At 50.4% G+C, this 48,052-nt stretch carries 44 protein-coding genes, 7 tRNA genes and 1 rRNA gene (1 of these 52 only partly in view); 46 read left to right on the top strand and 6 right to left on the bottom strand.

Annotated features, from left to right (window positions below; translation table 11 throughout):
* The 19 genes from C7U56_RS14330 to C7U56_RS14240 form a co-directional block, all read left to right on the top strand.
* Positions 1-297, top strand: a 23S ribosomal RNA gene (locus tag C7U56_RS14330); the annotation flags it as partial.
* A 102-nt stretch (positions 298-399) separates the two neighbouring features.
* Positions 400-473 (top strand) — tRNA-Asp (locus C7U56_RS14325).
* 61 nt (positions 474-534) lie between these two features.
* Positions 535-607, top strand: a tRNA-Val gene (locus C7U56_RS14320).
* A gap of 18 nt (positions 608-625) precedes the next feature.
* A tRNA-Thr gene (locus C7U56_RS14315) sits at positions 626-698 on the top strand.
* 9 nt (positions 699-707) lie between these two features.
* Positions 708-789: transfer RNA gene (locus C7U56_RS14310), tRNA-Tyr, on the top strand.
* 66 nt (positions 790-855) lie between these two features.
* A tRNA-Met gene (locus tag C7U56_RS14305) sits at positions 856-929 on the top strand.
* A gap of 195 nt (positions 930-1,124) precedes the next feature.
* A tRNA-Phe gene (locus C7U56_RS14300) sits at positions 1,125-1,197 on the top strand.
* Between the two features lie 3 nt (positions 1,198-1,200).
* Positions 1,201-1,273, top strand: a tRNA-Lys gene (locus C7U56_RS14295).
* Between the two features lie 318 nt (positions 1,274-1,591).
* On the top strand, positions 1,592-2,710 hold the full coding sequence (locus C7U56_RS14290; protein WP_107001774.1) for a ComEC/Rec2 family competence protein: 1,119 nt from the start codon (positions 1,592-1,594) through the stop codon (positions 2,708-2,710).
* A gap of 92 nt (positions 2,711-2,802) precedes the next feature.
* Complete coding sequence (locus C7U56_RS14285; protein WP_233430287.1) at positions 2,803-4,395, top strand: aminotransferase class I/II-fold pyridoxal phosphate-dependent enzyme; 1,593 nt, start codon at positions 2,803-2,805, stop codon at positions 4,393-4,395.
* Positions 4,396-4,493: 98 nt separating this feature from the next.
* Complete coding sequence (locus C7U56_RS14280; protein WP_107001773.1) at positions 4,494-5,111, top strand: nucleoside/nucleotide kinase family protein; 618 nt, start codon at positions 4,494-4,496, stop codon at positions 5,109-5,111.
* Between the two features lie 260 nt (positions 5,112-5,371).
* Entirely contained in the window at positions 5,372-6,361 is a 990-nt protein-coding gene (gene holB / locus C7U56_RS14275; RefSeq protein WP_107001772.1) for a DNA polymerase III subunit delta', read from the top strand.
* A 4-nt stretch (positions 6,362-6,365) separates the two neighbouring features.
* Positions 6,366-7,277, top strand: coding sequence for a PSP1 domain-containing protein (locus tag C7U56_RS14270; protein ID WP_022360400.1), 912 nt, complete (start codon positions 6,366-6,368; stop codon positions 7,275-7,277).
* Entirely contained in the window at positions 7,267-7,998 is a 732-nt protein-coding gene (locus C7U56_RS14265; protein WP_107001771.1) for a tRNA1(Val) (adenine(37)-N6)-methyltransferase, read from the top strand. Before C7U56_RS14270 ends, C7U56_RS14265 begins: the two co-directional genes overlap by 11 nt.
* Positions 7,999-8,013: 15 nt before the next feature.
* A complete protein-coding gene (gene rsmI / locus C7U56_RS14260; protein ID WP_107001770.1) occupies positions 8,014-8,865 on the top strand; it encodes a 16S rRNA (cytidine(1402)-2'-O)-methyltransferase in 852 nt (283 codons plus the stop codon).
* A gap of 364 nt (positions 8,866-9,229) precedes the next feature.
* On the top strand, positions 9,230-10,105 hold the full coding sequence (pdxS, locus tag C7U56_RS14255; RefSeq protein ID WP_107001769.1) for a pyridoxal 5'-phosphate synthase lyase subunit PdxS: 876 nt from the start codon (positions 9,230-9,232) through the stop codon (positions 10,103-10,105).
* A gap of 1 nt (position 10,106) precedes the next feature.
* A complete protein-coding gene (gene pdxT / locus C7U56_RS14250) occupies positions 10,107-10,685 on the top strand; it encodes a pyridoxal 5'-phosphate synthase glutaminase subunit PdxT (RefSeq protein WP_107001768.1) in 579 nt (192 codons plus the stop codon).
* A gap of 556 nt (positions 10,686-11,241) precedes the next feature.
* Positions 11,242-12,387: a trans-sulfuration enzyme family protein gene (locus C7U56_RS14245; RefSeq protein WP_022360405.1), complete on the top strand. Its 1,146-nt coding sequence runs from the start codon at positions 11,242-11,244 to the stop codon at positions 12,385-12,387.
* Positions 12,388-12,645: 258 nt separating this feature from the next.
* On the top strand, positions 12,646-13,818 hold the full coding sequence (locus C7U56_RS14240; protein WP_107001767.1) for a MalY/PatB family protein: 1,173 nt from the start codon (positions 12,646-12,648) through the stop codon (positions 13,816-13,818).
* Between the two features lie 116 nt (positions 13,819-13,934).
* On the opposite strand, the gene glgB is transcribed toward C7U56_RS14240, so the two are convergent.
* From glgB to C7U56_RS14220, 4 genes are all read right to left on the bottom strand, one after another.
* Complete coding sequence (gene glgB, locus C7U56_RS14235) at positions 13,935-15,881, bottom strand: 1,4-alpha-glucan branching protein GlgB (protein ID WP_107001766.1); 1,947 nt, start codon at positions 15,879-15,881, stop codon at positions 13,935-13,937.
* 4 nt (positions 15,882-15,885) lie between these two features.
* Positions 15,886-17,430 carry an alpha-amylase family glycosyl hydrolase gene (locus C7U56_RS14230; protein WP_233430286.1) on the bottom strand — a complete coding sequence of 515 codons (1,545 nt, stop codon included), beginning with the start codon at positions 17,428-17,430 and terminating at the stop codon, positions 15,886-15,888.
* A 23-nt stretch (positions 17,431-17,453) separates the two neighbouring features.
* The gene (locus C7U56_RS14225; protein WP_107001765.1) at positions 17,454-17,696 is read right to left on the bottom strand and encodes a YaaL family protein; all 243 of its coding nucleotides are present in this window, start codon (positions 17,694-17,696) and stop codon (positions 17,454-17,456) included.
* 81 nt (positions 17,697-17,777) lie between these two features.
* Entirely contained in the window at positions 17,778-18,191 is a 414-nt protein-coding gene (locus C7U56_RS14220; RefSeq protein WP_233430285.1) for an ArsR/SmtB family transcription factor, read from the bottom strand.
* Positions 18,192-18,721: 530 nt separating this feature from the next.
* Here C7U56_RS14220 and C7U56_RS14215 point away from each other — a divergent pair.
* The 12 genes from C7U56_RS14215 (at position 18,722) to C7U56_RS14160 (ending at position 30,599) form a co-directional block, all read left to right on the top strand.
* A complete protein-coding gene (locus C7U56_RS14215; protein ID WP_181357262.1) occupies positions 18,722-19,297 on the top strand; it encodes an A24 family peptidase in 576 nt (191 codons plus the stop codon).
* A gap of 35 nt (positions 19,298-19,332) precedes the next feature.
* Complete coding sequence (locus C7U56_RS14210) at positions 19,333-20,337, top strand: P-loop NTPase family protein (protein ID WP_107001763.1); 1,005 nt, start codon at positions 19,333-19,335, stop codon at positions 20,335-20,337.
* Between the two features lie 120 nt (positions 20,338-20,457).
* A complete protein-coding gene (locus C7U56_RS14205; RefSeq protein ID WP_333493402.1) occupies positions 20,458-21,666 on the top strand; it encodes a TadA family conjugal transfer-associated ATPase in 1,209 nt (402 codons plus the stop codon).
* Positions 21,617-22,399: a type II secretion system F family protein gene (locus C7U56_RS14200; RefSeq protein WP_233430284.1), complete on the top strand. Its 783-nt coding sequence runs from the start codon at positions 21,617-21,619 to the stop codon at positions 22,397-22,399. The genes C7U56_RS14205 and C7U56_RS14200 overlap by 50 nt, the downstream gene beginning before the upstream one ends.
* Positions 22,400-22,405: 6 nt before the next feature.
* Positions 22,406-23,629 (top strand): hypothetical protein, encoded by a 1,224-nt coding sequence (locus C7U56_RS14195; protein WP_107001762.1) that lies wholly within the window; start codon positions 22,406-22,408, stop codon positions 23,627-23,629.
* A gap of 205 nt (positions 23,630-23,834) precedes the next feature.
* Complete coding sequence (locus C7U56_RS14190; RefSeq protein ID WP_233430283.1) at positions 23,835-25,814, top strand: DUF5702 domain-containing protein; 1,980 nt, start codon at positions 23,835-23,837, stop codon at positions 25,812-25,814.
* A gap of 207 nt (positions 25,815-26,021) precedes the next feature.
* Positions 26,022-26,861, top strand: a complete 840-nt coding sequence (locus tag C7U56_RS14185) for a hypothetical protein (RefSeq protein ID WP_107001761.1) — start codon at positions 26,022-26,024, stop codon at positions 26,859-26,861.
* 45 nt (positions 26,862-26,906) lie between these two features.
* The gene (locus tag C7U56_RS14180; RefSeq protein ID WP_107001760.1) at positions 26,907-27,470 is read left to right on the top strand and encodes a prepilin peptidase; all 564 of its coding nucleotides are present in this window, start codon (positions 26,907-26,909) and stop codon (positions 27,468-27,470) included.
* On the top strand, positions 27,467-27,859 hold the full coding sequence (locus tag C7U56_RS14175; protein ID WP_107001759.1) for a hypothetical protein: 393 nt from the start codon (positions 27,467-27,469) through the stop codon (positions 27,857-27,859). Before C7U56_RS14180 ends, C7U56_RS14175 begins: the two co-directional genes overlap by 4 nt.
* A 13-nt stretch (positions 27,860-27,872) precedes the next feature.
* Entirely contained in the window at positions 27,873-29,393 is a 1,521-nt protein-coding gene (locus C7U56_RS14170; protein WP_107001758.1) for a DUF6382 domain-containing protein, read from the top strand.
* Positions 29,394-29,608: 215 nt separating this feature from the next.
* Complete coding sequence (locus C7U56_RS14165; RefSeq protein ID WP_107001757.1) at positions 29,609-30,031, top strand: HIT family protein; 423 nt, start codon at positions 29,609-29,611, stop codon at positions 30,029-30,031.
* 10 nt (positions 30,032-30,041) lie between these two features.
* Positions 30,042-30,599 carry an RNA polymerase sigma factor gene (locus C7U56_RS14160; RefSeq protein WP_227589698.1) on the top strand — a complete coding sequence of 186 codons (558 nt, stop codon included), beginning with the start codon at positions 30,042-30,044 and terminating at the stop codon, positions 30,597-30,599.
* Positions 30,600-30,699: 100 nt separating this feature from the next.
* On the opposite strand, the gene C7U56_RS14155 is transcribed toward C7U56_RS14160, so the two are convergent.
* Positions 30,700-31,767 (bottom strand): undecaprenyldiphospho-muramoylpentapeptide beta-N-acetylglucosaminyltransferase, encoded by a 1,068-nt coding sequence (locus C7U56_RS14155; protein ID WP_107001756.1) that lies wholly within the window; start codon positions 31,765-31,767, stop codon positions 30,700-30,702.
* 175 nt (positions 31,768-31,942) lie between these two features.
* Here C7U56_RS14155 and C7U56_RS14150 point away from each other — a divergent pair, with 175 nt between their 5' ends.
* A complete protein-coding gene (locus C7U56_RS14150; RefSeq protein WP_107001755.1) occupies positions 31,943-32,782 on the top strand; it encodes a DUF4367 domain-containing protein in 840 nt (279 codons plus the stop codon).
* Positions 32,783-32,794: 12 nt separating this feature from the next.
* Positions 32,795-33,331 carry a hypothetical protein gene (locus C7U56_RS14145; protein ID WP_107001754.1) on the top strand — a complete coding sequence of 179 codons (537 nt, stop codon included), beginning with the start codon at positions 32,795-32,797 and terminating at the stop codon, positions 33,329-33,331.
* Positions 33,332-33,523: 192 nt separating this feature from the next.
* Here the strand turns inward: C7U56_RS14145 and C7U56_RS14140 are convergent, their stop codons facing one another.
* Positions 33,524-33,772 (bottom strand): TIGR03905 family TSCPD domain-containing protein, encoded by a 249-nt coding sequence (locus tag C7U56_RS14140; protein WP_022360027.1) that lies wholly within the window; start codon positions 33,770-33,772, stop codon positions 33,524-33,526.
* Between the two features lie 381 nt (positions 33,773-34,153).
* On the opposite strand from C7U56_RS14140, the gene C7U56_RS14135 reads away from it, so the two are divergent.
* The 13 genes from C7U56_RS14135 to C7U56_RS14075 form a co-directional block, all read left to right on the top strand.
* Positions 34,154-34,852 carry a 5'-methylthioadenosine/adenosylhomocysteine nucleosidase gene (locus tag C7U56_RS14135; protein ID WP_022360026.1) on the top strand — a complete coding sequence of 233 codons (699 nt, stop codon included), beginning with the start codon at positions 34,154-34,156 and terminating at the stop codon, positions 34,850-34,852.
* A gap of 402 nt (positions 34,853-35,254) precedes the next feature.
* Complete coding sequence (locus tag C7U56_RS14130; RefSeq protein WP_022360025.1) at positions 35,255-36,340, top strand: hypothetical protein; 1,086 nt, start codon at positions 35,255-35,257, stop codon at positions 36,338-36,340.
* Positions 36,341-36,466: 126 nt separating this feature from the next.
* On the top strand, positions 36,467-37,816 hold the full coding sequence (locus C7U56_RS14125) for a glucose-6-phosphate isomerase (RefSeq protein WP_107001753.1): 1,350 nt from the start codon (positions 36,467-36,469) through the stop codon (positions 37,814-37,816).
* Between the two features lie 429 nt (positions 37,817-38,245).
* Positions 38,246-39,613, top strand: coding sequence for an ABC transporter substrate-binding protein (locus C7U56_RS14120; RefSeq protein WP_107001752.1), 1,368 nt, complete (start codon positions 38,246-38,248; stop codon positions 39,611-39,613).
* 278 nt (positions 39,614-39,891) lie between these two features.
* Positions 39,892-40,782 carry a carbohydrate ABC transporter permease gene (locus tag C7U56_RS14115; protein WP_022360022.1) on the top strand — a complete coding sequence of 297 codons (891 nt, stop codon included), beginning with the start codon at positions 39,892-39,894 and terminating at the stop codon, positions 40,780-40,782.
* On the top strand, positions 40,772-41,596 hold the full coding sequence (locus C7U56_RS14110; RefSeq protein WP_107001751.1) for a carbohydrate ABC transporter permease: 825 nt from the start codon (positions 40,772-40,774) through the stop codon (positions 41,594-41,596). The genes C7U56_RS14115 and C7U56_RS14110 overlap by 11 nt, the downstream gene beginning before the upstream one ends.
* Positions 41,597-41,638: 42 nt before the next feature.
* Positions 41,639-42,787, top strand: a complete 1,149-nt coding sequence (locus tag C7U56_RS14105) for an ABC transporter ATP-binding protein (protein ID WP_107001750.1) — start codon at positions 41,639-41,641, stop codon at positions 42,785-42,787.
* 78 nt (positions 42,788-42,865) lie between these two features.
* Entirely contained in the window at positions 42,866-43,669 is an 804-nt protein-coding gene (locus C7U56_RS14100; protein WP_233430282.1) for a sugar phosphate isomerase/epimerase family protein, read from the top strand.
* 150 nt (positions 43,670-43,819) lie between these two features.
* Entirely contained in the window at positions 43,820-44,086 is a 267-nt protein-coding gene (locus C7U56_RS14095; protein ID WP_107001749.1) for a hypothetical protein, read from the top strand.
* Between the two features lie 45 nt (positions 44,087-44,131).
* Positions 44,132-45,226 (top strand): hypothetical protein, encoded by a 1,095-nt coding sequence (locus tag C7U56_RS14090; protein WP_107001748.1) that lies wholly within the window; start codon positions 44,132-44,134, stop codon positions 45,224-45,226.
* 216 nt (positions 45,227-45,442) lie between these two features.
* Positions 45,443-46,042 (top strand): spore protease YyaC, encoded by a 600-nt coding sequence (gene yyaC / locus C7U56_RS14085; protein WP_107001747.1) that lies wholly within the window; start codon positions 45,443-45,445, stop codon positions 46,040-46,042.
* Between the two features lie 191 nt (positions 46,043-46,233).
* The gene (locus C7U56_RS14080; protein WP_107001746.1) at positions 46,234-47,544 is read left to right on the top strand and encodes a LysM peptidoglycan-binding domain-containing protein; all 1,311 of its coding nucleotides are present in this window, start codon (positions 46,234-46,236) and stop codon (positions 47,542-47,544) included.
* Between the two features lie 72 nt (positions 47,545-47,616).
* On the top strand, positions 47,617-48,052 hold the 5' portion of the coding sequence (locus C7U56_RS14075; RefSeq protein WP_107001745.1) for a DUF5711 family protein. 848 nt of this gene lie beyond the right edge of the window; only the first 436 of its 1,284 coding nucleotides appear in the window; its start codon is at positions 47,617-47,619; its stop codon lies off the right edge, out of view.

Raw genomic sequence — 48,052 nt, 5'->3', positions numbered from 1 at the left:
CAGTTCGGTCCCTATCCGGCGCGGGCGTAGGATATTTGAGAGGAGCTGCCCTTAGTACGAGAGGACCGGGGTGGACTGGCCTCTGGTGTATCTGTTGAACTATCAAGTTCATGGCAGAGTAGCCAAGCCGGGACGGGATAAACGCTGAAGGCATCTAAGCGTGAAGCCCCCCTCAAGATGAGATATCCCATACGCAAGTAGTAAGACCCCTTGAAGACGACGAGGTAGATAGGGCAGAGGTGGAAGCGTAGTAATACGTGAAGCTGACTGTTACTAATCGGTCGAGGGCTTAACCAAAAAGTTATGGTTAAGGATAGGTAAGAGGAAGTTATTTCCTGAAGGATGAAAGATAGAGAGTAGAAGAAATTCAGTGTGCAGTTTTGAAGGTATATACCTTTTGGCCCGGTGGCTCAGCTGGTTAGAGCGCCGCCCTGTCACGGCGGAGGTCGTGGGTTCGAACCCCATCCGGGTCGTTTAGATACGACTATTTCAATTCTTTGAAAAATGAATATGGACTGGTGCAGTATCGTAGATGGGGTCTTAGCTCAGCTGGGAGAGCATCTGCCTTACAAGCAGAGGGTCACAGGTTCGAGCCCTGTAGGCCCCATTGTTACCAATGTTTTATGCCGATGTGGCTCAATTGGCAGAGCAGCTGATTTGTAATCAGCAGGTTATCGGTTCGAGTCCGATCATCGGCTTTTTAAAATGGATGGGTTCCCGAGTGGCCAAAGGGGGCAGACTGTAAATCTGTTGCGTCTCGCTTCGGTGGTTCGAATCCACCTCCATCCATTATTATTTTTACAATAATGGTTGTATTTTTCCAGAAATTGTATATAATAATAGAGTAAGAATTAGCGCGGGGTGGAGCAGTCTGGAAGCTCGTCGGGCTCATAACCCGAAGGTCGCAGGTTCAAATCCTGCCCCCGCAATTTTTTTATGCAATGAGAAGTGCACAGATAAAAATATAGAAGTTAAAAACATGCTTGCATGTTTTTTAACAGATATATTTTTAGATGTATACGGCGAATGCCGTAAGCGAAAGACCGCAGGTCTTGAGCTGAGCACTTCGGACTAAAAAAGCGACAAGCAAACTTTTAATCCGCATAAAATCAAATAACCATTACGCCCAGATAGCTCAGTTGGTAGAGCAGAGGACTGAAAATCCTCGTGTCACTGGTTCGATTCCGGTTCTGGGCATATGGGGTATTAGCTCAGTCGGTAGAGCACTTGACTTTTAATCAAGTTGTCCGGGGTTCGAATCCCCGATGCCTCATGAAGATGAGAAGCCGTCACACTGGAGACAGTGTGGCGGTTTTTTTGTAATAGGAAATTCCTTGGAATTCCCTATTACAAAAAAAGGCACTAACGTGCCAATGATGCGCACTCGCGCGAAGAAGAAATAGGAAACTTCGTTTAACATTCATGTTAAGTAAAAAAGCCATTCAGACAGGAGTCTTTCTTGAATATATAATTTCTTGTTTTCGGATATGGCAACTGTTATAATTGATTGAAAACAGAAGCAAATAGAAAACCAAAATGGAAGTAGGAATAGAACTAGGCAAATGCAGAAATTTTAAAATGGAGAAGAAAAATGGAGCCAAACAAGATGAAACAGAAACGCCGGAAATATTTATATGCAGCGGCGCTTGGCATGACGTTCCTTTTGAACTTGAGCGGATGCAGCCGCCGGTTCACGAACTATCCGGAGACAGCCGGAACGGTAGCAATCGTGGACAGTACAGAGCGGGAGACTGTCCGAGATGAAAATGGAGAAAATCCAGATCAGCCGATTGATTTAGATAACCTGGGGGAACAGCAGTCGGCGGCAGAAATGGAAGCATTAGCTGCGGCGGAGGCGGCGGAGCCGGGCGTGGAGGAGCCGTATCTGGACGGGGGAGAGCTTCGGCTTTTAGCGTGTGCGGATATCTGGCAGAACCTCTCCTGCGTTATGAAGACGAAGGAAGGCGCGGTGATCGTGGTAGACGGCGGTCGTGATGTCGATGCACCGCATTTGATTGAGGTTATTCAGGAGTTGGGCGGTCATGTGGATGCATGGCTTTTAACCCATCCGCACAGCGATCATGTGGGGGCGATCACGGAGATTTTAAACATGGATCCGATGCCGATCTCGATCGGTAAGGTGTACTATTCATTTCTGAATAAAGAATTTTTAGGTCAGGAGCAGGTTTCAAGACGGGATTCAGATTTGGAGTGTTATGATCGGATCACGGAAGCGATTGCGAAACTGCCGGAAGCAGAAAAATGCGGGACGCTTACGAAAGGGCAGAAGATTTCATTGGCGGGCGCGGAGATCACAGTGATGAACGAGCCATTTGCCTGCACGGAAAATAGTTTTAATAACAGCTCGGTCGCGTACCGCGTGGAGATGGGCGGAAAACGGATCCTGTTTTTGGGTGATATGGGCTGGCAGGCAGGGGAAGATTTTCTTGCCAATCATACGCAGGAGGAACTGAAATCGGATGTGCTACAGATGGCGCACCATGGGCAGAGAGGCGTAGAAGAGGAGCTCTATCAGGAGATTTCACCGGAGGTCTGCTTATGGCCGACGCCGGACTGGCTCTGGGATAATGTGCAGGATGGCGTCGCGGGCGCTGGTTCGTATAAGACGCCGATTGTCCGTGGATGGATGGTAACATTAGGTGTGAAGAAAAATCTTTGTGTCAAGGATGGCGATCAGATACTGCGGTAGTTTTTTATAAAAGATTAAAATAAAATTTTAAAAAGTTGTTTTCAGGGAAATGAAATGCTTTTGGGATGCGGTGCAGCGGATAGAAATAAGACATGAACGAAAAAAGAGAGAAACAGAAGGAAGAAGAAAAAGTGAATAAAGACAGGAAAATGTGGTCGGAAACAATCATCCTACGTCCGGAAGTGCCGCTTTTAGAACGTTTATCCACCTATGCGGCGTCGGATGCCTACCCGTTCCACATGCCGGGTCACAAACGCCAGGTGAAAATGGGGATAACTTCCGTCCCGAATCCATTTTCGGTGGATATCACGGAGATTGATGGATTTGACAACCTGCATCATGCGGAAGATATTTTGAAAGAGTCGATGAATTCGGCGGCTGCGGTGTACGGAGCAGACCGGAGCTGGTATCTGGTGAATGGCAGTACGTGCGGGATTCTGGCGGCGATCGCGGCGGCGGTGAAGCCGGGGGAAAAAATCCTCATGGCTCGAAATTCCCACAAATCGGCGTATCACGCGGTGGTTTTAAACCAGCTGGAACCGGTATATTTATATCCGGAGGAGGTGCCGGAGTTTCAGATTCCGGGAGGGATCGAGCCAGAGCAGGTGGAACGAGCACTTTTGGAGCATCCGGAGATCCGGGCGGTGTTTGTGACTTCCCCGACCTATGAGGGGATCGTGTCGGATATTCAGGGGATTGCAGCGACGGCGCACCGGCATGGAGCGGCGCTGATTGTGGATGAGGCGCACGGCGCGCATCTGCCGTTTGGGGATGGGAACTATTTCCCGGATGGGGCGTTACAGGAGGAGGCGGACCTGGTGATCCAGAGTCTTCACAAGACGCTTCCATCCCTGACACAGACGGCGATTCTGCATCTGAAAAGCCAGATTCTGGATGCGAAGAAGGTGGAACAGTATTTATCGGTTTACCAGAGTTCCAGCCCGTCGTATATTCTGATTGCGTCGATGGAGAACTGCGTCCGGTATATGGCAGAAAAAGGAGCCGGGGAGATGGCGCGGTATGGTGCCCGATTGCGGGAACTCCGGGAAAAATTGGCGAAGCTAAAACATTTCCGGCTTCTGAAAGAGGAAATCTGTGGTGCGGCAGGTGTATATGGATATGATCCGTCAAAACTGGTGCTATTTCCAGATTTTATGACGGGAACCAGACTGGCAGAGGTTTTGCGGACAGAGTACCATCTGGAGGCGGAGATGTCGAGCGGGCGGTATGTGCTTCTGATGACTTCGTTTATGGATACGGAGGAAGGATTTTCGCGTCTGGAGCGGGCACTTTTGGAGCTGGATGCGCGGGTGGAAAAGCTGGAGGCGGAAAGTGTTGGCCTGAAAGATGCAAAACAAGGCAGGCAGGAACCGTTTTCGGGAGCACAATTGAATCAGAAACCGAACCAAGAAAATGATTCAGAAAACTATCCGCAGCAGATGTGTCTCCCCTGGCAGGCATGGCATGGGGATAGCATGCTGGTGCCGCTTGAGGAGGCGGAAGGAAGGGCGGCGCGGGCCTGCGTTACCATTTATCCGCCGGGGGTGCCGATGCTGATGCCGGGAGAGCGGATTGGAACAAGGGAGATCGCGCGGATCCGTGAGGATTGGAAGCTGGGACTTACGGTGGAAGGAATTTGTGAAAAATCAGACAAATTGAATTTGTGGATAGAGGTTGTTATTTAGCAGGTTCGCACATTTGCCATAAGAAACAGAGAAAAATCGGATTTATATATACGATGGAATGCGTGTGAAAATACTGGCTGGAAAGGCATAATAGGAAGATGGGACATATATTTTACGTGATGGGAAAGAGCGCGTCCGGGAAGGACACGATCTATAAGATATTGAGAGAGCGGCTGCCGCAGATCCGGACGGTGGTGCCGTATACGACCAGACCGATCCGGGCAGGCGAGCGGGACGGTGTGGAGTATTATTTTGTGACCGGAAAAAGGCTTGCGGATTTGGAGAAACAGGGAAAGATCATTGAAAAGAGAACCTACCAGACTATTTATGGACCGTGGAGTTATGCAACGGTGGACGATGGGCAGATCGATCTGGGATCGCATGATTATTTCATGATCGGGACGCTGGAATCGTATGAGGGGACGCGGAATTATTTCGGCGCGGATGTGCTGGTGCCGCTTTACATTGAGGTGGAGGACGGTGAACGCCTTCAGCGTGCGCTTGACCGGGAACGGCAGCAGACAGAGCCAAAGTATGCGGAGCTGTGCCGCCGTTTCCTGGCGGATGAGGCAGATTTCAGTGCCGAAAATATGGAAAAATGTGGGATCCGGGCGGAAAACCGGTTTGAAAACCGCGAGCTGGAAGCGTGTGTGGATACGTTGGTAAGGGAAATTCGGGCTCACGGATTGGCACTTTTGGAACCGAAAGTGCCGTAAGAAAACGTGGTGGCAGCAGGAATTTGCCGTATTAAAATGCGAAGCCACGGCAAATTCCGTTACTGGGCACGTATGCGTGAACAGTAACAAATTCGGAATTTCATCGCACTAGGCAGAGGGTAAATCTTGTGTTATACTAAGATGATAGAGATTTACAAATAATAAAAGAAGGGCATGATAGAAGGGATCCCAACCGATCCATACGATTGAAACGATTTTAGAATTAAAATCCAAAGTCCAGCCCTGAAAGGAGCATCAAGATGGCAGGTTTTTACGATATTATTGGACATGAGAAGATAAAAGAGCACCTTCAGAAGGCGATCGGGTATCAGAGAGTTTCACATGCCTACATATTGTCGGGCGAGGAAGGAATGGGACGCAAGACGATCGCGAAGGCATTTGCCATGACGCTTTTGTGCGAGAAACATGGGACGGAGCCGTGCATGGAATGCCATTCCTGTAAGCAGTTTTTGTCGGGCAATCATCCGGATGTGATCTGGGTGACACATGAGAAACCTGCGAGCATTGGTGTCGATGATGTCCGGATTCAGATCAATGATACGGTTTCGATCCGCCCGTACAGCAGTCCATATAAGATATATCTGGTCGATGAGGCGGAGAAAATGACGGTGCAGGCGCAGAACGCTCTTTTAAAGACGATTGAGGAGCCGCCGGCCTATGCGGTGCTGGTGCTTATCACGACGAACCCGGAGGTATTTCTGCCAACGATCCTGTCCCGCTGTATCCAGTTGAAACTTCGTCCGCTCAAGGATTCGGTGGTAAGCGATTACCTGACGGAGAAAATGGGCGTTTCGGATGGTCAGGCGGATATTTATGCGGCGTTTGCGAGAGGAAATTTAGGAAAAGCGATTCATCTCGCCTCTTCGGAGGAGTTTGCACTTTTGTACCGAGAGGTGCTGACGCTGCTTAAAAATATCAAGGACATGGATATTCCGATGCTTCTGGATTATATCCGCAAGCTGCAGGAGGATAATCTGGATCTGTATGAGTGCCTGGATTTCATGCAGCTCTGGTACAGGGATATTCTGATGTTTAAGGTCACAAAGGACATGAATTCGCTGATCTTTAAGGATGAGTATTCGGCGGTCAGCAGTTGCTGCCAGAAGAGTTCCTATGAGGGGCTGGAAGAGATATTGAGTGCGATTGAAAAGGCAAAAGTCCGGCTGAATGCTAACGTCAACACCGATTTGGCGCTGGAGCTGATGCTTTTGACGATGAAGGAGAATTAAATTTATGATAAAGGTAATCGGAGTCCGGTTCCGCAAGGCCGGAAAGGTATATTACTTCGATCCGGCGCAGATGGAAATCAAGATGGGCGATCATGTGATCGTGGAGACCGCCCGCGGAATCGAGTTCGGAGAGGTAGTTCTTGGCGTCCGCGAGGTGGATGAGAAGAAGGTAATCCAGCCGCTGAAATCGGTCATTCGTATGGCGACGAAGAATGACGAGGAGCTGGAACGGAAGAATAAAGAAAAAGAGCATGAGGCATTCCAGATCTGTCAGGAAAAGATCCGCAAGCATGAATTGCAGATGAAGCTGATCGATGCAGAATACACCTTTGATAACAATAAACTGCTGTTTTATTTTACGGCGGATGGAAGAATCGATTTCCGTGAGCTTGTCAAGGATCTGGCGGCGGTCTTTAAGACGCGGATCGAGCTGCGCCAGATTGGCGTCCGGGATGAGACGAAGATTTTGGGTGGCGTCGGTATCTGTGGTCGTCCGCTCTGTTGTCATTCATATTTATCGGAGTTTATTCCGGTTTCAATTAAGATGGCAAAAGAGCAGAACCTGTCCTTAAATCCGACGAAGATTTCGGGTGTGTGCGGTCGTCTGATGTGCTGCCTGAAATACGAGGAAGAGACGTATGAGGATCTGAACAGCCATCTGCCGAGTGTCGGCGATTACGTCACAACGGATGACGGGCTGAAAGGCGAGGTTCACAGCGTCAGCGTCCTGCGCCAGCAGGTAAAGGTGGTTGTGACGGTAGGACGGGATGAGAAGGAGATCCGTGATTACCGTGTGGATCAGCTCAAGTTTAAGCCGAAGCGCCGCCGTGACAGGGGAAATGTCAACGATGCGGAGCTGAAAGCGCTGGAGGCACTGGAGAAAAAGGAAGGAAAGTCGAAGCTGGATGATAATTAAAGAGGGCGAGCGGATCGATGAACTGCAGCGGAACGGATACCGGATCATCCAGAAGACGAACGGGTTCTGTTTTGGCATGGACGCGGTGCTTTTGTCCGGGTTTGCATCGGTGAAGCCGGGCGAGAAAGCGCTTGATCTGGGAACGGGAACCGGTATTATCCCGATTCTTCTGGAGGCAAAGACGGAAGGAAGCCATTTTACAGGTCTGGAGATCCAGGCGGAGATGGCGGAGATGGCATCCCGGAGTGTGGCGCTCAACAGGCTGGAAGAGAAGGTTTCGATCGTGCAGGGCGATATCAAGGAGGTTCCGACGCTGTTTGAGAAGGCATCCTTTGATGTGGTAACGACGAACCCGCCGTACATGAACGACAGCCACGGGCTGAAAAATCCCGATCTTCCCAAGGCGATTGCCCGCCATGAGGTTCTCTGCAATCTGGAGGATGTCGTGCGCGCGGCGGCTTCGGCACTTCGTCCCGGCGGACGACTCTATATGGTGCACCGTCCGAGACGGCTCATTGAGATTCTGATGGCGATGAAAAGTCAGAAATTGGAGCCGAAGCGGATGAAATTTGTCCATCCGTTTGCAGATAAAGAGGCAAATATGGTTCTCATCGAGGCGGTGCGCGGCGGCGGCGCGCTGATGACAGTGGAAAAGCCGATCATTGTGTACAAAGAGCCAGGCGTGTATACGGATGAGATTTATGATATTTACGGGTATTAATGGAATAGGAGAACGATGGAAGGAACATTATATTTGTGTGCCACGCCGATCGGCAACCTGGATGACATTACATTCCGGGTGCTGGAGACGTTAAAGCAGGTGGATCTGATTGCGGCGGAGGACACGCGGCACAGTATTAAGCTTCTGAATCATTTTGATATTCATACACCGATGACGAGCTACCATGAGTACAATAAGGTCGAGAAGGCGCGTGTGCTGGTGGAGAAGCTGAAATCGGGCATGAATATTGCCTGCATCACGGACGCCGGGACGCCGGGTATTTCGGATCCGGGCGAGGAGCTGGTGCGCCAGTGCTGCGAGGCGGGAATTAAAGTAACCGCGCTTCCGGGAGCGGTGGCGTGTGTTACGGCGCTGATTATTTCGGGACTTCCGACGAGACGGTTCTGTTTTGAGGCATTTCTTCCGACGGACAAGAAGGAGCACCAGCGGGTGCTTGCAGAGCTTCAGAATGAGACGCGCACGATTGTGCTTTACGAGGCGCCGCACCACCTTCTGCGGACGCTCACGGAGCTTTACGAGGCGCTGGGGGATAGAAAGGCGTCCATCTGCCGGGAGCTGACGAAGAAATACGAGACGGCGTTCCGAACGACGCTTTCGCAGGCGGTGGCGTATTATACGGAAAATGAGCCGAAGGGCGAGTGCGTGATCGTCATCGAGGGCAAATCCGTCCAGGAGATCGAGGCGGAGGATCAGGCGCGCTGGCAGCAGATGTCCCTGGAAGAGCATATGGAACATTATGAATCACAGGGAAACAGCCGCAAGGAAGCGATGAAGCTGGTGGCGAAGGACCGCGGGGTTTCGAAGCGGGATGTGTACCAGGCGCTGCTGGAGGCGGAAGAGGCGTAGACACAAACGGAAAGCTGAAAAATGGGTAAGTGGAGTGGCGTTGGTGGAATGCCGGGGCGCTCCGGTTTGTGCAGATAAAAGAAAAATAGAATAAGATTTGAGAAAAGAACAAACTGTACTGATTAAAATATTTAAAAGTGTATATTTTAATCAGTACAGTTTTTGCTATAATTCCTACTAAGTTGATGCGGAAATGAATGTAAAAATACAGAATGTCAGTGAATTGTTTTTCGCAAGGCAGAATAGAAAGGCAGAAGAGGCGCTTGCCTGTGAATGATTCAGTGGATTCGGGTATTGATTGCAAGGATCGTAAGGACGCTTGGCTTACAAAGAAAAATCATATTCAACCACGGGAGGAATAAAAATGGCAGAGAATCGTTATGAACTGAATAAACAGCTGGCACAGATGTTAAAGGGCGGCGTTATCATGGATGTCACAACCCCGGAGCAGGCGAAGATCGCGGAGGCGGCAGGCGCGTGTGCGGTTATGGCGCTGGAGCGGATTCCGGCGGATATCCGGGCAGCGGGCGGTGTGTCCCGTATGAGTGACCCGAAGATGATTCGCGGCATTCAGGAGGCAGTTTCGATTCCGGTTATGGCGAAGTGCCGGATCGGTCATTTTGTGGAGGCGCAGATTCTGGAAGCGATCGAGATTGATTATATCGATGAGAGCGAGGTATTATCTCCGGCGGATGATGTGTACCATATTGACAAGACACAGTTCAAGGTTCCGTTTGTCTGCGGTGCGAGAGACCTGGGAGAGGCGCTGCGCCGGATCGAGGAAGGTGCTTCGATGATCCGTACCAAGGGCGAGCCGGGAACGGGCGATGTCGTACAGGCAGTCCGCCATATGCGTGCGATGAATTCGGAGATCCGCCGGGTTCAGAATCTGCGTGAGGATGAGCTTTACGAGGCAGCAAAACAGTTAAAAGTTCCGGTTCATCTGCTCCGCTATGTACATGACAATGGACGTCTCCCGGTTGTCAATTTCGCGGCAGGCGGCGTGGCTACCCCGGCGGATGCGGCTCTGATGATGCAGCTGGGCGCAGAGGGAGTCTTTGTTGGATCTGGTATCTTCAAGTCAGGCAATCCGGAGAAACGTGCGTCGGCGATCGTGCAGGCAGTAACGAATTACAAGGATGCAAAATTACTTGCTGCGATTTCTGAGGATCTGGGCGAGGCGATGGTTGGTATCAATGAGAATGAGATTGCGATTTTGATGGCAGAGCGGGGACAGTAAGATGGAGAAAAAACAGATAGGCGTGCTGGCGGTGCAGGGCGCGTTTGCCGAACACATTGCCATGGTACGGAGACTGGGCGCAGAGGCGTTTGAGATCCGGCAGCTTCCGGATCTGGAGCGGCCGATGGACGGACTGATTCTGCCGGGCGGCGAGAGTACCGCGATGCGTAAGCTCCTGGATGAGCTGGGGCTTTATGAGCCGCTTCGGGCAAAGATTGCGGCAGGGCTTCCGGTGTATGGAACGTGCGCGGGGCTTTTGCTTCTGGCCAAGGAGATCGAGGGCGGAACGCCGTGCTTTGCGACGATGGATGTGTCGGCGGTGCGGAATGCCTACGGGCGTCAGCTCGGAAGTTTTTACACGGAGGCTGAATTTGCCGGTCTGGGGACGATTCCGATGACTTTTATCCGCGCGCCGTACATCGCTTCGGTTCAGAAAAATGTTAAGGTGCTGGCGACAGTGGACGAAAAGATAGTCGCAGCCAGACAGGGAAACCAGTTTGCGACGGCATTTCATCCGGAATTGAATGAGGATGTGACGGTGCACCGGTATTTTCTAGAAGAAGTCTGCAAAGGAAATTAAGAGTGTAATTTGGTAGAAATTAGCGTGTGGTTGATGAAAAGTGAAACCTATTGGTAAGGGGAGCGAGAACTGCAGCCATTTAAAGCGGTCAGAATGTATGATATATTTCTGAAATGTGGGAAGATGTCATTGATTCTGACCGTTTTTTTATCTCAGTCGAGAAGACTCCCACCTCTTCAGGTGGTGAGTAATAGCAAATTTGTCTCAGTGGGAGTCCATTCTCCGACTGAGATAAACGCTCCGCGAGGATGCGCAGTGATTCTGTAAAGAATATGTCAGCTTCGCTGACCAGAATCACGCGCCAAGTCTCACGGACGTTCGACTTGAATTGTTTGGAAGGTGCGTTTTGTGAAAAAACAAAAAATGTACCTTGATAGGCTTTTGCGCTGAGGAAGGAAAACGCCCGGGAAAATGGCGGACTGCATGGAATTCCTATTGACAAAGTAGGAATTTCGCATTACAATCACTGATAAACCAATTAAAACAATATGAAATAAGAAAATTATATAAAAAACGAATTTGCTGATATAGCAAATAGACACAGGAGGATGACATCGTGGCTTATCAGATAGAGACAACTTGTATTTGCGGAGATCCGGAAACTTCTAAAAACCATTCTTTTGGCGCTGTTTCAGTGCCGATTTACCAGACGGCGACTTTTGCCCACCCGGGTATTGGGGAATCAACCGGTCATAATTATACGCGTGAGAGCAACCCGACCAGAGACGAGCTGGAAAAGACTGTTTCGGCGCTGGAAGGAGCGGTTGATACCGTTGCCTGCACATCCGGTATGGCGGCGATCTCGCTGATGATGGAGCTGTTTGACAGTGGCAGCCATTTTGTATGTACCGAGGATCTGTATGGCGGTTCCGTCCGTATTTTTGAGGCACTGGAAAAGAAGCGCGGTTTTTCATTTTCCTATATAAATACAGCCGATGTGGAGGCGGTTGAGAAGGCGATCACGGATCAGACGAAGGCACTCTACATCGAGACACCGAGCAACCCGACGATGCAGGTGACCGATCTGGCGGAAATGAGCCGTCTGGCGACGAAGCACGGACTGCTTCTGATCGTGGACAATACCTTCCTGTCCCCGTATCTGCAGAATCCGATCGCGCAGGGCGCGGATCTGGTTGTCCACAGCGGCACGAAGTTTTTAGGTGGTCACAATGATACGCTGGCTGGATTTTTATGTACGCCGATCAAGGCGCTGGCAGAGCAGATCCGGTATCTGTTCAAGACGATCGGAAGCGGACTTTCTCCGTTTGATTCTTTCTTAGTCCTGCGCGGCATCAAGACTCTGTCAGTGCGTGTGGAACGGCAGCAGGAGAATGCGATGAAGATCGCGAGCTGGCTGAAAGAGCAGAAAAAAGTAACGGATGTCTACTATGTAGGACTTCCGGAGCATCCGGGTTATGAGATCAACCAAAAACAGAGCCGCGGCGCGGGCAGCATGATTTCGTTCCGCACTGATACGGAGGAGACGGCGAGAAAGGTGCTGGAGCGCGTGAAGCTTATTTCCTATGCGGAGAGTCTGGGCGGCGTGGAGTCCCTGATTACCTATCCGATGCTGCAGACACATGGCGATGTGCCGGTTGAGATCCGGGAACGTCTTGGAATTACAGAGACATTTTTACGTCTGTCTGTCGGTATTGAAAATGTGGATGATCTGATTGCGGATCTGGAGCAGGCGTTAGCGTAAAAAGAGGGTAACTGTTCAGTAGGTCTGCGCATTTATTGCGCTGACCGTACGAAAACATGGGCCAGCAGGCAAAAATCCCATTGCCGTAGGCAATTTTTAATGGATTTTTGCGCGTGACTGTGAAGGTACTGAACAGTTACAAAAGAGGATAGATATTTGGTATCGGTTTTGCATGGGCAGTGGGATATGGGCATGGATGACAGGATGCCAGAGTGAAAACCGTTCATTGACAGGAACGATGGATTGGGAGGAAAATGCATGAAATACGATTTTGACAAAGTGGTGGACCGGCATGGTACCAACTGTTTAAAATATGATTTTGCCATCGAGCGAGGAAAACCAGCGGATATTTTACCGCTTTGGGTGGCTGATATGGATTTTCAGACGGCTCCGGCGATTTTAGAGCGGCTGGAAGAGACAGTAAAACATGGTATTTTCGGCTACAGTGATGGAAAAGAGGGCTATTTTGCGGCAGTCCAGAACTGGTACCGGGAGCGCTTTGGCTGGGAGACGAAACCGGAGTGGCTGGTGAAGACACCGGGCGTTGTATTCGCGCTGGCGGCGGCTGTCCGGGCGTATACAAAGGAAGGTGACGGCGTACTGCTTCAGCAGCCGGTGTACTATCCGTTTTCGGAAGTAATTACGGACAATGGGCGTAAGGTTGTCAACAGCCCGCTGAAAATCACGGATGGCTATTACACGATGGATTTTGACGACCTGGAAACGAAGATCGTCGAAAATAAGGTAAAATTGTTCCTGCTTTGCAGTCCGCACAACCCGGTCGGACGTGTCTGGAGCGAGGAAGAACTGCGCCGGGTTGGCGAGATTTGCCTGCGTCACGGTGTGCTCGTGGTCAGCGATGAGATCCACAGTGATTTTACCCGAGAGGGACATCCGCACACAGTATTTGCGAAGCTGGGTGCAGAGTTTGAGCAGAACTGCCTGATCTGCACGGCACCATCCAAGACGTTCAATCTGGCGGGACTGCAGATTTCCAATATCTTTGTGCCGAACCCAGAGCTTCGGAAGAAACTCTTAAAGGAGATCGCGGCGGCAGGCTACAGCCAGGTCGGTCTGATGGGACTGGTAGCATGCCAGGCGGCGTATGAAGAGGGAGCGGAGTGGCTTGCACAGCTAAAAGCGTATCTGGAGGAGAACCGGAAGTTTGTGAAGGCGTATCTGGAAGAGCATCTGCCGGAAATCCGTCTGATCGAGCCGGAGGGAACCTACCTTCTGTGGCTGGATTTTAAGGCGCTTCATTTGAATGAAAAAGAGCTGGAACATCTGATCGTGGACAAGGCACATCTGTGGCTGGACAGCGGCGCGATGTTCGGACCGGACGGCGAGGGCTTCGAGCGGATCAATATCGCATGCCCGCGGGCGACGGTGGAGAAAGCGCTGAAGCAGCTGGAAGCGGCGATCCGCGGATAAAATTGATTGGGGCACGAATCAGAACCCGTATAAATAAAACCTGCCGCAGGCAGACTGTATCCCCCATATAAACAGTCTGTCTGCGGCAGGTTTTTTGACTTCATAGGAACATTATTTTATGAGAACCGGAACACCGCAGTTCCATACGCCGGAAGCGGGTACGCGAAGGAGTATGGCTGTCCGTCACATTCGCTCTTGATGGAGCGGTAATGGCTGATCTTATCGCCGCGCTTGTAGTAGCCGTGTTCCTGGTCAAGCAGCAGCGTGTAGGTGCCGCGTTTCGGAACACCGACGCGGTAATCGTCGCGGTCTACCGGGGTGAAGTTGCAGATGAAGAGAAGATTCTTTTTCTGTGTTTCATCGCGGCGGATAAAGCTGAAAATACTGCGGTCTCCGTCGTTGGCGTTGATCCACTGGAAGCCGTCATACTCCTCGTCCAGGCGGTAGAGCGCCGGATATTTGTGGTAGAGCGTCAAAAGTCCTTTCACATAATTCTGGAGGTCGGCATGGAACGGCTCTTTCGTAAGGTACCAGTCGAGGGAGACTTTTTCATCCCATTCATGGAACTGACCGAAATCCTGTCCCATGAAGAGAAGTTTCTTGCCCGGATGTCCGAGCATGAAAGTGTAGCCGACTTTCAGGTTGGCAAATTTATCCTCGTATTCGCCCGGCATTTTGTTGATCATCGAGCATTTGAGGTGGACGACCTCGTCGTGCGAGAGCACCAGAATGAAGTTTTCGCTGGTGCAGTAGGTGATGCCGAAGGTCATTTTGTTGTGGTTAAATTTACGGAAATACGGGTCGAGCTTCATGTATTCGAGGAAGTCATGCATCCAGCCCATATTCCATTTGAAGGTAAATCCAAGACCGTCCTCCTCCGGGCTCTTGGTAACCTTCGGCCAGGCGGTGGATTCCTCGGCAATGATGATGGCGCCGTCCTTCCGGCCGCGGATCACGCTGTTTAAATGTTTGAAAAACTCGATGGCTTCGAGGTTTTTGTTGTCGCCATATTTATTTGGTACCCACTGTCCGTCCTGGCGCCCATAGTCTAAGTAAAGCATGGAAGCGACGGCGTCCACGCGCAGACCGTCGATGTGGTATTCATCGAGCCAGTAGAGCGCGTTGGCGATCAGAAAATTGGATACCTCGTTTTTGGCATAATCAAAGACCTTGGTACCCCAGTCCGGGTGCTCGCCTTTGCGCGGGTCGGCATACTCATAGAGCGCCTGTCCGTCGAAATCGGCAAGTCCATGTGCATCCTTCGGAAAATGCGCCGGAACCCAGTCTAGGATGACACCGATGCCTTTTTTATGTAAGTAATTGACGAAATACATAAATTCCGTCGGGGTTCCGTAGCGGGAGGTCGGGGCAAAATAGCCGGTTACCTGATATCCCCAGGAGCCGTCATACGGATGTTCGGCGATTCCCATGAGCTCTACATGGGTGTAGCCCATTTCCAGGACATAGTCAGCCAGCTCATGCGCGGCTTCCATGTAAGTGTAATAACCGTCCTTTTCCGGGCGGTTTTTCTTTTTCCAGGATCCTAAGTGAACCTCGTAGATAGAGATTGGCGCCTTGACCGGATCGGTGCCCGCGCGCGATTCCATCCATTTGGAATCGTTCCATTTGAAGCCGCGGATATCGGCGGTCACGGAAGCGGTTCCAGGACGGTATTCTGCCGAAAATGCATATGGATCTGCCTTAAATAAAATCGTTCCTGTGTGCGTGGTGATGGCGAATTTGTAGAGCTGTCCCACGCCAAGTCCCGGTACGAAGAGCTCGTAAATGCCGCTGTCTGCGACCGGCTTCATCGGGGTTGCATCCGGATTCCAGGCGTTGAAGTCGCCGACCAGGCTGACGGCGGCTGCGTGCGGCGCCCAGACCGCGAAATAGTAGCCGTCCTGTCCGCGATATGTATAAGGGTGTGCGCCCAGCTTGTGGTAGAGCTGGTAGTGGCGGCCTTCTCCGAAGAGATACCGGTCAAGCTCGCCGATCACGCCGAGTCCTTCTGTCTTTGGTTTTTTCGATGTGGTTCGTTTAGTAGTGGAAGCTGCTTTTTTCATAAGGTTACCCCTCCGTGATTCCGAGAATAACAGCGCTGTTACCCTCTAATTCTATCTGAATTTTGTTTGTATTCTTATCGATCAAAAACGATTTTCCGGTAATCAGATCCGTAGCTTGTTCCGCTGTCGTGTGGAATGGAAGTGGAACTTGTAAATAAGCGGCGTTGTCATCGTTGTTGGCAGCGGTAAGGATCGCCTGGTGGTCACCGTGTCTGGCAAATGCGTACTGCCGGTTTGTCAGCAGAAGTTCCTGATAACGCCCACCGTGAAGCGCCGGTTCGGCGGCGTGGATGGCGGCGAGTTTCTGGATCAGAAGTGTAAGCGGTGTCACGGTGCCTGCGCTGGTATCTGTGTTTGAGCCTGTGGTGCTTGAAGTGGTCTGGCAGCAGGTGTTTGCGCCTGCGTGTATGTTTGGGCCTGTGGCGCTCGAAAAGCTCTGGCAGTTGCCATCTGTGCGGATGCCGGTGTTTTGTCCGTCGCTGGTCTGCATTTCTTCTGCAAGCGGTCTCGGCGGCAGGATTCTCGGACGGAGTTCCGTATCAGAGTTGTGTCCGCGGCGTCCCTGAATGCCCCATTCACTTCCATAATAGATGGACGGAATGCCCGGAAGAGTGAACAGCAGCGTGTAAAGCGGCGCAAGATGTGCCGGATTTAACAGTTTGCTTGCGATCCGGTCTTCGTCGTGGTTGTCCACAAAGGTGTAGAGATCCCGCCCCACCGCTTCGAGGCGGCGGACATTGTGTGCCAGTTCGAAATAATTGTGGTCGTTGTGCGCGGAATAGATACTTTTGTGCATCTCGTAGTTGGTGACGGAATGAAGCATCTGCGGATTGACCCAGCGGGCGTATTCGCCGTGGATGACTTCGCCCATCAGCCAGAATTCCGGCTTGATTTCATTTGCCAGCCGGCGCAGTTCCTGCATAAATTCAAAGGAAAGATCGCCCGCGCAGTCGAGGCGGATACCGTCGATGTCAAATTCCTGCACCCAGAAACGGACAGTGTCAAGCAGATAGTTCCGCACTTCCGGGTTTCGGTGGTTTAAGCAGGGAAGCTCCCAGATGCCGTGCCAGGATTCATAGCCGAAGGAATCGCCCAGCGGGCTGCCCCAGCCGAAATTGACGTTCCTGTACCATCCGGCGTAAGGGGACTGGTCACGGTGCGCCTGCAGGTCGCGGAAGGCGAAAAATTCGCGACCGGTGTGGTTGAACACGCCGTCCACGACGACGCGGATGCCATGCTCATGGCAGCAGTCCACGAAAGATCGGAACGAAACGTTGGTTCCCAGCCGCCGGTCGATGAGCCGGAAATCGCGGGTATCATAGCCGTGCGTGGATGATTCAAACAGCGGTCCGATGTAAATCGCGGAAATATGCAGGCTCTCTAAATAGGGAATCCACTGCATCAGTTCGTCCATGCGGGAATCGGAGGAAACGTCCCTGGTGCCATCCGCTGTCCCATCGGAGACAGGATAGGGATTGGCAAACGGTGCTCCGGTCATTCCCAGAGGATACATATGGTAAAAGATAGCTTTGTCGTACCAGGCTGTCATGAGAAAGGTCCTCCTTGTGTCGGTTAAATGGTATTTTCCTGTTGTTTAATATGTCGTAAAAGGAACTGATACCGGAGGTGTGCGGCTTTCAGTTCGTAGATATAGCAGTCAATCAGAGTCGGATCGACGACCTCTTCAAAATGGTTGAAAACGGTGTTGATCGTGCTCATGGTCTGTCGCAGTTCTGTCAGCAGCTCCGGGTCAGGGTGGGCGGAAAAAATGTCCGTGCTGGTGCTCCCGGAGCAGTGGGTGCGGTTGTGCTTCATGGTTTGATGCTCTCTTTCTGAATCCTATAAATTGGTACAACGATCAGTATATTCAGAAAATGGAAAGATATGCATCCTGGTTTAGGCGTCCATGGAAAGCACGGATTCCAGCAGATGTCCGAGCTGCATCAGTTTCCGGGTGCTGTCTTCGATTGAGAGATAATAGTAATTGCAGGTTCCCTCCCGGTGGACATCGATCAGCCCGGCTGTCTTTAAGATCTTCAAATGGTGGGAAACTGCCGGGCGCGACAGACTGGTCCGTTCGGTGATCTCCCGGACATTTAAGCCGTGCGGACGGGGCTGGGTGGGCAGGCTGATTGGACGGTCATCGTTTTTATCCGGCTGATTTGTGTTCATAGGGGTGTTTTTTGTGCGTCCCGTGAGGGCTTCGTCCGTCAGTGCTTCGATGATCGTCAGCCGTATTTCATCACCCAGTGCGATAAAAAGAGGCATACAGGTATGAAAATGCTGTTTAAGTTCTATTCCTTTTTTCATCGCGGCTCCTCCTTCTATAATGGTTTAAAAATTTAAACTAATAGTATTTTACCATTTTTTGTTTCGTCAGTCAATGGAAAGGAAAATGCTGGAATGGGTATTTATAGATAAAAAATAAAGAGATATTTTGGCAATTATTTTCAAATAACGAAATTGTCTAGCTAAAATAATGGGTTCAGATGCACAAAGTTTTTGAGATGTTTTTGGCGCATATTTCGGGTGTTTTGGGATTGACTTTTGATCAAAAACTGTTCATAATGGAGGAACATTCATGGATGGGTTCTTCCATCTGTCACGGGAATCCGGATTTCCCGTTGATCTATTATTAAGATTCTAAAAGTTAAGTTCAGAGAAATGTTCGATGATTTTTCAGAAGTGGTTCAAGTGCATACAGGAAAGGAATGGAAAATGGTGGCGGTGAAAACTGGCGCAGGACTGGCAGCTATTGTTTTCGGCAGGTGTTTTGAAAACGGGACATACTGTACAGGAACTGTCCGTTTCATGTATGCGAAAGAGAAGGAGGGGATGGATTGACCTTACTGCTGCTGTTGTTTACCGGCGGCTGTGCGCTTTGGGATTTGAAAAAACGCCGTATTTCCAATGGGATGATTCTGGCTGGCGGGCTGCTGTTTCTTTTAATTCGGTCTGGTCTGGGGATGAAAATAGGATATACAGCCGGATGGAGCAGGTGGCTGCCGGGAACTGGGGCGGCGCTTATGTCAGGCATCTGTGAAATGTGCGGATACCTGGTCCGTATCGGGATTTTACTATGTGTCCTGTTTCCGCTGTATCTGTTTCGCATGATAGGTGCGGGAGATATCAAGATGGCAGCGGTTCTGTTTGGTGCTGCGGGGGTGCAGCAGGGAGGGCGGATCCTTTTATGCGGGCTGATGGCAGCTGGGGCATGGTCAGTTGTTTTATTGGTTTGGCGTGGGATTGCCAGGCAGCGGCTTACATATCTTGTGTTTTATTTGTACCGGTCTGCGCTTGGGGGAAGCGTCGAGCCGTACTATCTGGAAGCGCGGGATGGAAAAGAGGCATCTTTTTGTCTGGCACCGTGCCTGTTTTTGGGAGTGATTGGGGCGGAGCTGATTCGGTATCTGTAAGGAAAATGGCTTGTGATTAGGGAGGTGGCGGTGCGATGAAGCATATTCTGGCTGTGTATGACGTGGATCCAGTCTATGCGGCGCGGTTTGCAGAGGTAGTTAACCAGAAGGAAAAAATACCGTTTGAGGTGGTGGCGTTCAGCTCGATCGAGCGGCTGCGGGCATTTGCGGCGGAACATCCGGTAAAGCTTCTGTTGTTGGGCGAGCATGTTCCGGCGGAAGAAAAGGAGTCCATCCGGGCGGAAAAGGTTATTCTTTTATCGGATAATGGGGGAAAACCGGTCAGTCCGTCAGTTCCCTGTGTCTACAAATACCAGTCCAGCGATGCGATTGTGCGCGAGGTGATGACCTGGTATGGGGAAAGCCCGGGGGAGCTGCCGGAGGTGTCCGGGCGGGGGCTGGCGAAGGTCTTGGGAGTGTATTCGCCGGTTGGACGGTGTTTAAAGACCTCGTTTGCCCTGACAATGGGAAAACTTTTGGCACAGGAGGAGCGGGTGCTGTATCTGAACCTGGAGGAATTTTCCGGTCTGTCGGTTTTGATGAAAGAAGAATATAAGAGTGATTTGTCGGATCTGTTGTATTTTTACAACGGTGGAAGCTATAATTCGCTTCGTTTGAGCAGCGTTGTCCACACGATGGGGGAGCTGGACTATATTCCGCCGGTGCGCTATCCGGAGGATCTGGATCAGGCGGGAGAGGAGGCAATCGCGGGGCTTATACGGGCAATTGCCGGGGAGAGTGCGTATGATACGCTGGTAGTGGATATAGGAAGCGGGCGCAGGACGGCGCTTTCGGTAATGAAGTTGTGCCGGGTAATTTATATGCCGATCCGGGAAGATCCGGTGTCTTTGGCAAAGCTTAAGGAGCTGGAGCAGTATTTTTCACAGACAGGAAATGGCATGCTAAGGGAACGTATTAAACGCCTGAAGCTTCCGTATCACGGCAGCTTTGGACGGGGCGATTATATTGACCAGCTCTTATGGGGAGAACTGGGTGATTATGTACGGCAGCTGCTGCGGGGAAGCAGTGTGGGCGGATAATGTTCATTGTGGGTTAAATTAGAAGGGGCAAAGTCTTTTGACAGGGATAAATTGAGCGGGATTTTGCCAGTCATTCTAAAGAGTAAACGGTTGTGAGAGAAACAACTGGCAGGGGGAAGTATGCAGGAGCAGAAAATGGTTTTGAGGCAGCGTCTGATGGAGCAGATGGAGAGCCGTATGCAGGTGGAGGATGAGGAGCTGCGCGACCTGATCGACATGGCGATTCTGGAAGCGGCAGAAGGGGCGTATCTGCCGTTAAAAGAGCGGCTTTGTTTGAGAAAAGAGCTGTTTGATTCATTCAGACGGCTGGATATTTTGCAGGAGCTGGTCGATGATCCGACGATCACGGAGATCATGGTAAATGGCACGGAGCACATTTTTGTCGAGCGGCAGGGGCGTGTGGAAGAGTTAGAAAAGCACTTTGATTCGGTAGGGCAGCTAGAGGATCTGATTCAGCAGATTGTAAGTCGTGTCAACCGGACGGTCAATCTGGCATCCCCGATTGCGGATGCGAGACTGGAAGATGGTTCTCGTGTCCACGTAGTGCTGGCACCGGTGGCGTTAAATGGGCCGATTTTAACGATCCGGAAGTTCCCGGAACCGATCACGATGGAACGCCTGATTGAGTTAAAAAGTATCAGCCGGGAGGCAGCGGCATTTTTGCAGAAAGCGGTCGAGCGGGGACTCAATATTTTTATCAGCGGCGGAACCGGATCGGGAAAAACGACGATCTTAAACGCCATGTCCGGCTATATTCCCCAGGAGGAACGCGTCATTACGATCGAGGATTCGGCAGAACTTCAAATCCGCCATGTAACGAATCTTGTCAGCCTGGAAACAAGGGTAGAAAACCGGGATGGTTCGCAGGAGATTTCCATGCGCGATCTGATCCGGGCGAGTCTCCGAATGCGTCCGGACCGCATCATCGTTGGGGAGGTCCGGGGCGGCGAGGCGCTGGAAATGCTGCAGGCGATGAATACGGGACACGATGGCTCGCTCTCAACCGGACATGCAAACAGCGCCAAAGATATGCTCTCAAGACTGGAAACGATGGTTCTGATGGCAGCAGAGCTGCCGCTTGCGGCGGTCCGGAGCCAGATCGGTTCAGCACTCGATCTGATGGTCCATGTCGGGCGGATGCGGGACCGGAGCCGGAAGGTGCTGGAGATCACGGAGGTGATAGGCTATGAAAATGGGGAAATCCGCCTTTCTCCCATCTATCAGTTTCAGGAAAGCGGGGAGACTGCTTCCGGACAGGTGGAAGGAGCACTTGTCCAGGTTGGCAGATTTGAGGGGCGGCGCAGATTCGCGGGAGGAAGTGCTTTCTGATTACCGGGTTTACTACCTGACGGGGCAGGAGTGGATACGTTACCTTCTGGAGGGAACAGCGGTGTGCGCCGTGACGGCGTATGTATTCTACCGTTCATTTCTGGCGTTCGTTCTGATGCTTCCGGCGGGGATGCTGCGGCCGTTTTTTAAGAGTCGGGAGCTCTGCCGCCGGAGAAAAGAGGAACTGCGGCTCCAGTTTAAGGAAGCGATTCAGATTGTGGCTTCGGCGCTGGCTGCAGGCTATTCGGTGGAAAATGCGTTTATCGCGAGCGTGCGCGATCTGGAAGAACAATACGGAAAAGAGGGGATGATTACCCGTGAGTTTTCATACCTGGCAAGTCAGCTTAAAATGAACCGGACCGTGGAGGTGCTGCTTTCTTCCTTTGCAAAGAGGAGTGGTCTGGATGAGGTGGAAAATTTCTCTGTTATTTTTACTGTATCCAAACGGAGCCGGGGTGAGCTGGCAAGCGTGGTTCACCATGTCGTTCACGTGATTTCGGATCGCATACAGGTGCGGGAGGAAATTCTCACGATGACGGCAGAAAAGCAGTTTGAACAGAGAATTATGAACCTGATGCCGTACCTGATTGTGCTCTACGTGGATTTGTCATCGCCGGGGTTTTTCTCACAGATGTATGAGACAGCGGTGGGGCGGGTGGTGATGACAGGGTGTCTGGTGGTCTATCTGCTGGCATGGAGGGTATCGGGGAAAATTCTTCAGATTGAGGTGTGAAACAGCATGGGAAAAATGGGGAAAAAGCAGGTTTTATGCATTCTTTTGGGGATAATTCTGGCAGTTGCGGGATATCTGGTGGAAAAACGGGATAGGGCGCTGGAAGATGGGAACCGGCTGAACCGCTATGCATACGGAGAAGGGGAACGGCAGCAGGAAGTGTGGGTGCGCGGACTGTGCGAGAAGGAGATTCCGGTGGAGATTTCGCTCGGAGAGCGGGAATATGCGGAAGAGGATGCAAAAAAAGCATTGCTGGAGGCGGGAGGTAAACTGGCGGATTTAATTCGGGGAAACAATCTGTCCCTGCAGGAGGTAAGGGAAGATCTACATCTCGTCGGCTGGCTGGAAGAAGAGGGCATCCGGGTCCGTTGGACACCGGAGGATGCGGAATGGATTCAGACGGATGGGACAGTTTTAAATGAAGAATGCCCGGAGAAGGGGATTCAGACAGAACTGACCGCATCCCTGCAGGCGGGGGGATTCAGCCGGGAGTACCGGTTTCCGGTCACGCTATATCCGCCGCTTCGGACGAAGCAGCAGGAAAAAGAGGCTGGTTTTAAGCGGCTGTTAAAGCAGATGGATGAGGCGCAGAGAACGGAAGGGCAGCTGGTTCTGCCAAAGATGTATGAGGGGAAGAATTTATCTTACCGGGTGCGCGGAGACAGGGAATATCTGCTGTTTCCGGTGCTGGGGATTGCGGCGGCAATTCTGCTTCCTCTTTATGAAAAACAGAAGGAGAGTGAGGTAAAAAAGAAGAAAAAGCGGGAACTGATGGAAGATTATCCGGAGATTGTGTCAAAGCTGACTGTATTTTCCGGGGCGGGGCTTCCGGTCCGCCGGGCATGGGAGCGGATTGTGCTGGAATACGAGGCGGCATGCCGGGCGGGAACACAGACGGAGCGGGCGGCATACCGGGAAATGGCAGCGGCATATCACCGGATGCAGCGCGGTGTCCCGGAACTACAGGCATATGCGGAATTTGGTGCGGGCTGCCGCCTGAGACCGTACCGGAAGCTTTCCGGGCTTTTGGAGCAGAATGTCAGAAATGGGGCAGAAGGACTTCGAAAGGCGCTGGAGACAGAGATGGAGTCGGCGTTTGAAGAAGAGAAAGCACTGGCAAGACGCCGGGGGGAAGAGGCATCCACAAAGCTGATGCTTCCATTGTTTTTGATGTTGATGATTATTATGGTGATGGTTTCAGTCCCGGCGTTTCTGGCGTTTGGGATCTGAAAAATGGGGAGAAAGGAGAAAAAGTATATGGATAAAGCGTATCTGGTAAGAGAAGTAAAATCGTTTCTGATGGACGAGGATGGTGTGGGGGTCATTGAGTTAGTGCTGATTCTGGTGGAAATATTTACCCCCTAATTCACACTATGTATTATGTAAATATAGTAAAAATAGCGGAAATAGAGTAACGGTATAGACGGGAGTGTATATGAAGTACAGTGGTAATAGTAAGGTGTATGGAATTAGGTATTTTAATGTATGGTTCTATTTATTTGCTGAAACAGAAAAGGAAGTTTGCGGGGAGATCACAGTTTTCCTGAGTTTGATTCTGACCTGTATTTGTGCGCTGATGGGCGGGCTGTTTGAGTCCGCCCGGGCAGCCGGAAGCGGCTGGTATATGCAGATGGCGCTTAATTCCTCACTGGATTCGCTGATGAGCTGTTATCACCGGGAGATTTGGGATAAATACCGGATTTTTGTGCTGGAATGTGCGGATAAAGAGCGCCTGGCGGCGGAGATGGAGCCGCAGATGGAAACATATCTGGCGGCAGCGCCCTTTTATCCGGTCAGCGGCGGCAAGGTACAGATCGAAGCGATGGATGCGATCACTGGGCATAATGGGGATTTCTTTGCGAAGGAAGTTACCGATTATATGAAAGTGGGTGTCTGGACGCTGGAAAGTGAGAAGTCTGAACTGCCTGAGATGGAAAAACGGATGACGGAAGCAAGGGCGGTTCATGGGATTGCGGAAGGATATCAGGAAAATGGCAGAAAAGTGCTGCGTCTGGAAGAGTCGATCGAGGCGATCGGAGCCTGTCTGCAAAAACAGGAGAAACATCTGAAGGAGATGGAGGCAGCGGTCCGCCAGGCGGATGGAAGCTCGTTCTTTCAATCGGCGGAAAGCTTAGAGAAAGAATTAAAGCAGATTCCGGGGCTGGTTGCGGCGTATGAAAAACAGGCGGACCGGCTTGCGAAAGAACTGCAGGGATCGGAGCAGGGGGCGCAGGAAGCCCAGCCGGATCTGGAAGAAGGCTCCTGGGGCATGGTACAGGAGGAGATGCGGGGGTATCGTTCGTATTTGGATGCGGATGGAGCGCGCCGCCAGGAGGTAAAAAAGACAGAAGAGACGGCTCACGGAAATGAAGAGGTGGTTGCAGAAGCAGTCCGGAAAGGGAAGGAGATACAGGATTATATCGATGATTGGGAGCCTGACGATGAGGACGATGAGCTGGACGAGGAAGCGCTGTGGGCGCCGGTTCTGACGATCACAGCGGGTTTTCAGAAGGATGGACGTTTCCGGGTTCCGGCAGTCCGAGACAAGAAAAAAATGAATGTGCTGGAAGCAGTCAGCCGCCTGTCGGGGACGGATCTGCTGAGTCTTTGTGTGCCGGCGGGAACTGTGATTTCAGAAAAATGGATTTCGACCGCGGCATTTCCGTCGGCATTGTATGCAGGCGGAGAGAGCGGAAAGCGGGGGATAGCTGGGGATGTCTGGACGGCGGGGCTTGAACGGGCTCTTTTAGATGCGTATGCGGCGCATTTTTTTACCCGGTTCGGGCAGGAAAAGACGGGAAGTGTCCATTATGAGCAGGAATATCTCTTACAGGGAAATGCGTCGGAGCGGGAAAATTTAAAACGCACCGTCAATGAACTTCTGGCTGTGCGCGAGGCGGTGAATCTGGCAGCTTTATATGCGGATTCTGAAAAACGGTCGGAGGCGGAAGCATTGGCGCTGGCAATCACGGGGCTGGCGGGAATCACACCGATCACGGCGGCGGCATCCTTCTTTATCATGACAGTCTGGGCGTTTGCAGAGTCGGTGGCAGATGTGAAGGTTCTGCTGGCGGGCGGAAAAATTCCTTTTTTCAAACAGCCGGGGGAGTGGCAGATTTCGCTTTCTGCTCTGACGGAAAAGGGCGCGTCCATCTTTCTGGAAACGGGGACGGATCCTTCATTGAAAAACGGGACAGACGACAGAGGGCTGGACTACCAGGACTGGCTGAAACTCTTTTTCCTGATACAGGGAAAGAGCCGTTTCTGTTACCGGATGATGGATATGATTCAGAACCGCATTTCAGAAAAAGAGCCGGGATTTCGGATGGATCAGTGCCAGTATGGGGTAAGTGTGTCCTATGCGGCACAGGGAACGTTGATACCGCTTCGTAGAACGTCCCAGAAGGAATATTAAACACAATTACAGGGGAGTGGAGGACAGTGTCCTTTTTCAGGAGATGATGCAAGTGAATGTGCCTCTCCAAGTACATAAAGAAAGCCAGTAAAAAAGATGATGACAACTAACCTAACAAAACGAATAAATGAAAGTATCTGTGCGGTCGGGATACCCGTCCTTCGGCGGCATAGAGCCCAAGTAACAAAACGACCCTGGAAAAGGGCATTGTCCTCTGCTTCCCTGTGTGCGAGCCTGACGATTGAGGCGGCGCTTAGTCTGACATTGTTTATGTTTACGGTGATTCTCCTGTCAGTTCCGATGGAAATACTGGATACTCAGAGAAAGGTGCAGACGGTGCTGGAAGTGACGGGGCGGGAACTGGGATGGCAGGTGTATCGGACATCCCATACGGTGCATCCGGCAGAAATGGAGGCGGGAAAAGCGGCAGAGGTAGGAGAAAAGGGAACGGGGGGCTGGTCAGAACTTCCGTCCGGGCTTATCCTGCAGGGATATTTAAAGGAGAAGATTCAGACAGCGGGCGGGAACAAAGTGTCCAATATCCAGTGTGGCGCCAGCCGCGTATCGGAAGATGGAGAATGGATTGACCTGCGCGCCTCCTATCAGGTGCGGCTGCCGTTCTCGGTATTTGCGCTTGACCATGTGACGCTTACTTCCCGGAGCCGTAAGCGGGGATGGATTGGGGCGGAAAGCGGGTATTTCTCAGAGAAAAACGCTTCAGAACCGGAGGGAAAATGGGTCTATGTGGGGCGGGACAGTACGCGCTACCATCTCTCGCCTTCGTGCCATTATATATCGAATCAGATTACCGCGGCTGCGTATGCAGATGTAATTTCGGGGGTGCTTAGAAACAACGGGGGATGCCGTTATAAGGCTTGCAGATACTGTGGAAAGACGGTGTCGGCGGGAGGTCTGGTGTATATTCTTCCGTCCGGCGAGGTTTACCATGGAAAGCAGGACTGTTCGTCATTGGCATATTATGTGCAGAAGGTGCGGCGATCAGAGGTGGAATATATGGGGGTGTGTTCATACTGTGGAAGTGGATAGGTGCGGATGGCGGAAAGAATCAAGGAGGGGTGAGAGGGCGGAGTGATGGAAAACAGTGCAGAGATAAGTTTCATGGGATTTACGCGGATGGATTTGGAAAGTGCAGTATGTTTCCTCTGTGCGGTTGTTTTTTCCCTTTTTCTGATGGTCTTTTCCTGGCAGGATCTTCATAGAAAACGGATACGCGTAAGCTGGCTATATGGATTTGGAACGGCAGGAATGGCGCTTACGATGATACGGTGTGTGCTGTCGATTATAAAAGATGGATGGGATTGGAAAAAAAGTGTGTTGCAGATAACGGTATGGCTTTTGGGAATGCTGCCGGGGATTCTTTTGTTCTGGATGGAGCGGCAGACGAAAGGTGCGGTCGGACTGGGAGATGGCTGCTTTTTTCTGATCACTGGGTGCTATCTGGGGGGATGGCGGACGCTTGAACTTTTGATGGGAGCTGTATTTGTGAGCAGTCTGGCAGGAGGTGTCTGGATGCTTACGGCACTGCTTGGCGGAAAGGGGAATGGTCTATGGGAGAAAATGCGGAAAAAGAAGCTGCCATTTCTGCCGTGTGTGCTTCCGGTGTGGATTTGGATGCTGATAGCATCTCTTGGATGAAGCGGGAGGTTTCTGCCAGTTATACGGTGGAAGCCTCGTTTGTGATGGCGGTTGCATTCTTTTTTATCGCGGCACTGTTAAATGGGGTGTTTGAGGTGCATGGCAGGATTACGGGGCGTTTTGTCCTGCAGGAGGCGATGGAACGGTGCCTGTATCGGGAGGAAAAAACGTTGCGGGGAGATGGAATGACTGTGGGGGAGATAAGCAGCAGAGCTGGACAGCGCCTGCATGGATTCTTCCGGTGCGGAGATGCAGTTTTGACGATCCGGGAAGATGGGGGAGACTTGGACGGAAGGGTAAAGAGCAGTACAGAGACGGAGATATCCCTGCGCGGACAGGAGCCGGAGCGGGCGATCCGTTTGCTGACAGTGTTGGAAAATGCAGAGTGATGGAGGATACGGGATGGAGATTCGGTATAGCCGGGAAATGAATCATAATTATATGATAATCGAAGCGCCGGAGGAAGAAACGGGCTATGCGGTACAGATGCTGTCGGCGAATGCCATCGAAGGGCTTTTGAAGTTCCGGGTCCGCCAGACGGAGGAGGCGAGAGAATATTATTATGAGATAACGTCGAGACAGCCGCTTAGACGGGTGTTGGAAAAACGGACCTTGTCGGGACAAAAACTCCGGTCGATTCTGCTTGGTGTGCTGGCGGTTCTGAAGCGGGTGGAAGAGTACCTGTTAAAAGAGGAACAGCTTTTGCTGGATCCGGAATATCTGTATCTGGAACCCGATCATTTTACTGTGGAATTATGTCTGGTTCCGGGGCATCGGGAAGAGGCGCCGCAGGCGCTCTCAAAATTGCTGGGGTATCTTCTGGAACGTGCGGATCATCAGGATCGGGAGGCTGTTGTATTAGCTTATAATCTGTACCAGATTAGTCTGCGGGAGAATTACGGAACGGCAGATCTGCTGCGCCAGCTTTCGGGGGAAGATCGGATCTTTTCGGCAGAAAAACGAAACGAGGATGAGGGGGATCCTGAGACGGCGGGAGTGTGGGCGGATCGGCAGGAGTGGATTGAAGCGGAGCAAAATCGGAGGGATACGTTGGAATCTCGATCTGGGAAAATGGCTTTTGACACTCAAACGCCAGCCAGGAAGGATTGGAAATATAGGCAGGAAGCGTTGTATCAGGAGAAAACGATGAAAAAGAACCTGGAGTCGGTAGAGAACTCAGATGAAGTGGGGGAAAAGTCTGAAAGGGCAGGTGGAAAACAAAAGGGACAATGGCAGAACCGGTGGATAAAGGTACTTGGAAGCGCGGTGGCAGCTGGCATTGTGTATTGGTACGTGACGGGAGAAATGGATGTATGGCTGTATGCAATCAGCGGCGGCATCGGGGGAATCGTGTTTTTGAGGGAGACGTTGGCAGCCCGCAGAAAATGGCAGGTATATGGTGGCAGGAAGAAAAATCGAGGTCAGGGAGAGGATAGAGAGGAAAGCACGGAAGTGGATCTATCATATCAAGACTGGCATCAGACAACGCCTGAAAACCGCTGGCAGGTCTATCCGGAGAGTGAAGAAGCTTATCGGCAGGAACTTCGAAGAGAAGAAGAAGCACAGATAGAGCGGGCGAGAGAAGCGGGGACTACGCTTCTGTCTGCCTCAAAGAATGGGGAAGGAACGGTGCGCTTAGAGCCGGTGGAAGCCGGAGGAACAGTGATTCAGATTTCCTATATTCCATTTACACTTGGAAAACATCCGGGGCTGTCGGACGCATGTATTGACCGTCCGACCGTCAGCCGTCTTCATGCGCGGATCGATCAGAAGGAGGGCGTATACATTCTGACAGATCTCAATTCAACCAATGGAACATCGGTCAATGGCTATCCGCTTCAGGCAAATGAAACAGTCAGTTTGGGGAATGGGGATTCCATTTATTTGGCGGATGTCGGATATAAATTTTGGGAACACCGATAAATTGTCTGAAAATATGAAATAATAACCAAAAACACGAAATTGATGTGAATTATTTTGCAAGTACATCAATTTCGCGTTTCTGCAAATTTACATAGAACAAGCCATGGGGATATGCTATAATAAAGGCACTTGACATGGAAGTTTCAAGCCAAGTGACAAAAGAAAATACCGCTTTTCCAGGGAATGGAGAAGCATAGAGAGAAGGAGAGACCGACATGACAGACAAAGAATGTATTTTTTGTAAGATCGCTGGCGGAGAGATTCCATCCTCAACGGTTTATGAAGATGACGATTTTCGTGTGATTCTGGATTTAGGACCGGCATCGAAGGGACATGCGCTGATTCTGCCGAAGCAGCATTTCAAAGATTTATGTGAGCTGGATCCGGCGATTGCGGCCAAAGCTCTTCCATTAGCTGGAAAGATTGGTGCGGCGATGAAGAAAGCACTGGGCTGCACGGGTTTCAATGTGGTTCAGAACAATGGCATATCCGCAGGACAGACTGTTTTTCATTTCCATGTACACATTATTCCGAGATATGAAAATGGACCGGATATGGTGACATGGGCGCCAGGAAAAGCAACGCCGGAAGAGCTGGCAGAAATTAGCAGCTCCATCCGCGAAGAACTGACGCGATAGGAGTTTGGATATGCACCATGAGAATGAAAAAATGGCGCTTTTTGAAGCGCTTTACAGAGAGTACCTGGTACCGCTGAAGAAATATGCGTATAGAATTGGAGTAGGGTACGATGACATTGAGGATATGGTGCATGAAGCTTTCATTGAATATTACAAGCGCTATTCGTTAGATCTGGATCATAAAGTAAAGTTGGTTTTACTGATCCGCATTTTACGGAGCAAGTGGATCGATAACCGGAGGCAGATGCGGCGCCGCGAGATGCTGCATCTGGAAGATCCGGATGCGGAAGAAGAGATTATGAACCTTCTTTTGGAAGGGGAGATAGGAATTCAGCTTCTGGATCAGGAGGTTATCGATAGGGATATCTATTGGAACGTATGGAAGATTGTCAAATCTATGAAGAAGGACTGGCGGGATGTTTTGATTCTCCGTGTTCTGGAGGGCTTGACGGCGGAAGAAGCCTGTGCGGTTTTGAAAATCAAATCAACGGTATGCTGTACACGTCTTTACAGGGCAAAAGCAGAATTGCAGAAGCGCGTGTTGAGGGCAAAGCTGTTTGATATTTAAAAATCACATCGAAGCAGAGCCGTTTCGAATCTGTCCGATGTGATGATAAGCTTACATATTCAGTGTTTTAGTCTTGTACTATACAAACGTAGCAATGCTACTAACTGCGTGTGCAATCATGAATCAGCCCCATGATGGTTTTGACAGCATTGTTTAAGTGGCTTTCAGACATTTTATCAATGAACTGCTGGCGATTTTTATAGGTCTCTTCGATTGCCTGGCTGAGAGTATCTGCGGTTAAAACTTCTTCTTCCAGAACGGTGCTGAATCCCTGTTTTGCAAAGGAGTTGGCATTTAAGATCTGGTCGCCGCGGCTGGCAGCAGCCGACAGAGGGATCAAAATGTTCGGTTTGCGGAGTGCCAGAATTTCGCAGATGGAATTTGCACCCGCGCGGGAGATGATCAGATCTGCCGCTGCAAAGAGATGGCGGAGTGGTTTATCCACATACTCATACTGAACATATCCTTCGGTGCCGATGAGAGACTCATCGAGATTGCCTTTTCCGCAGATATGTATTACCTGATAGGTTTTCAGAAGCTGCGGAAGAATGCCGCGGACAGCCTGATTGACCGTGACGGAGCCGAGACTTCCGCCGATGATCAGAATTACTGGGAGATCGGCAGAAAGATGGGCGTACTGGAGTCCCGCCAGACGATCCCCGTGCAGAAGCTCTTCACGGATCGGGGAACCGGTCAGAACCGCCTTATCTTCCGGAAGATATTTAAGTGTTTCCGGAAAGTTGCAGCATACCTTAGAAGCGGCTGGAATACAGATTTTATTTGCCAGTCCTGGGGTCATATCGGATTCATGGATGATGACAGGCACTTTATAATGCTTGGCAGCCAGAACGACCGGAACAGCGACAAAACCGCCTTTGGAAAAGACGATATCCGGTTTGTATTTTTTCATAAGCTTGCGAGCCTCAAAGTATCCTTTCAGAACGCGAAGCGGATCTGAAAAATTCTTAAGGTCAAAATAACGGCGCAGTTTTCCCGATGAGATTCCATCGTAAGGGATGCTGGCTGCCTCGATCAGGCGGCGCTCAATGCCGTTATAAGAACCAATATAGTGAATCTCAAAGTCTTCCTCGCGCAGTGCCGGAAGCAGGGCGAGATTCGGTGTAACATGACCTGCAGTACCACCGCCGGTCAGAATGATTTTTTTCATAGTAGTTTCCTCCACACATCAGCCGCTGGTTACGGTGTGAGGGGACAACCATAACCTGAAAACAACTGTTTTTATGCTTTATCATACCCGCAAAGGGTTACATTTAGTATAGTAAACGGAAAAAAAGAAAAGTCAACCTAAAAGTTAGGACGAGGACAGAGAGGAGGGATAAAAAGTGAGCAGAAGCCGGCGCGGAAAAAAAGCTGGAGAAGATGCAGAGCGCCTGCTGCAGGAAGCGTTTGGAGTCAGCGAAGATCAGCTGTTGAAGGATTTTATCCTTGCACAGACGGAAGTAAAAGACAGCGACATACCTCCAGAACCAGAAGACGGCTTTGAGAGGTTGATGGCAAAGTTAGAAGCGGAGGTGGGAACAAGCCCGGAAAGTGAAAAAGAATCATCCAGCGAGAACATTGTCAAACTGCACGAAGAAGCTCGCAAACCACGCCGGCTGAAAACGATTGTGAAAGTCTCTGTAGCAGCCGCCGCTATCGCAGTGATGGTTGTGGCGATGGGGATTTCGGCTGGGGCGAAGAGGGAGTATCGGTATGTGGTTAGAGAAGAGGGGAGTGTGCGGAGTGATATTGTATTGAATAATGTGGATATGATTCAAACAGAAGATGCATTAGAAAAAGCATACACAGAAATAGCGAAAAAGACCAAAATCCAAGCGATTAGATTTGCATATATACCTGAAAAAATGCATTATATTAAAACAGATATAGCAAGTACCCGAGTTGTAATGTATTTTGAATATGATAAATATAGGGTAAAGATAATTCAACAGTTTCGGGATGGCGGAAATTCAACCAATATTATTTCTGATCGAAAAAAAGCAATGAAAGTGCATAATGACCTTTTGAATGAAGATATTAATATTCAACAGGCTAAAATAGATAGTGGAGAAATGGAATATAGCTCCATAGTGATAAAGGGGGCTACATACTATCAAATTTCAGGAATTATGCCTCAAAAAGAGTTTAAGAAAATAGTAGAAAATATGTATTTAGAGAAGTAGTACGGAGGGTTTATGAGAAAAAAATTAGTTTCATTTATTTGTGCGGCAGTTATGATGGCAGCAATACCAATGCAGGCTAATGCAGCGGAATTGACGAATGTTAATGGGGTTTCGATCGAAACAGCTGATTATAGTGATTCATATTTTTTGGAAGATGGATCCGCAGAAGGAATTGCAAAAGGTATAGAACAGAGAGGAAGTATCATTGATACAGCAACGGTTCAGATAAGTAATTTGGGAAAGGGAGATATTGGAATTATTATCGAAACATTAGCGCATGTAGAGTGTGATAAAATCAAAAATATTGCAATACTGCAAAGACAAGAGGACGGTAAATGGGTGGAGGTTTCAAGATATATATATGATGCCAAAAAAGAAGATTTTCCAACAGAAGATTTATCAGGAATGACAAATGAATTTACTGTGAAAAATCAAAAGACGGGTTATTATTATAGAGTGGTTGGCGTCCATTACGTTGAATCAAATGGAAAAGGGCAGTCTTTCATGACCAAAACAGATGGAATCAAAATCACCGAATACGGCGACTAATTCTAAACGGGGACCGTGTTACTAAATCTATATTTACAATACTAAATAGTATGAAAAAAGCGATCACATAAATACCCCCACCTGCAACCATCCAGGAATTTTTGGATTCAAAATTCCAGATGTTTTCAGGTGGGGGTTCTTAAACGGTTTTTCATTATGCCAACAGGCGTGAAAGAATCTCCTCAAAGATTCCTATTTCACGTTCGCCTTATACTCCTTCAACGCCTGTGCCAGCTGATCCGGGCAGGAAGTTGGGCGGAAGCCGCACTGGATGCCTTCGATGCGGGAGATTGCCTCGTCAATATCCATGCCATCGATCAGGCGGGCAACGCCCTGTGTGTTGCCGGAGCAGCCGCCGACGAACTGCACATTCTTTACTTTATTATCTTCTACTTCAAAATTAATCTCACGGGAACAGACTCCCTTTGTCTTGTATGTCATGGTAAAACCTCCTCAAAATGGTATGTGTTTTAATCTGCTGTGGCGGGAATCCACCGCAGTAAAATGATTATAGTCTGCCAGTAAAGGTGTTGTCAAGATAACAAAAATCCAGTATACTCATGAAAAGATACGGTGTTACTGTTTGTACAAGGTATACATGGTAACGATGCGGCTGCGCTATTATAAAGTAAATGAACGATTTTCAAATGGAAAATGATGGTGCAGGCACACACTGACTGTAGAGCCGAGTCAGCCAATGGATTTGAGGAAAGAGATGCAGGGGTATAAGCGCAGAAGATCAAATAGTAAGAATTTCTTTTTCTATAAATCTATAAAAGAAAGGCAGAAGAATAAAGAACAGAAAAACAGGAGGGCAAACAGATGTTAGGAATCATCGGAGCGATGGATGAAGAGGTGGCTCAGATCAAGGAGAAAATGACGGATGTTACCGTGACAAGTGTAGCCGGTATGGATTTTTATCAGGGCAAACTGGGCGGAAAGGACGCAGTTGTGGTTCGCTCTGGTATCGGCAAGGTAAATGCAGGTATGTGCAGTCAGATTCTGGCGGATCGGTTCCATATCAGTGCGATTGTGAACACAGGTATCGCCGGTTCCCTGCGTGCAGAGATCAACATTGGCGATATCGTTGTATCGACGGATGCGGTGCAGCATGATATGGATGCGAGCGGATTCGGATACCGGATCGGACAGATTCCGCGTGTAGATACCTTTGCATTTGAGGCGGATGAGAAGCTGCGCGAGCTGGCGATTGAGTGCAACCAGAAGGTAAATCCGGAGATTCAGGCATTTCCGGGACGCGTGGTAAGCGGCGATCAGTTTATCTCGGATAAGGCAAAAAAGGAGTGGTTGATCGAGCAGTTTAGCGCAAGCTGTACCGAGATGGAGGGCGCAGCGATCGCACAGGCGGCATATTTAAACGGAATCCCGTTCCTGATCATCCGTGCCATTTCGGATAAGGCAGATGACAGTGCGGGTATGGACTATGCGGCATTTGAAGCGCAGGCGATCAAGCATTCGGTAAACCTCTTATTAGAGATGGCATCTCGTTATGAGGCATAATTAAATTCATAAGCACGAAAATTTGAAAAACGGCACACCGCATTCTCGTTACTTTCGTGATGAGTTAGGTGTGCCAAATTTTTTGCAAAATACAGAACGTGTGTTTGCCATATGTGGAAACATATGGTATAATTTAATGATATTGCATGCTTAAACACCCATTAAAAATCGAATTAAGGCAGAATTTGACGAACGATTTTCCCCTTTCTCATCTTCACAAAGACTCTTTCGGCGGATATAATAAAGCCACGATGCAGGCGGGATTTGACAGGCGCAAAAAGCAGAATGCAAAAAGCAGATTGTAAAAAGCAAATTGCAAGAGATAAACTGCGAAGCGCCTAAACCTGACCTGTGGCAAGCCACCCGGAAGTGATCCGGAAGTAGAGAAAGGGGAGCTTTTTTATGCTGGAATTTTTACAAACTGGAAAAGCGCTGTCCGTTCTTGCGGCAATCGGAATGATCGGATTTGTCAGCAAGTTGATTACACGGAGCCTCTACAAAAGATTATTAAAAGAAACTGACAACATGGCGATGACCCGGAACAAGAATCTTCAAAATCTGAAGCAGCGGTTGGAAAATACCTGCCGCCTGGGACAGAACATCGTGAACACGCAGGCATATCTGGACAAGCAGATTGACGGATTTTCATTTTTACATATTTCGCTGGATGCGTGGAACGGCGTGTCAATGGAAATGGTGCTTTTAGGGCTTCTGACCGGAGCAGCGGAGGCATTTCTGGCATACTGGTATGAGCTGGATGCGAGCTATATTGTGCTGTATGCGTCGGCAGCTGTCATGAGCGGTCTGTTTCTGGCATTTATCGAGAGCTGTTTCCAGATTGACCAGAAACAGCAGCGGCTGGAAACGGCGCTTTTGGAGTATGTGGATAATTCGGTGTTTCTTCGGGCGGCACGTGAGAAGGAGACACGCGGACAGGAAATGTCCGGAGCTTCTGGTGTATCCGGCGGAATTGCTGGCGTGGACTCGAATGTGCGGGAAATGCCGAAATGGCTGCAGAGTACTCTGCGGGCAGATCGCGGCGTGAGTGGTCGGGATGGTGCTGAAACGGATAACCGGGATCTGGGAGAAACGGAGTTTGAAAAAGGAAAATCGCGGACAGCGATGAGAGTGAATCCGTTCCGTGAGCGGGATGCACGGGCACAGAATCTGATGCGGGCAGTTCGCACTGCACCGCGCGAACCGGAGGAACGGGACAAGCATGAGACAGATGGGCATCTTACGGATCGCCGGATGGTATCAGGAAATGAAACGGAAAACAATACGGGTCCCAGGCAGGAAGCGAAGGAGCGTCCCGGCGACAAGGAAATGGAGTATTTGAAGCAGAGCCTCGACCAGATTGCAGCAAGCCGGGATACGCGGAAAACACGAAATGGCGAGGCAAATGCGGGTGACTGGATGAAAGGTTTGAGCCGCGAGGAGGCGCAGGTTCTGGGGGATATTATGAGGGAGTATTTATCGGGGTTGTAAATGATGATTCCAACTGAAAACTGGTTGCACACGGGTGTCCAGATTGCTATAATAAAGATAAGTTAAGTTTTTGACAAAGTAATCACGCCGCCTGCGGACGGCTGAAATGCAAAGGAGAGGAAACATATGGGAAAAGATGTGATCTTTGATTATTCAAAAGCAGCTGCATTTATTCATGAGGAAGAGATCGCCGGTATCAAGGCGGGCGTGCAGGCGGCAAGAGAGACGCTGGTAGAAAAGACCGGCGCGGGCAATGATTTTCTTGGATGGATCGACCTTCCGGTGGACTATGATAAGGAAGAGTTCGGACGCATCAAAAAAGCGGCGGAGAAGATTCAGAAGGATTCCGATGTCCTGCTGGTAATCGGTATCGGCGGTTCGTATCTGGGCGCAAGAGCGGCGATCGAGTTCCTGTCCCATAGTTTTTACAATAATCTTCCGAAAGAAAAAAGAAAAACACCGGAGATTTACTTCGTTGGCAACAGCATCAGCAGCAAATACATCCATGATCTGATGGATTTGGTCGATGGAAAAGATTTCTCTATCAATATTATTTCCAAGTCCGGTACGACAACGGAGCCGGCGATCGCATTCCGTGTATTTAAGGAGATGCTGATTGAGAAGTATGGTAAAGAAGAGGCAAACAAGCGAATCTACGCGACGACAGACCGGGCGCGGGGCGCACTCAAGAATCTGGCAAATGAAGAGGGCTACGAGTCCTTCGTGGTTCCGGATGATGTTGGCGGTCGTTTCTCCGTCCTGACGGCAGTCGGTCTGCTTCCGATCGCGGTCAGCGGCGCGGATATAGATGCGTTGATGCAGGGCGCGGCAGACGCGAGAAAGAATGCACTGGAGACTCCGTTTGAGAAGAATTCTGCTCTGTTATATGCGGCGGTCCGCAACATTCTGCTCCGGAAAGGCAAACAGGTCGAGATTGTGGCAAACTATGAGCCGAGCCTGCACTATGTATCGGAGTGGTGGAAACAGCTCTACGGCGAGAGCGAGGGCAAGGATCAGAAAGGTATTTTCCCGGCAGCGGTTGATTTAACGACCGATCTTCATTCGATGGGTCAGTTCATCCAGGACGGCGCGAGAATCATGTTTGAGACAGTTCTGGAAGTGGCTGAATCTCCGGCGGAGATCATTTTAAAGAAAGAAGATGTTGACACGGACGGTATGAACTATCTGGCTGGCAAGAGCGTGGATTTCGTCAACAAGAGTGCGATGAACGGCACGATTCTGGCACATACCGACGGCAGTGTGCCGAACCTGAAAGTGACGATCCCGGCGATGGATGCGTACAGCTTAGGACAGCTCTTCTATTTCTTCGAATTTGCCTGCGGCGTCAGTGGATACCTTCTGGGCGTCAATCCGTTCAACCAGCCGGGCGTAGAGAGCTATAAGAAAAATATGTTTGCATTGCTTGGCAAACCGGGCTATGAGGAAGCGAGAGAGGCGCTGCTTAAGAGACTGTAAGGGGCAGGTCTGTAAAAGAATATGCGTTCTGCGGCGTTCACTCTGGCATGTTTCATGAAGGAAACTGCAGCCCGGATCTAAAAATAGAAAACGGAACATAGAATAAAAAACGCTTTTATCAGCAAAAACTGATAGAGGCGTTTTTTGTGTGTAATAGGAAATTTCTTGGAATTCCCCATTACACAAAAAGGCACATTCTTTTATGCCGCAGAACCTCGAAAAAACAATTTTCAAAAATTATAGATAATTTTTACATAAATCGCCTCCTGCATTTTACAGACCATCTTTAAGATAGAATCTGGACACAGCACAAGTGATTTGACAGAAGAGAAGCGCGGCAAAGGACTCCCGATCACGATTTTGACATAGATGGCTGGTTCCAAGGTAAGAGAGACTGGGAGATGGGACACCGCAGCAGGAGGAGAACGAATGAAGGTAAGTATGAGACGTCTGATGGCGCTTGCGATGGCAGGCACGATGACATTGATGGCAGGATGCAGCCAGGCATCCAGCTCGGCGACAGGAAGCAGCGACACACAGATCGCGTCCGGAGAGAGCGGGGCAGAGAAGACGGCATCCGGCGATAAAACGGTGATTGAATACTGGCACTGTAACGCAGAAACCCAGGGAGGTCTGGTCGTAGACGATCTGGTAAAGAAATTTAATGAGGAAAATGACCACATCGAGGTAGTAGCGAAATACAACCCGGATATGTACAAAGGTCTGATGCAGAACCTGCAGGCGGAAGCGGCGACCGGAAATACACCGGCGCTTGTTCAGATTGGCTGGGCATTTCTGGATTATTTCTCCAATAACTTTGACTATGTGGCGCCGCAGGATGCGATTGATAAATTCGACAGCGAGGATGCAAATTTCTTAACCGACAATTTCCTTCCAAATGTCTTAGACCTGGCAGTCAACAGCAACGGCGAGCAGGTCGGAATCCCGTACTCCTTAAGCAGCCCGGTTCTCTACATTAATAAAGATCTCTTAAAAGAAGCGGGCCTTTCCGAAGATGGACCGGAGACCTGGCAGGAAGTACAGGAATTTGCCGAGGCAGTCAAAGAGAAGACAGGAAAATATGGTTTCTATATGCAGGAACCGGCAGACTTCTGGGCGCAGCAGGCATTGGTTGAGAGCGCGGGAGCGGATATGTTGACTGCGGATGCATCCGGCAAGAAAAAAGCAAGCTTTGCAACCGAGGACGGCATTGCGGCAATGCAAATGATGCAGGATATGGTAAAAGATGGTTCTGCCCTTCATGTTTCATGGGAAGAGGGCTGCCAGAGCTTTATCGACGGCAACTGCGCGATGCTTTACACCACCATTGCGAGACGCGCTTCCGTACAGAAGGGGGCACAGTTTGACGTAGCAACTGTGAAATCCCCGCTGTGGAACGACAAGGAGCGCAAGGTTCCGGCAGGCGGCTGTTTCTTAGCCATCACCGCGCAGAGCGACGAGCAGATTCAGGCGGCATGGGAGTTTGAAAAGTATCTTTACAGCGTAGAATCAATGGCAGCATGGACCGAGGGAACCGGTTATGTACCGCCGAGAAAAGATGTGGCAGAGGCAGAAAATGGATTGAAAGATTTTCTGGCTGAGAACACAATGATGAATGCAGCGATTGAGCAGATGGACGGCGTTGTATCATGGACCGCATTCCCGGGCGATGCAGGCCTTGAGGCAGAGCAGCTTCTTCTGGATATGAGAGACCAGATTCTGGGCGGTCAGGTATCTGCGAAAGATGGTATGACGAGCACACAGGATGCGATCAACCAGCTGCTGGATGCACAGTAGGGACAGGCAGCCTGACGCTTGGAACAGCTTTCGGGTGGCAGAAAAATCATTACAAAATTTAGGACAGAAATGAGAATGGGGTTGTTGCGGAATAGCAGAACGTGTTTTGGCAGAATGGACTGCGTGCAGATAAGACGCAGGAAGCGGCCGGAGCGCGAAAGAGCTGTTTGGCGGCAGCCCCTTCATAAAATGCAGGCTCAGGGTCTTTCCAACACCTGCTGTTGTGGCTGGGCAGGCGCCGAAAGATTCCGATAGTACATTAGAATGGAGGAAATAGTTTGAATCGGGAGGACAAAAAACAGGCAGCGCTTGGATATGTTTTTTTGCTGCCGTCGCTCGTCATGTTTGCGGTATTTATGTTTTATCCGCTTTTTTACACGCTGTATTTGAGTTTTTTTGAGTGGAACATGGTAAAGCCGGTCAAGAAGTTTGTGGGACTGGGGAATTATATTTCCGTTTTGAAGGATCCGAATACATGGAAAATCTTTGGCAATACATTCTGGTACATCGTGATTCTTCTGGTGTTTAACTTTGTGATGCCGTACATTTTATCATTCATTCTTTCGTGCGTCATCAAAAAGGGACAGAGTTTTTACAAGGCGGTTTTTTTCCTGCCGAGTGTGATTTCGCTGGTCGTCGGCTCGATTCTGTATACATGGATTCTGAATCCGATTTCGGGTCCGGTCGCGATTGTGGCAGGCTGGTTTGGGCTGAAACTGCCGTTTTGGTCGAAAACGGAGGGCTGGGTCATCGCGGTACTGTGCATTATCACGACCTGGAAGACGTTTGGCTACAATTTCATCAACATTCTGGCGGGCGTCTCCGGTGTCTCAATGGAGGTCATCGAGGCGGCGCGTCTGGAAAATGTGCCGATGTGGAAGATTTTTAAGGATATCGTCGTGCCGATGAGTTCTGCAACTGGGATCTATGTGTTTATTACGACGATCGTGCAGGGACTCCAGTATGTGTTCACGCCGATCAAGGTCGTCACACAGGGAGGACCGAACTATGCCAGCTCGAACCTGATTTATATGTCGTACCATGAGGCGTTTACACTCTATAAAACAGGAACTTCCTCGGCGGTATCGGTCATGACGATGGCACTCTTTATCATTCTTTTGGTGCTGGAATTCCGGTTTGTAGAAAAGGGGGTTTACTATGAAAACTAAAGACAGACAGATCGGCTGGCATCTGTTTCTGGTGGTGGTCGTTTTCCTCCTTCTTATGCCGATCGTATTTGCAATTTCCAACTCTTTCAAGACGATGCAGGAGGCGTTCAACACAGTTTTTCAGGTGATTCCGCTGCATCCGACGCTGGAAAATTACCGGCATGTATTTGACAAACTGCCGTTTGTGAAAATCACGCTGAATACGTTTCTGATTGCATCGACGGTCACGATTTTTAAGACAATCACGGGACTTCTGGCGGCGTATGCGTTCGTCTATTTCCGGTTTAAGGGAAAAGGATTTTTGTATTTTATTATGTTAAGCACGCTGTTCATCCCGTTTACGGTCACGATGATTCCAAATTATCTTCTGATCTCTAAGATCGGTCTGCGCGATCGCATCTGGGGCGTCGCACTGCCGCAGCTGGCGGATGTGCTGGGAATTTTCCTGCTGCGCCAGGCAATGCGTGGAATCCCGCTGGCACTCATTGAGGCGGCGCGGATGGAAAATATCCGGCACATGAAAATCATGCGCGACATTGTGATTCCGCTGGTGCGTCCGTCCATCATTTCCACCGGCATCATTTTCTTTATCAATTCGTGGAATGAATATGTGTGGCCGGTGCTGATCTTAAAATCCAAGGAAAATTATACGCTGTCGCTGGCATTGCAGATGTACATCAGTGCCGAGGGCGGTACGGAATTTACGATCGCGATGGCGGTGTCGGTGCTCACGATGCTGATTCCGCTGGTACTGTATATCATTTTCCAGCGCTATATCGTCAATACATTTGCGGCGTCTGGATTGAAGGGATAACGGGAGATTGCGCTGGACATAAGAAAGGGATAGATTAATTCGATGAAAAATATTGTATTTGAAAATGTTAAAAAAGCGTATGGCAAAAATGTGGTCGTGGAGGACCTCTGCATGGAGGTAAAGGAGGGCGAACGCCTGATTTTATTAGGTCCGTCCGGCTGTGGAAAATCGACGACACTTCGCATGATTGCGGGACTGGAAAATGTGACTGCCGGAAACCTATGGATGCGCGACCAGGTGGTAAATGATGTGCCGTGCGGCGAGCGCGGTGTCTCGATGGTGTTTCAAAACTATGCGCTGTTTCCGCATATGAGCGTCAAGAATAATATCATATATGGTTTAAAAGCGCACAAGATGGATGAGAACGAGATCAATGCGCGCTTAAAAGAAGTCCTCAAAATGCTGGAATTGGAAGGGCTGGAGGATCGGAAGCCGAAGGAGCTTTCCGGCGGACAGCGCCAGAGAGTGGCATTGGCGAGAGCCGTGGTAAAGCGCGCCGACTATTTCCTTCTGGACGAGCCGCTGTCAAACCTGGATGCACAGCTTAGGATGCGTGCGAGAAAAGAACTGGTAAAAATCCATGAAATGTACCACCCGACGTTAGTCTATGTTACGCACGACCAGATCGAGGCGATGACGGTTGGCGATCGGATCGCGCTCATGTACCGGGGCAAGATGGAAATGCTCGATACCCCGTCACACGTGTACAATCGTCCGGCAAGCGTGTTCTGTGCGAAGTTTATCGGTTCGCCGTCCATGAATATCGTGGAGGCGGAATATCATAACGGGGCGCTTGTCATCGGGAAACAGAAGGTAGAACTTCCGGGTATCTGGCAGCGGATCGCCGCGCAGTGCCCGTCGGGACTGCTGTACGCCGGTGTCCGCCCGGAACACGTGATGATGAGCCGCACCCCGCAGGAGCGGTCGATCGAGGGCGTGGTCCGTTACGTGGAGGATTACGGAAACCGGTACGGTGTTTATATTCAGGTTGAGGGAGACAAGAACGAGCTGATTGCCATCCGCGAGGGCGAGATTCCGCAGCCGGGTGAGAAGGTATACATCCATGTGGAGACGGAAAAGCTGCATCTGTTTGAACGCGGGACGGAGAAATCGCTCGGTTACCCGGAGATGGTGATCCGCGCACAGGAAAAGCTGGCGGTGCCGAAATTGGAAAAGGCGATCGCCCAGTAAGAATAGAGATAATAGAGCGAAAAAAGTGTTTTCAAAACAAGATTCTGAACGTATATTTTGAAGAGGAGACATGCAATCATGAGAAAAATTCTTATCAGTACTAATATGTATAAAGGCAGCGAGTTCGGTCAGGTTCTTCCGTACCTCAAACGGTTTCCGGGACAGGTGGGAGTCGAGGTGTTCCCGATGTTTCATGAGGAATGCTTTGAGAAGAACCTGCGGGACGCCATGCCGCTCTTAAAGGAAGTCCCGGTCAGTTTCCATGGTCCATATTATCAGGCAGAGCATTCGGCAGCGGAGGGGACTGTAGAGTATGCGCGCACGATGGAGCTGCTTGAAAAGACGCTTTCGTATGCGAAAGAGCTTTCAAGCAAATATCTCGTTTATCATCACAACAACTGCCGCATCATACCGGGCGAGAAGGAAGACCGCGTCCGCGTTTCCTGTGAAAATTATTACACCGTGAAACAGCTGTGTGAGGAGGCGGGAACCCAGGTGGTCGTGGAGAATGCCGGAGTTCTGGAGCGCGGAAACCGTCTCTTCGATGAGCAGGAATTTATCGATCTGTGCCGCCGGGAACAGTATGCAGTGCTTATCGACATCGGGCACGCCTGGGCGAACGGCTGGTCGCTTAAGCGGGTCGTAAACGCGCTGGCGGACCAGATTGTGGCGTACCATCTCCACAACAACGACGGTGTCCACGACAGCCATCAGAGGATTCATGAGGGAACACTTGATTTTGACGGCTTCTTAAAACTGGCAAAGCAGGCGACGCCGGATGCCGAGTGGGTCATGGAGTATGCGATGGATGTTTCTGGAAATGTGCGGGGGATTGAGGACGATCTGCAGTTTCTTTTGAAAATGGGAAGTGCTGCACGATGACACAGTGGCAGTGGATTTTGCCGAAAAGCCCCGCCTTGTCAACTCTTAAAAAAGCTGATATACTGGACATAAGATTGTGAGAAAAGATGTCCGGAGAGAACATCCGGACACGGTAAAAATGAAATTTGACAGCGGGAAAGGAACGGCAGGATGTTTCGTCTTTGGGGAAAAATGATGAAGGAAAACCGGATGCTTAGGGATATTGTGATCAGCAACGGTGATTATACAATGTCGAGAACGGCGATGGTGTTTGACGCGATCGACCAGATTTGCTATGCCTTTGATCTGGGGCATCCGGTCTGGCTGGATAAGACGATCGAGGAGTTCAAACGCCACGATAAGGCGCGTTTTACCCAGGACAACTTTATCGAGAGCATCGATTTCGATTATCTGGAGATACAGGTGCTGGAAGAATAAAGGGCAGGCAGCCGTTACAAAAAGACAAAGACCGGGAGGGGCGAGATGGCACAGGCGATAACGGATGTGAAAACATTTCTGGAAGACGCCAGACAGGCAGTGGTGGAGCTGGCGGAGTTTGAAAAACAGGAGGAGACGCTTGCTCAGGAAGAGAAAAAGCGTCTGCGCGTGCTGGAGACGGAGCGGAAAGCGGTGGCGGATGCCGTGAATTCGACCGTGAAAAAGCGCCGGGATGAGATTGAAAAAAGCTATGACGATGAGCTTGGGAAGCTGCAGGATAAGCTGAAACGCACGCGGACACGCCGCGAAAAGGCGAAAAACCAGGGCATCAAGGAGCGGATTAAGGAAGAAACGCAGGAGCTTCACGCGCACAACCGAGAGCTTGCCGTGCGGATGCGGACGCTGTTCCAGTCGGATCGTGTTCCATTTGTCTGCAAAAGCCCACTGTACTATGCGCTGTATTTCCCGAGGGGATTCAAAGAATTTCTGACGGTGTTGATTACCTTTGCGATCTGTTTCCTGTTGATCCCGTGCGGCATCTACAAGCTGCTTCCAGAACAGAAGACTTTATACCTGGCGATGATCTACGGCGTGGATGTGGTTGTTTTTGGCGGACTGTATATCCTGATTGGAAACTGGACGAAGGATCGCCATCTGGCGACGCTGCAGGAAGGACGTTCGATCCGCAGTCTGATCGCGGCGAACAACCGCAAGATCGCGGTGATCACCTCCTCGATCCGTCGGGATCGCAGTGAAGCGCTCTACGATCTGGAAAAATACGACGATGAGATCTCCCAGATGGAGCAGGATCTGGAGGAGACGGCGAAGAAGAAAAAGGACGCATTAAACACCTTCGAAAATGTGACAAAAACCATCCTGACCGATGAGATCACCAGCAACAGCCGTGCAAAGCTCGAACAACTCAAAGAAGGTCATCAGGAGGTCGAGAGCCGCCTGCACTATACCGAGACGGTAATCAAGGAAAAGAGAATCTTTATCACAGATACCTACGAGTGCTACTTAGGCAAGGAATTTCTGAATCCAGAAAAGTTGGACGCGCTGAAACATATTCTGGATAACAGCACAGCCGTTAATTTAAGCGAGGTCATCGCAGAGTACCGCGAACGCGGCGGAAAGTAAGCCGCGGAATTTATTTCATAAAAATAAATAATTAGATATAAGAACAACCAGAAAAAAGATGTGACACGGGGCGGCTTTGGCAGCACCCGGTGTCACATCTTTTTTCATCCGGGATCAATTCTCTTCATTTTCGCATAATTTCCTGCCACCCAGCCTATAATAAAGGTAAAACAACCCCTGTCCAACAGGCAGGGAGAAAACAGGACGGTGTGGGAGATGAACAGACGGGGACGCAGCCGGTTCGGTGGCAGTCCGGAGATATATTACTACAATTCAGCCCGCCGGGACGCGGTGGGAGAGCTGGCAGGGCAGTTAAGTGGGCTGATTCAGGAAGAAATGACCCGAAGGCATAAAAAGAAACTGGTTTTCCTCTGCATCGGCACGGATCGCTCGACCGGAGACAGTCTGGGACCGTTGATCGGATATAAACTCAAACAGGAACGGCGGCGCGGTACGCTGGTATTCGGAACACTTGATCGCCCCGTGCACGCGATGAACCTGGAACATTACGTGCAGGTTTTAAAAAATGGGTACCCGGATGCGCTGGTGGTGGCGGTCGATGCCTCGGTTGGCGATGAAAGCCACGTCGGCTATGTCACGCTGGGGCGTGGGGCTTTAAAGCCGGGGCTTGGCGTCTGCAAGGAGCTTCACGCGGTTGGAGATCTCTTTATCACCGGGATCGTGGCGGGCTGCAGCCATTACGATCCGATGATGCTGCAGAGTATCCGCCTGGCACTCGTCATGCAGCTGGCAGACTGCATCAGCGCGGGGATCGGGCTTGTCGAAAATTTTTGCCTGGATGCTGCCTCCGTTTGACAAATTTTGCATGCAATCGGCGTTATGATAGGCGGAAAGAAATTCATCATACTCCTGAAATTACGGAAAATCATGTTACTGTATTTGAGCAGGTATTTTCAGCACTGAAAATGCTGCACGGTGCAGCAATCAAATCATGGAAGCAAGTACAGACCCGGTTTCAGGAGAATCTATCATAGTGGGGTGAACATATGGGAGAATATTCTGGTTCCCGCGCAGAACTGCCGAAAAATATCCGGCAGATCGGCGAGCGGGATGAGGTGGTCCGGTTGTATGTGGAAGATTATGTAAACACGTATTTGAAACAGGTATATCCATCCGGCGGACCGGGACTCCGGGTCGGGCTGCTGCTCGGAAATTCGGATCCACAGCAGGAGGTTCCGTGCCTCTTTGTGGACGGGGCGCTGGAGATGGAGGAGGTTGTGCCGTCCGGGGAGAAGATTGTCTTTTCGGAGGCGGCATGGAAAAAGGCATACCAGCGGATGGAGGAGACATTTCCGAAAAAGACCGTGCAGGGGTGGTTTATCTGCGGCGCGCCGGGGTGTATGTTAAGTCCCCTGACCTACTGGCGGCTGCACAAGCAGTATTTCGGTGGGAAAAACCAGCTCATGTACATAAACAGCGGCGTGGACGGTGAGGCGGCATACTATGTGATGTCGGAGGACGGGTTTTACCGTTTGAAAGGATATCATATATACTACGAGAAAAACCAGATGATGCAGGATTATATGATTCTGCGGAAGGACGCCCGCCGGGTGGAGACAGGCACCGGCGATCGGGTGATCCGCGATTTCCGTAACCGGATGGAAGAGCGGCAGCAGGAGGCGGCGTCGCGTTACGGGACGATCCGGGCGCTGGGGACGCTGTGCGGCGTGCTTTCGGTCGCGGTGCTTGCCGGCGGCGTGGTGCTTTTCGGCAATTACCAGAAAATGCGCGAGATGGAGAGTGTGCTGGTATCCGTCCTTCCGGATGGTGTGCGGGGCACTGCGGACGGGAAAGAGGCGGTCACGGTGGAACAGCTCCGCGGCAGTGTGACGCCGCTTGAGAGCGGCGAGGCCGGCGCGGATGTGGATGCAGGCGGAACAACAGCGCAAAACGGAGGACAGGCGCATAAATGGACACTTGAGAGCGCGGCGGATGGAGACACAGAGGGCACTGCCATAGCAGGCAGACAGAATGGACAGGCTTCCGGCGGGCAGAGCGAAGAGGACGGAAAAATGGCGGAGACGAAAGCCCCGTACATTTTGCCGGAGCCGGAGGCACAGCGCGACCTGCCGAATCCGGGCGGCAATTCGACGGCGGGACAGGACTATCCGGTCACAAACTTGAAGCCCGGCGGCACGTACACGGTCGGGGATGGGGAGACGCTCTATGGGATCTGTTTTAAGCTTTATGGCAATATCCGTCATCTGGACGATATCCTTGCAGTCAACCATCTGACCGATGAAAACCGCATTATCGCAGGGCAGACGCTGGTGCTGCCGGATGTGTCCGGAGAATAGCAAAAAGATAATGCCAAACCATCTAAAATAGTGTATAATCAAGATGGCAGTCCAGCTACAGGAGATAAAAAAATGAGTGAGATGAACCCGATTGAACGGGAACAGAAGAAAAAGCAGCTGAGAGGGCGTGTGATCGACACCGCCACGCAGGACATGTTTCCCCGCCGGGGCATAAGCCACGGGGAAAATGAGGAAGAGGTGGCGGAGAAAGCCGAGCGCCATTCCAGACGGAAACGTCTCCGCAAGGTGCTGACGGCGGTGTTAATCGCGGCGCTTTTGGCGGTTGGTTTTATGTATTATAAAGATAACCATGCCTACACGGACTATACGGTGGCGTGGGAAAAAGAGATTGCGGCGAGTGAGAGCAGCACGACGGAATTTGTCCCGTTTGGGGAAAATGTCCTGAAATACACGAAGGACGGAGCTTCCTATCTGGACAAGTCCGGCAAGGCAGTCTGGTCGATGAGTTATGAGCTGAAATCACCGATCTGCTATGTCAACGGCGATT

This window comes from Clostridium fessum (genome assembly GCF_003024715.1).
Classification (GTDB): domain Bacteria; phylum Bacillota; class Clostridia; order Lachnospirales; family Lachnospiraceae; genus Otoolea; species Otoolea fessa.
This window is presented reverse-complemented; position numbering and strand designations above follow the sequence as displayed.

What these genes read in the sequence shown, in the direction of transcription:
- C7U56_RS14290 (WP_107001774.1), top strand. Translation starts at nt 1,592, where the DNA reads ATGGAGCCAAACAAGATGAAACAGAAACGCCGGAAATATTTATATGCA.
- C7U56_RS14285 (WP_233430287.1), top strand. Translation starts at nt 2,803, where the DNA reads ATGAACGAAAAAAGAGAGAAACAGAAGGAAGAAGAAAAAGTGAATAAA.
- C7U56_RS14280 (WP_107001773.1), top strand. Translation starts at nt 4,494, where the DNA reads ATGGGACATATATTTTACGTGATGGGAAAGAGCGCGTCCGGGAAGGAC.
- holB (WP_107001772.1), top strand. Translation starts at nt 5,372, where the DNA reads ATGGCAGGTTTTTACGATATTATTGGACATGAGAAGATAAAAGAGCAC.
- C7U56_RS14270 (WP_022360400.1), top strand. Translation starts at nt 6,366, where the DNA reads ATGATAAAGGTAATCGGAGTCCGGTTCCGCAAGGCCGGAAAGGTATAT.
- C7U56_RS14265 (WP_107001771.1), top strand. Translation starts at nt 7,267, where the DNA reads ATGATAATTAAAGAGGGCGAGCGGATCGATGAACTGCAGCGGAACGGA.
- rsmI (WP_107001770.1), top strand. Translation starts at nt 8,014, where the DNA reads ATGGAAGGAACATTATATTTGTGTGCCACGCCGATCGGCAACCTGGAT.
- pdxS (WP_107001769.1), top strand. Translation starts at nt 9,230, where the DNA reads ATGGCAGAGAATCGTTATGAACTGAATAAACAGCTGGCACAGATGTTA.
- pdxT (WP_107001768.1), top strand. Translation starts at nt 10,107, where the DNA reads ATGGAGAAAAAACAGATAGGCGTGCTGGCGGTGCAGGGCGCGTTTGCC.
- C7U56_RS14240 (WP_107001767.1), top strand. Translation starts at nt 12,646, where the DNA reads ATGAAATACGATTTTGACAAAGTGGTGGACCGGCATGGTACCAACTGT.
- glgB (WP_107001766.1), bottom strand. Translation starts at nt 15,881, where the DNA reads ATGAAAAAAGCAGCTTCCACTACTAAACGAACCACATCGAAAAAACCA.
- C7U56_RS14230 (WP_233430286.1), bottom strand. Translation starts at nt 17,430, where the DNA reads ATGACAGCCTGGTACGACAAAGCTATCTTTTACCATATGTATCCTCTG.
- C7U56_RS14225 (WP_107001765.1), bottom strand. Translation starts at nt 17,696, where the DNA reads ATGAAGCACAACCGCACCCACTGCTCCGGGAGCACCAGCACGGACATT.
- C7U56_RS14220 (WP_233430285.1), bottom strand. Translation starts at nt 18,191, where the DNA reads ATGAAAAAAGGAATAGAACTTAAACAGCATTTTCATACCTGTATGCCT.
- C7U56_RS14210 (WP_107001763.1), top strand. Translation starts at nt 19,333, where the DNA reads ATGAAGCATATTCTGGCTGTGTATGACGTGGATCCAGTCTATGCGGCG.
- C7U56_RS14205 (WP_333493402.1), top strand. Translation starts at nt 20,458, where the DNA reads ATGCAGGAGCAGAAAATGGTTTTGAGGCAGCGTCTGATGGAGCAGATG.
- C7U56_RS14195 (WP_107001762.1), top strand. Translation starts at nt 22,406, where the DNA reads ATGGGAAAAATGGGGAAAAAGCAGGTTTTATGCATTCTTTTGGGGATA.
- C7U56_RS14190 (WP_233430283.1), top strand. Translation starts at nt 23,835, where the DNA reads ATGAAGTACAGTGGTAATAGTAAGGTGTATGGAATTAGGTATTTTAAT.
- C7U56_RS14180 (WP_107001760.1), top strand. Translation starts at nt 26,907, where the DNA reads ATGGAAAACAGTGCAGAGATAAGTTTCATGGGATTTACGCGGATGGAT.
- C7U56_RS14175 (WP_107001759.1), top strand. Translation starts at nt 27,467, where the DNA reads ATGAAGCGGGAGGTTTCTGCCAGTTATACGGTGGAAGCCTCGTTTGTG.
- C7U56_RS14170 (WP_107001758.1), top strand. Translation starts at nt 27,873, where the DNA reads ATGGAGATTCGGTATAGCCGGGAAATGAATCATAATTATATGATAATC.
- C7U56_RS14165 (WP_107001757.1), top strand. Translation starts at nt 29,609, where the DNA reads ATGACAGACAAAGAATGTATTTTTTGTAAGATCGCTGGCGGAGAGATT.
- C7U56_RS14160 (WP_227589698.1), top strand. Translation starts at nt 30,042, where the DNA reads ATGCACCATGAGAATGAAAAAATGGCGCTTTTTGAAGCGCTTTACAGA.
- C7U56_RS14155 (WP_107001756.1), bottom strand. Translation starts at nt 31,767, where the DNA reads ATGAAAAAAATCATTCTGACCGGCGGTGGTACTGCAGGTCATGTTACA.
- C7U56_RS14145 (WP_107001754.1), top strand. Translation starts at nt 32,795, where the DNA reads ATGAGAAAAAAATTAGTTTCATTTATTTGTGCGGCAGTTATGATGGCA.
- C7U56_RS14140 (WP_022360027.1), bottom strand. Translation starts at nt 33,772, where the DNA reads ATGACATACAAGACAAAGGGAGTCTGTTCCCGTGAGATTAATTTTGAA.
- C7U56_RS14135 (WP_022360026.1), top strand. Translation starts at nt 34,154, where the DNA reads ATGTTAGGAATCATCGGAGCGATGGATGAAGAGGTGGCTCAGATCAAG.
- C7U56_RS14130 (WP_022360025.1), top strand. Translation starts at nt 35,255, where the DNA reads ATGCTGGAATTTTTACAAACTGGAAAAGCGCTGTCCGTTCTTGCGGCA.
- C7U56_RS14125 (WP_107001753.1), top strand. Translation starts at nt 36,467, where the DNA reads ATGGGAAAAGATGTGATCTTTGATTATTCAAAAGCAGCTGCATTTATT.
- C7U56_RS14120 (WP_107001752.1), top strand. Translation starts at nt 38,246, where the DNA reads ATGAAGGTAAGTATGAGACGTCTGATGGCGCTTGCGATGGCAGGCACG.
- C7U56_RS14110 (WP_107001751.1), top strand. Translation starts at nt 40,772, where the DNA reads ATGAAAACTAAAGACAGACAGATCGGCTGGCATCTGTTTCTGGTGGTG.
- C7U56_RS14105 (WP_107001750.1), top strand. Translation starts at nt 41,639, where the DNA reads ATGAAAAATATTGTATTTGAAAATGTTAAAAAAGCGTATGGCAAAAAT.
- C7U56_RS14100 (WP_233430282.1), top strand. Translation starts at nt 42,866, where the DNA reads ATGAGAAAAATTCTTATCAGTACTAATATGTATAAAGGCAGCGAGTTC.
- C7U56_RS14095 (WP_107001749.1), top strand. Translation starts at nt 43,820, where the DNA reads ATGTTTCGTCTTTGGGGAAAAATGATGAAGGAAAACCGGATGCTTAGG.
- C7U56_RS14090 (WP_107001748.1), top strand. Translation starts at nt 44,132, where the DNA reads ATGGCACAGGCGATAACGGATGTGAAAACATTTCTGGAAGACGCCAGA.
- yyaC (WP_107001747.1), top strand. Translation starts at nt 45,443, where the DNA reads ATGAACAGACGGGGACGCAGCCGGTTCGGTGGCAGTCCGGAGATATAT.
- C7U56_RS14080 (WP_107001746.1), top strand. Translation starts at nt 46,234, where the DNA reads ATGGGAGAATATTCTGGTTCCCGCGCAGAACTGCCGAAAAATATCCGG.